General features: G+C 61.1%; 52 protein-coding genes (2 of these 52 running past the window's edge). 27 read left to right on the top strand and 25 right to left on the bottom strand.

All coding sequences use genetic code 11. The features are described from left to right. The 13 genes from CMV14_RS19230 to CMV14_RS19290 form a co-directional block, all read left to right on the top strand. Window positions 1–1,948 carry the 3' portion of a conjugal transfer protein TraG gene (locus tag CMV14_RS19230; RefSeq protein WP_066961315.1) on the top strand. It extends 26 nt beyond the left edge of the window, so only the last 1,948 of its 1,974 coding nucleotides appear in the window; its start codon lies off the left edge, out of view; its stop codon occupies window positions 1,946–1,948. Between the two features lie 9 nt (window positions 1,949–1,957). After that, the gene (locus tag CMV14_RS19235; RefSeq protein ID WP_066961322.1) at window positions 1,958–2,389 is read left to right on the top strand and encodes a ribbon-helix-helix domain-containing protein; all 432 of its coding nucleotides are present in this window, start codon (window positions 1,958–1,960) and stop codon (window positions 2,387–2,389) included. A gap of 169 nt (window positions 2,390–2,558) precedes the next feature. Then, window positions 2,559–3,545, top strand: a complete 987-nt coding sequence (trbB, locus tag CMV14_RS19240) for a P-type conjugative transfer ATPase TrbB (protein ID WP_066961324.1) — start codon at window positions 2,559–2,561, stop codon at window positions 3,543–3,545. Continuing rightward, entirely contained in the window at window positions 3,542–3,874 is a 333-nt protein-coding gene (locus CMV14_RS19245) for a TrbC/VirB2 family type IV secretion system protein (protein WP_054725809.1), read from the top strand. Before trbB ends, CMV14_RS19245 begins: the two co-directional genes overlap by 4 nt. Then, window positions 3,874–4,146, top strand: a complete 273-nt coding sequence (locus tag CMV14_RS19250; protein WP_054725812.1) for a VirB3 family type IV secretion system protein — start codon at window positions 3,874–3,876, stop codon at window positions 4,144–4,146. The genes CMV14_RS19245 and CMV14_RS19250 overlap by 1 nt, the downstream gene beginning before the upstream one ends. Continuing rightward, complete coding sequence (gene trbE, locus CMV14_RS19255) at window positions 4,143–6,578, top strand: conjugal transfer protein TrbE (RefSeq protein ID WP_066961550.1); 2,436 nt, start codon at window positions 4,143–4,145, stop codon at window positions 6,576–6,578. Before CMV14_RS19250 ends, trbE begins: the two co-directional genes overlap by 4 nt. Beyond that, window positions 6,575–7,291 carry a P-type conjugative transfer protein TrbJ gene (gene trbJ / locus CMV14_RS19260; RefSeq protein ID WP_066961326.1) on the top strand — a complete coding sequence of 239 codons (717 nt, stop codon included), beginning with the start codon at window positions 6,575–6,577 and terminating at the stop codon, window positions 7,289–7,291. Before trbE ends, trbJ begins: the two co-directional genes overlap by 4 nt. Before the next feature lie 4 nt (window positions 7,292–7,295). Then, on the top strand, window positions 7,296–7,547 hold the full coding sequence (trbK-alt, locus tag CMV14_RS19265; protein ID WP_066961328.1) for a putative entry exclusion protein TrbK-alt: 252 nt from the start codon (window positions 7,296–7,298) through the stop codon (window positions 7,545–7,547). Beyond that, a complete protein-coding gene (gene trbL, locus CMV14_RS19270) occupies window positions 7,544–8,848 on the top strand; it encodes a P-type conjugative transfer protein TrbL (protein ID WP_066961331.1) in 1,305 nt (434 codons plus the stop codon). Before trbK-alt ends, trbL begins: the two co-directional genes overlap by 4 nt. Window positions 8,849–8,853: 5 nt before the next feature. Continuing rightward, window positions 8,854–9,537, top strand: a complete 684-nt coding sequence (gene trbF / locus CMV14_RS19275) for a conjugal transfer protein TrbF (RefSeq protein WP_066961334.1) — start codon at window positions 8,854–8,856, stop codon at window positions 9,535–9,537. After that, entirely contained in the window at window positions 9,534–10,550 is a 1,017-nt protein-coding gene (trbG, locus tag CMV14_RS19280; RefSeq protein WP_066961336.1) for a P-type conjugative transfer protein TrbG, read from the top strand. The genes trbF and trbG overlap by 4 nt, the downstream gene beginning before the upstream one ends. Window positions 10,551–10,552: 2 nt before the next feature. Further along, the gene (locus tag CMV14_RS19285; protein WP_408014342.1) at window positions 10,553–11,770 is read left to right on the top strand and encodes a TraB/TrbI/VirB10 family type IV secretion system protein; all 1,218 of its coding nucleotides are present in this window, start codon (window positions 10,553–10,555) and stop codon (window positions 11,768–11,770) included. Continuing rightward, entirely contained in the window at window positions 11,767–11,988 is a 222-nt protein-coding gene (locus tag CMV14_RS19290; RefSeq protein WP_066961341.1) for a DUF2274 domain-containing protein, read from the top strand. The genes CMV14_RS19285 and CMV14_RS19290 overlap by 4 nt, the downstream gene beginning before the upstream one ends. 14 nt (window positions 11,989–12,002) lie before the next feature. Here the strand turns inward: CMV14_RS19290 and CMV14_RS19295 are convergent, their stop codons facing one another. The 5 genes from CMV14_RS19295 to CMV14_RS19310 form a co-directional block, all read right to left on the bottom strand. Further along, the gene (locus tag CMV14_RS19295; protein WP_313634563.1) at window positions 12,003–12,380 is read right to left on the bottom strand and encodes a hypothetical protein; all 378 of its coding nucleotides are present in this window, start codon (window positions 12,378–12,380) and stop codon (window positions 12,003–12,005) included. After that, a complete protein-coding gene (locus CMV14_RS19300; protein WP_066961345.1) occupies window positions 12,343–13,266 on the bottom strand; it encodes a LysR family transcriptional regulator in 924 nt (307 codons plus the stop codon). The genes CMV14_RS19295 and CMV14_RS19300 overlap by 38 nt, the downstream gene beginning before the upstream one ends. A gap of 98 nt (window positions 13,267–13,364) precedes the next feature. Next, window positions 13,365–13,706 carry a Rap1a/Tai family immunity protein gene (locus CMV14_RS27625; RefSeq protein ID WP_376785211.1) on the bottom strand — a complete coding sequence of 114 codons (342 nt, stop codon included), beginning with the start codon at window positions 13,704–13,706 and terminating at the stop codon, window positions 13,365–13,367. Between the two features lie 72 nt (window positions 13,707–13,778). Then, on the bottom strand, window positions 13,779–14,126 hold the full coding sequence (locus CMV14_RS19305) for a hypothetical protein (protein ID WP_066961352.1): 348 nt from the start codon (window positions 14,124–14,126) through the stop codon (window positions 13,779–13,781). A gap of 73 nt (window positions 14,127–14,199) precedes the next feature. Beyond that, window positions 14,200–15,081 carry a DUF1259 domain-containing protein gene (locus CMV14_RS19310; protein WP_066961355.1) on the bottom strand — a complete coding sequence of 294 codons (882 nt, stop codon included), beginning with the start codon at window positions 15,079–15,081 and terminating at the stop codon, window positions 14,200–14,202. A gap of 262 nt (window positions 15,082–15,343) precedes the next feature. On the opposite strand from CMV14_RS19310, the gene CMV14_RS19315 reads away from it, so the two are divergent. Both CMV14_RS19315 and CMV14_RS19320 read left to right on the top strand, forming a co-directional pair. Continuing rightward, on the top strand, window positions 15,344–16,012 hold the full coding sequence (locus CMV14_RS19315; RefSeq protein WP_066961358.1) for a response regulator transcription factor: 669 nt from the start codon (window positions 15,344–15,346) through the stop codon (window positions 16,010–16,012). Beyond that, entirely contained in the window at window positions 15,993–17,384 is a 1,392-nt protein-coding gene (locus CMV14_RS19320; protein ID WP_066961361.1) for a sensor histidine kinase, read from the top strand. Before CMV14_RS19315 ends, CMV14_RS19320 begins: the two co-directional genes overlap by 20 nt. 67 nt (window positions 17,385–17,451) lie before the next feature. Here the strand turns inward: CMV14_RS19320 and CMV14_RS19325 are convergent, their stop codons facing one another. From CMV14_RS19325 to aptA, 6 genes are all read right to left on the bottom strand, one after another. Then, on the bottom strand, window positions 17,452–18,567 hold the full coding sequence (locus tag CMV14_RS19325) for a Cj0069 family protein (protein WP_096367793.1): 1,116 nt from the start codon (window positions 18,565–18,567) through the stop codon (window positions 17,452–17,454). 14 nt (window positions 18,568–18,581) lie between these two features. After that, window positions 18,582–19,253, bottom strand: coding sequence for a superoxide dismutase (locus CMV14_RS19330; RefSeq protein ID WP_176489053.1), 672 nt, complete (start codon window positions 19,251–19,253; stop codon window positions 18,582–18,584). Between the two features lie 120 nt (window positions 19,254–19,373). Beyond that, window positions 19,374–20,618 (bottom strand): chromate efflux transporter, encoded by a 1,245-nt coding sequence (gene chrA, locus CMV14_RS19335; RefSeq protein ID WP_066961365.1) that lies wholly within the window; start codon window positions 20,616–20,618, stop codon window positions 19,374–19,376. A 26-nt stretch (window positions 20,619–20,644) separates the two neighbouring features. Further along, the gene (locus tag CMV14_RS19340; RefSeq protein ID WP_066961368.1) at window positions 20,645–21,643 is read right to left on the bottom strand and encodes a chromate resistance protein ChrB domain-containing protein; all 999 of its coding nucleotides are present in this window, start codon (window positions 21,641–21,643) and stop codon (window positions 20,645–20,647) included. Window positions 21,644–22,039: 396 nt separating this feature from the next. After that, the gene (locus CMV14_RS19345) at window positions 22,040–22,438 is read right to left on the bottom strand and encodes a hypothetical protein (RefSeq protein ID WP_066961372.1); all 399 of its coding nucleotides are present in this window, start codon (window positions 22,436–22,438) and stop codon (window positions 22,040–22,042) included. 156 nt (window positions 22,439–22,594) lie between these two features. Beyond that, on the bottom strand, window positions 22,595–23,863 hold the full coding sequence (aptA, locus tag CMV14_RS19350) for an omega-aminotransferase AptA (protein WP_238147097.1): 1,269 nt from the start codon (window positions 23,861–23,863) through the stop codon (window positions 22,595–22,597). A gap of 511 nt (window positions 23,864–24,374) precedes the next feature. On the opposite strand from aptA, the gene CMV14_RS19355 reads away from it, so the two are divergent. The 3 genes from CMV14_RS19355 to CMV14_RS19365 all read left to right on the top strand — a co-directional run bounded on the left by CMV14_RS19355 (window position 24,375) and on the right by CMV14_RS19365 (window position 28,859). Further along, complete coding sequence (locus tag CMV14_RS19355) at window positions 24,375–25,046, top strand: TetR/AcrR family transcriptional regulator (protein WP_083215761.1); 672 nt, start codon at window positions 24,375–24,377, stop codon at window positions 25,044–25,046. A gap of 66 nt (window positions 25,047–25,112) precedes the next feature. Continuing rightward, window positions 25,113–27,377, top strand: a complete 2,265-nt coding sequence (locus tag CMV14_RS19360; RefSeq protein WP_066961381.1) for a TonB-dependent receptor — start codon at window positions 25,113–25,115, stop codon at window positions 27,375–27,377. A gap of 57 nt (window positions 27,378–27,434) precedes the next feature. Then, a complete protein-coding gene (locus CMV14_RS19365; protein WP_066961384.1) occupies window positions 27,435–28,859 on the top strand; it encodes an amidohydrolase family protein in 1,425 nt (474 codons plus the stop codon). A 100-nt stretch (window positions 28,860–28,959) separates the two neighbouring features. On the opposite strand, the gene CMV14_RS19370 is transcribed toward CMV14_RS19365, so the two are convergent. Next, on the bottom strand, window positions 28,960–29,346 hold the full coding sequence (locus CMV14_RS19370) for a DUF779 domain-containing protein (RefSeq protein WP_238147098.1): 387 nt from the start codon (window positions 29,344–29,346) through the stop codon (window positions 28,960–28,962). Window positions 29,347–29,395: 49 nt separating this feature from the next. Next, the gene (gene adh / locus CMV14_RS19375; RefSeq protein ID WP_066961390.1) at window positions 29,396–30,910 is read right to left on the bottom strand and encodes an aldehyde dehydrogenase; all 1,515 of its coding nucleotides are present in this window, start codon (window positions 30,908–30,910) and stop codon (window positions 29,396–29,398) included. 170 nt (window positions 30,911–31,080) lie between these two features. Between adh and CMV14_RS19380 the strand changes: the two genes are divergently transcribed. From CMV14_RS19380 to CMV14_RS19390, 3 genes are all read left to right on the top strand, one after another. Next, window positions 31,081–32,136: a fumarylacetoacetate hydrolase family protein gene (locus CMV14_RS19380; protein ID WP_083215763.1), complete on the top strand. Its 1,056-nt coding sequence runs from the start codon at window positions 31,081–31,083 to the stop codon at window positions 32,134–32,136. A gap of 24 nt (window positions 32,137–32,160) precedes the next feature. Beyond that, on the top strand, window positions 32,161–32,757 hold the full coding sequence (locus tag CMV14_RS19385; RefSeq protein ID WP_083215764.1) for a cupin domain-containing protein: 597 nt from the start codon (window positions 32,161–32,163) through the stop codon (window positions 32,755–32,757). A gap of 110 nt (window positions 32,758–32,867) precedes the next feature. Then, entirely contained in the window at window positions 32,868–33,644 is a 777-nt protein-coding gene (locus tag CMV14_RS19390; protein WP_066961396.1) for a GntR family transcriptional regulator, read from the top strand. A gap of 26 nt (window positions 33,645–33,670) precedes the next feature. Here CMV14_RS19390 and eutC read toward each other — a convergent pair whose 3' ends face one another. The 6 genes from eutC to CMV14_RS19420 all read right to left on the bottom strand — a co-directional run bounded on the left by eutC (window position 33,671) and on the right by CMV14_RS19420 (window position 43,203). Further along, complete coding sequence (eutC, locus tag CMV14_RS19395) at window positions 33,671–34,438, bottom strand: ethanolamine ammonia-lyase subunit EutC (protein ID WP_066961399.1); 768 nt, start codon at window positions 34,436–34,438, stop codon at window positions 33,671–33,673. Continuing rightward, window positions 34,422–35,813, bottom strand: a complete 1,392-nt coding sequence (locus CMV14_RS19400) for an ethanolamine ammonia-lyase subunit EutB (RefSeq protein ID WP_066961404.1) — start codon at window positions 35,811–35,813, stop codon at window positions 34,422–34,424. The genes eutC and CMV14_RS19400 overlap by 17 nt, the downstream gene beginning before the upstream one ends. Before the next feature lie 139 nt (window positions 35,814–35,952). Next, window positions 35,953–37,275 (bottom strand): LLM class flavin-dependent oxidoreductase, encoded by a 1,323-nt coding sequence (locus CMV14_RS19405; RefSeq protein ID WP_066961406.1) that lies wholly within the window; start codon window positions 37,273–37,275, stop codon window positions 35,953–35,955. Between the two features lie 89 nt (window positions 37,276–37,364). Next, the gene (locus tag CMV14_RS19410; protein ID WP_083215765.1) at window positions 37,365–39,530 is read right to left on the bottom strand and encodes a BamB-related PQQ repeat family beta-propellar protein; all 2,166 of its coding nucleotides are present in this window, start codon (window positions 39,528–39,530) and stop codon (window positions 37,365–37,367) included. Beyond that, the gene (locus CMV14_RS19415) at window positions 39,514–40,941 is read right to left on the bottom strand and encodes an amidohydrolase family protein (RefSeq protein WP_066961411.1); all 1,428 of its coding nucleotides are present in this window, start codon (window positions 40,939–40,941) and stop codon (window positions 39,514–39,516) included. The genes CMV14_RS19410 and CMV14_RS19415 overlap by 17 nt, the downstream gene beginning before the upstream one ends. 132 nt (window positions 40,942–41,073) lie before the next feature. After that, window positions 41,074–43,203 carry a TonB-dependent receptor gene (locus CMV14_RS19420; protein ID WP_192876297.1) on the bottom strand — a complete coding sequence of 710 codons (2,130 nt, stop codon included), beginning with the start codon at window positions 43,201–43,203 and terminating at the stop codon, window positions 41,074–41,076. Between the two features lie 329 nt (window positions 43,204–43,532). Between CMV14_RS19420 and CMV14_RS19425 the strand changes: the two genes are divergently transcribed. Beyond that, window positions 43,533–44,180 carry a TetR/AcrR family transcriptional regulator gene (locus CMV14_RS19425; RefSeq protein ID WP_083215767.1) on the top strand — a complete coding sequence of 216 codons (648 nt, stop codon included), beginning with the start codon at window positions 43,533–43,535 and terminating at the stop codon, window positions 44,178–44,180. A 594-nt stretch (window positions 44,181–44,774) separates the two neighbouring features. Beyond that, window positions 44,775–46,160 (top strand): MFS transporter, encoded by a 1,386-nt coding sequence (locus CMV14_RS19430; protein WP_066961416.1) that lies wholly within the window; start codon window positions 44,775–44,777, stop codon window positions 46,158–46,160. 92 nt (window positions 46,161–46,252) lie between these two features. Here CMV14_RS19430 and CMV14_RS19435 read toward each other — a convergent pair whose 3' ends face one another. The 5 genes from CMV14_RS19435 to CMV14_RS19455 form a co-directional block, all read right to left on the bottom strand. After that, window positions 46,253–46,819: a nitroreductase family protein gene (locus tag CMV14_RS19435; protein ID WP_066961421.1), complete on the bottom strand. Its 567-nt coding sequence runs from the start codon at window positions 46,817–46,819 to the stop codon at window positions 46,253–46,255. A gap of 56 nt (window positions 46,820–46,875) precedes the next feature. After that, on the bottom strand, window positions 46,876–47,946 hold the full coding sequence (locus CMV14_RS19440; protein ID WP_083215769.1) for an amidohydrolase family protein: 1,071 nt from the start codon (window positions 47,944–47,946) through the stop codon (window positions 46,876–46,878). Next, the gene (locus tag CMV14_RS19445; protein WP_066961423.1) at window positions 47,943–49,415 is read right to left on the bottom strand and encodes an aldehyde dehydrogenase family protein; all 1,473 of its coding nucleotides are present in this window, start codon (window positions 49,413–49,415) and stop codon (window positions 47,943–47,945) included. The genes CMV14_RS19440 and CMV14_RS19445 overlap by 4 nt, the downstream gene beginning before the upstream one ends. Window positions 49,416–49,512: 97 nt before the next feature. Then, window positions 49,513–50,841, bottom strand: coding sequence for an LLM class flavin-dependent oxidoreductase (locus CMV14_RS19450; protein ID WP_066961425.1), 1,329 nt, complete (start codon window positions 50,839–50,841; stop codon window positions 49,513–49,515). A 36-nt stretch (window positions 50,842–50,877) separates the two neighbouring features. After that, on the bottom strand, window positions 50,878–53,058 hold the full coding sequence (locus CMV14_RS19455) for a TonB-dependent receptor (RefSeq protein WP_066961426.1): 2,181 nt from the start codon (window positions 53,056–53,058) through the stop codon (window positions 50,878–50,880). A 238-nt stretch (window positions 53,059–53,296) separates the two neighbouring features. On the opposite strand from CMV14_RS19455, the gene CMV14_RS19460 reads away from it, so the two are divergent. The 4 genes from CMV14_RS19460 (at window position 53,297) to CMV14_RS19475 (ending at window position 57,549) form a co-directional block, all read left to right on the top strand. Further along, a complete protein-coding gene (locus CMV14_RS19460) occupies window positions 53,297–53,989 on the top strand; it encodes a VOC family protein (protein ID WP_066961428.1) in 693 nt (230 codons plus the stop codon). A 78-nt stretch (window positions 53,990–54,067) separates the two neighbouring features. After that, window positions 54,068–56,302 (top strand): TonB-dependent receptor, encoded by a 2,235-nt coding sequence (locus CMV14_RS19465; RefSeq protein ID WP_083215770.1) that lies wholly within the window; start codon window positions 54,068–54,070, stop codon window positions 56,300–56,302. A gap of 64 nt (window positions 56,303–56,366) precedes the next feature. Further along, the gene (locus tag CMV14_RS19470) at window positions 56,367–56,726 is read left to right on the top strand and encodes a RidA family protein (RefSeq protein WP_066961434.1); all 360 of its coding nucleotides are present in this window, start codon (window positions 56,367–56,369) and stop codon (window positions 56,724–56,726) included. 64 nt (window positions 56,727–56,790) lie between these two features. Continuing rightward, a complete protein-coding gene (locus CMV14_RS19475; RefSeq protein ID WP_176489138.1) occupies window positions 56,791–57,549 on the top strand; it encodes a VOC family protein in 759 nt (252 codons plus the stop codon). Window positions 57,550–57,648: 99 nt separating this feature from the next. Here CMV14_RS19475 and CMV14_RS19480 read toward each other — a convergent pair whose 3' ends face one another. Beyond that, window positions 57,649–57,671 carry the end of an AraC family transcriptional regulator gene (locus CMV14_RS19480; RefSeq protein WP_202820867.1) on the bottom strand. 526 nt of this gene lie beyond the right edge of the window, so only the last 23 of its 549 coding nucleotides appear in the window; its start codon lies beyond the right edge, outside the window — the gene reads right to left on this strand; its stop codon occupies window positions 57,649–57,651.

A 57,671-nucleotide genomic window follows, 5' to 3' on the forward strand; every position in this document is an offset into this window, starting at 1 on the left:
CCAGATCATCATCGTGTTCCTGATCGTGCTCGCCGGGGTGTGGGGCGCGACGCAGTGGACAGCCGCCGCGCTCGCCTATCAGCCGGAGCTTGGCCCGCCGTGGGTCGTTGCCTTCGGCTGGCGCATCTATCCGCCGCCGGCCTTCTTTTGGTGGTGGTTTTCGTTCGACGCCTACGCGCCCGATACCTTCAAGACGGGCGCGTTCATCGCCGCGTCGGGCGGGTTCGCGTCGATCGCCGTCGCCATCGGCATGTCGGTGTGGCGCGCGCGTGAGTTGAAGAACGCCGAGACCTACGGGTCGGCGCGCTGGGCGACCGGGCGCGAGGTTCGCGGTGCCGGGCTGCTCGGGCCTAACGGCGTCGTGCTCGGCAGGCTCGCGCGCGACTATCTCCGCCATGACGGCCCCGAGCATGTGCTGTGCTTCGCCCCGACCCGTTCGGGCAAAGGCGTGGGTCTGGTCGTTCCGTCGCTGCTGACCTGGCCGGCATCGGCGATAGTGCATGACATCAAGGGCGAGAACTGGACGCTGACCGCCGGTTTCCGCGCGCGGCACGGCCGCGTGCTGCTGTTCGATCCGACCAATTCGGAGTCGGCCGCCTACAACCCGTTGCTGGAGGTGCGGCGCGGCCAATGGGAGGTGCGAGACGTGCAGAATGTCGCCGACGTGCTGGTCGATCCCGAAGGATCGCTGGAGCGGCGGAACCATTGGGAGAAGACATCGCACTCGCTGCTGGTCGGCGCGATCCTCCATGTCCTGTATGCCGAGGCCGATAAGACGCTGGCTGGGGTGGCATCGTTCCTCTCCGATCCGTCGCGCACGATTGAGCAGACGCTGGCCGCGATGATGGCGACGCCGCACCTAGGCGAAGCCGGCGTGCATCCCGTCGTCGCCTCTGCCGCCCGCGAGCTGCTGAACAAATCGGACAACGAGCGATCGGGCGTGCTCAGCACCGCCATGTCGTTCCTCGGGCTCTACCGCGATCCTGTCGTCGCGCAGGTCACGCGGGCGTGCCAATGGCGCATATCGGATCTGGTGGAGGGCGAGCGGCCGGCGACGCTCTATCTGGTCGTGCCGCCCAGCGACATCTCGCGCACCAAGCCGCTGATCCGCCTCATCCTCAACCAGATCGGGCGGCGGCTGACTGAGGAGCTGACGCCCAAGGGCAATCGCCATCGCGTGTTGTTGATGCTCGATGAGTTTCCCGCGCTCGGCCGCCTCGACTTCTTCGAGTCCGCCCTGGCATTCATGGCGGGGTATGGCCTCAAGGCGTTTCTGATCGCGCAGTCGCTCAATCAGATCGAGAAGGCTTACGGCCCGAACAACGCGATCCTCGACAACTGCCATGTCCGGGTGAGCTTCGCCACCAACGACGAGCGCACCGCCAAGCGGGTGTCGGACGCACTCGGCACCGCGACCGAGATGCGGGCGATGAAGAACTACGCCGGGCACCGCCTGTCGCCGTGGCTCGGGCATTTGATGGTGTCGCGGTCGGAGACCGCCCGCCAGCTCCTCACGCCGGGCGAAGTCATGCAGCTCCCGCCTGACGACGAGATCGTCATGGTCGCGGGCGTCCACCCGATCCGGGCGAAGAAGGCGCGCTACTTTCAGGACCACCGCCTGGCCGAGCGGATCACGGATGCGCCCAAGCCGATTGCAGGCGCGGCACGTCCCGATGACTGGACCGGCCGCGCTGCCGCAGCCGACCCGGCCGACGTGGCGCGGATCGTGCGGGCGGAGGAGGACGCGGCCAATGGCGGCCTGCGCCGCGAACCGGAGCTGCCTGAGCATGTGGCCATTGCGCCCAAGACATCGCCGCCACCGGCGCAGGAATTTGCGATCGTCGATGACGAGCAGGACGACGCGGCCCGGCAAGCGGCTGTCCGTCGCCGAATGCAGAGCCTTGCGCGGCAGGCGTCGCTCGACCCCGGCGACGGCATCGAGCTGTAGGAGACCGCCATGCGGACCCGGCTCAACGTCTATTTCCCGCCAGCGCTCGCCAAGCAGGTTGACGAGCTGGCGATCCGTCGCCGTATCTCCCGCTCGGCGATCGTGGAGGCGGCGGTCGCCTCCTACCTCTCGCCGGATGGCGCCGACCGCATGGAGGCGGCGTTCGCTCGACGGCTCGATCGCTTGTCGCGTCAGGTACAGCGGCTGGAGCGCGACACCGGACTCACGATTGAGGCACTGACATTGTTCGTGCGGTTCTGGCTGACGGTGACGCCGCCATTGTCCGACGAGGATCAAGCGGCCGCGCAAGTGAAGGGGCGTAAGCGCTACGAAGGTTTCGTCGAGACGCTCGGCCGGCGCTTCGCCAGCGGCAAGAGCTTGATAGACGAGATACCGGAAGATGTCTGGCCGCGTTCGCGTCGTCCGAGTCGGACTGAATAGACACGCCAACGACCCGCTAGTCGAAAAGCAATTCCGCCGCCGGCAACGTATCTGCCGCCCCCTCTACTACGCCCGCAAGTAGCTGTTGCAGCGGAAGTATTTGTGCGTCTCTTGCTGTGCCCCGACAGCCGGGCGGCGGTTCGCCCGGCCCTTCGTAGGGGCCAGTTCTTTGACCGTTCATCCGATCCGATCCGAGGCCAAAACGCGCGGCGCGCGGATGCTGCGCACCGCGCTCGGGCCGTCGATCGCGGCATGGCTGGACGACCCGGCCGTGATCGAGGTGATGCTGAATCCGGACGGGCGGTTGTGGCTCGATCGGCTCGGCGAAGGCGTCAGCGATACCGGCGAGACGCTGACCGCCGCCGATGGCGAACGCATCGTGCGCCTGGTCGCGCATCATGTCGGCGTCGAGGTTCATGCTCGCAGCCCCCGCGTGTCGGCCGAGCTGCCGGAGGGTGGCGAACGATTCGAAGGCTTGCTGCCGCCCGTCGTTGCGGCTCCCGCCTTCGCTATCCGCAAGCCCGCCGTCGCGGTGTTTACGCTCGACGACTATGCGGCGGCTGGGATCATGTCGCCGGCCGAGGCCGCAGCGCTGCGCGATGGCGTAGCGGCCCGCGCGAACATCCTCGTCGCGGGCGGCACCGGCAGCGGCAAGACCACGCTCGTCAACGCGCTACTTGCCGAAGTCGCCAAGACCACCGACCGCATCGTTCTGATCGAGGACACGCGCGAGCTGCAATGCGCCGCGCCCAACCTCGTCGCCATGCGGACGAAGGACGGCGTGGTGTCGCTGTCCGAGCTGGTCCGCTCGTCGCTGCGGCTCAGGCCGGATCGCATCCCGATCGGGGAGGTGCGCGGCGCCGAGGCGCTCGACCTCATCAAAGCCTGGGGCACCGGCCATCCGGGCGGCATCGGCACCATTCACGCCGGCACCGCCCTTGGTGCGCTCCGCCGCATGGAGCAGCTCGTTCAAGAGGCTGTCGTTACGGTCCCTCGCGCGCTGATCGCCGAGACAATCGACCTGATCGCCGTGCTGGTCCGTGACGCGCATGGCCGGCGTCTCGCCGAGCTGGCCCGCGTCGAAGGACTCGACGCCGCGACCGGCGACTACCGCCTTACCCCGCTTCCCAAACCCCAGCCCGGAGACCTGCCATGATCCATGCCATTCGGCATGGCGCGCGTCGCGCCATGCTCGCCACCACCGCCAGCGTCGTCGCGCTGACCTTTGCCGTTCCGGCCCACGCGGGCGGATCGTCGATGCCGTGGGAAGCGCCGCTGCAAAGCATCCTCGAAAGCATCGAGGGGCCGGTGGCCAAAATCGTCGCGGTCATCATCATCATCGTGACCGGCCTAACGCTGGCCTTCGGCGATACTTCCGGCGGTTTCCGCCGGCTGATCCAGATCGTGTTCGGCCTCAGCATCGCCTTCGCCGCGTCGAGCTTCTTCCTGTCGTTCTTCTCGTTCGGCGGCGGGGCGCTGGTCTGATGCAGGACGCAGCCGAGCCGATCGCGGGTTTCTATGCCCCCGTCCACCGGGCGCTGACCGAGCCGATTTTGCTCGGCGGCGCCCCCCGGTCGCTCGCCATCGTCAACGGGACGCTGGCCGGCGCGATCGGGCTCGGCCTGCGTCTCTGGATCGCCGGCCTCGTCATTTGGGCGATCGGCCACGCGCTTTCCGTATGGGTTGCACGGCGCGATCCGCAGTTCGTGGACGTGGCCCGGCGCCATCTCCGCTTCCCGACATGGATGCAGCCATGATGAGCTTGCGCGAATATCGCAGCAAAGCCGCGCACCTTGCGGACTTCCTGCCCTGGGCCGCGTTGGTCGGCGAAGGCGTCGTGCTCAACAAGGACGGGTCGTTCCAGCGCACTGCACGCTTCCGTGGCCCTGATCTGGACAGTGCGACGCCGGCCGAGCTGGTGGCGACCACCTCACGGCTCAACAATTCGCTTCGCCGGCTCGGTTCGGGCTGGGCGATCTTCGTCGAAGCCCAGCGGACGCCCGCGCTGGACTATCCCGAGGATGATTTCCCCGATCCCGTGTCGGCGCTGGTCGATATGGAACGGCGCGAACAGTTCCGTGAGGAAGGCGCGCATTTCGAGAGCGCCTATTTCCTGACGTTGCTGTGGATGCCGCCGGCCGAGGAAGCCGCGCGGGCCGAAGGCTGGCTATACGAGGGCCGGTCCACCACCGGCGTCGATCCGTGGGAGCTGCTCAAAGGCTTCACCGATCGCAGCGACCGCGTGCTCAATTTGGTCGAGGGTTTCGTGCCCGAGGTCCGCTGGCTCGATGACGGCGAGACGCTGACCTACCTCCATTCGACGATTTCGACGCGGCGACAGCGTGTGCGCGTGCCGGAAACCCCGATGCACCTCGACGCGCTGCTCGCCGATGAGCCGTTGACCGGCGGGCTGGAGCCTTGCCTGGGCGACCATCATCTCCGCACGCTCACCATTACCGGCTTTCCCAGCTCGACGTTTCCGGGGCTGCTCGACGAGCTGAACCGGCTGGCGTTCGGCTATCGCTGGTCCACGCGCGCGATCATGCTCGACAAGATCGACGCGACCAAGCTGCTTACCCGCATTCGTCGCCAGTGGTTCGCCAAGCGCAAATCCGTCGCCGCCATCTTGAAGGAGGTGATGACCAACGAGGCGAGCACGCTGCTCGACAGCGACGCCTCGAACAAGGCCGCCGACGCTGACACCGCCTTGCAGGAGCTGGGCGCCGACTATGCCGGCATGGCCTACGTCACCGCCACGGTGACGGTATGGGATCGCGATCCAGCCATCGCGGCCGAGAAGCTGAGGCTCGTCGAGAAGGTCATTCAGGGCCGCGACTTCACCGTCATCCCCGAGGGCATGAACGCGATCGAGGCGTGGCTGGGCAGCCTTCCCGGTCACACCTACGCCAATGTTCGCCAGCCCCCGATTTCCACCATCAATCTCGCCCACCTGATCCCCCTGTCAGCAGTATGGGCGGGGCCGGAACGGGACGAGCATTTCGGTGCAGCCCCCTTGCTCTACGCAAGAACCGAAGGCTCGACCCCGTTCCGGTTTTCCCTTCACGTCGGCGATGTCGGCCACACGCTGATCGTCGGCCCGACCGGCGCCGGCAAATCGGTGCTGCTCGCGCTGATGGCGATGCAGTTCCGCCGCTACGAGAACAGCCAGGTCTTCGCCTTCGATTTCGGCGGCAGCATCCGCGCCGCGGTGATCGGCATGGGCGGCGACTGGCAGGATCTCGGCGGGATGCTCGCCGACGAGGCCGGCGACGGCGTGCAGCTCCAGCCGCTCGCCCGTATCGACGATCCGGCCGAACGAGCGTGGGCGGCGGAATGGCTGGCGGCGATCCTCGCGTCCGAAGGCGTCGCGGTCGATCCGCAAGCCAAGGAGCATATCTGGTCGGCGCTCAATTCACTGGCGTCGGCGCCGGTCAGCGAACGCACGCTGACCGGCCTTGCCGTGCTGTTGCAGAACCAGCAGCTCAAACAAGCGCTCGCCTCGTATTGCATCGGCGGGCCGTGGGGCCGGCTTCTCGACGCCGAGGACGAGCGCCTGGGCGAAGCCGCCGTGCAGGCGTTCGAGACCGAAGGACTGGTCGGCGCCGGCTCTGCCGCCGCCGTTTTGTCCTACCTGTTCCACCGGATCGACGGGCGGCTGGACGGCTCGCCGACACTCATCATCATCGACGAGGGCTGGCTGGTTCTCGACAGCCCGGACTTCGCAGCGCAACTCCGCGAGTGGCTGAAGACCCTCCGGAAGAAGAACGCGAGCGTCGTCTTTGCCACGCAGAGCCTTGCCGACATCGAAACGTCGAGCATCGCCCCGGCCATCATCGAAAGCTGCCCGACGCGCATCTTCCTGCCGAACGAGCGCGCCGCCGAGCCGCAGATCGCCGCCATCTACGAGCGGTTCGGGCTTAACGCCCGCCAGATCGAAATCCTCAGCCGGGCGACACCCAAGCGCGACTATTATTGCCAGTCCCGGCGCGGCAACCGGCTGTTCGAGTTGGGGCTGGGCGAGGTCGCGCTGGCCTTCTCAGCCGCGTCGGCCAAGGCCGATCAGCTCCGCATCGCCGACATCATCGAAACCCACGGCCAAGCTGCTTTCGCGGCCGAATGGCTGCGCCATCGCGGCTGCGCGTGGGCGATCGAGCTTCTTCCCCCCAGCCAGCAGGAGTTACCGCTATGACCCGACTTTCCCTGCGCCGCGCCATTCTGGCCGGCGTCCTCGCCACCGCGACCATCGCGCCGATTATGGCGCCCGTGCCGGCCTACGCGCAGCTCGGCGGGATCGTCTATGACCCGACCAACTACGCGCAGAACGTGCTGACCGCGGCGCGCACGTTGGAGCAGATCAACAATCAGATTCGCCAGATACAGAATCAGGCGACTTCCCTGCTCAACGAGGCCCGCAATCTGGCGAGCCTCCCGCAATCCTCGCTCGCCGAGTTGCAGGGCCAAGTGCGCCAGACCCAGCAGTTGCTCGGTCAGGCGCAGCGCATCGCCTATGACGTCGGCCAGATCGACCAGGCTTTCACCAGCCGATACACGGCCGGCGCCATGTCGGTCCCGCAACGGCAGCTCGTCGCAAACGCGCGCGAGCGGTGGGAGACCAGCGTAGGCGCGTTTCAGGACGCGCTCCGCGTTCAGGCCGGAGTCGTCGGGAATATCGACGGCTCGCGTGCGACGATGGACCGCCTCGTGTCGGCGAGCCAATCATCTCAAGGCGCGCTCCAAGCGGCTCAGGCCGGCAACCAGCTTCTCGCGCTGCAATCGCAGCAGCTCGCTGACATCGCGGCATTGCTGGCCGCCCAAGGCCGGGCGCAGTCGCTGGAGGCGGCGCGAAATGCAGCCGCCGAAGCTGAGGGGCGCGAGCGCCTCCGCCGCTTCCTCGGCAACTGAGCCGATGTCGGCTGCCGCCAAGATTGCCGGTGTGGCCACGCTGGCTGGGTTCATGATGACGGTGGCGGTGATCGCCGCCGTCACCGAGCCGCGCGTGCCAGAGGCGGCCAACGCCGCGGAGGCACGCGCCGAGCGCGACCCGTTGGCGGCGGAGTTGGCGCGTTGCCGCGCGCTCACCATGCCGGACTCAGGCTGCGAGGCGGCATGGGCGGCGCACCAGCGCCGGTTCTTCGGAAAAGAAGGCACTCAGCCGTGAACGACACCGGCGTTATCGACAACTTCCTACAGGTCTTCACGACCTACATCGACAGCGGGTTCGGGCTGCTCGGCGACGAGATCGCGTTCCTCTCAACCACGCTGATCGCCATCGACCTGACGATTGCCGGCCTGTTTTGGGCGTGGGGCGCCGATGAGGACGTGCTTCAACGCCTCATCAAAAAGACGCTCTACATTGGCGTCTTTGCTTTCATCATCGGCAATTTCTCGACGCTGGCGACGATCGTGTTCCAGTCCTTCGCAGGGCTCGGTTTGAAGGCAACGGGCGATTCCATGAGCATCGCCGACTTCATGCGCCCCGGTTTCATCGCCGCGACCGGCTTGGACGCGGGTGAGCCGCTGGTCGTTGCCGCAGGCGAGCTGGTCGGTCCAATCTCATTCTTCACCAACTTCGTGCAGATCGTGGTGTTGTTGCTCGCTTGGGCGCTTGTCGTCATCGCCTTCTTCATCCTGGCGATTCAGATTTTCGTGACGCTGATCGAGTTCAAGCTGGTGACGCTCGCCGGCTTCGTGCTGTTGCCGTTCGCCTTCTTCAACAAGACCGCCTTCATGGCCGAGAAGGTGTTAGGCCATGTCGTCTCCACCGGCATCAAAGTTCTCGTGCTCGCCGTCATCACCGGCATCGGCACGACGTTGTTCAGTCAATTCACCGCCGCCGCTGGCCCTGAGCCCACGCTGGAGCAAGCGATGTCGATCGCGCTCGGCGCGCTGTCGCTGCTTGGCCTGGCGATCTTCGGCCCCGGCGTAGCGAACGGCATCGTTTCAGGCGGGCCGGCCCTGGGCGCGGGCGCAGCCGCCGGGACCGCGCTTGCCGCAGGCGGCGCGCTGGTCGGTGGTGCAGCCGCCGCACGCCTCGGTGCCGGTGCGGCCGCAGGCGCGATCGGCGGCGCGGCACGAGGGAGCGCCTTTGCGTCCGGCGCCGCCAGCAGCGCCTATGCGCTCGGCTCGGCAGGCAAGACCGGCGCAGCCGCCGTCGCGGGCGGCGCGGCCGGCGTCGGCCAAGCGGTGGCGGGTGCGGCGATGTCCCCGCTTCGGAAGGCCGCCGCGTCCCTGAAAGACAGCTATCGCTCTGGCGGTCGCGCCGCAGTCACGGCGACGGGAGGCACGATTTCAGGCGGCGCTTCGCCATCGGCACCAGCCCCCGACGACAGGCCCGCTTGGGCATCGGCCATGAAGCGCCGCCAGACCATGACCCACGGCGCGACGATCGCCGCCCACACCCTGCGTTCCGGCGACGGCGGGGGAAGCGGCTCGTCCGTCGATCTCCATCAGAAGGACTAGCTGCCATGTTTCGACGACCGACCATCCGCTACGGCCAGACCCCCGAACCGACCACGCCCTATCAGCGCGCCGCCCAAGCCTGGGATGACAGGATCGGTTCGGCGCGCGTGCAGGCCAAGAACTGGCGTCTCGCATTTTTCGGCACGCTCGCCCTTTCGGGTGGCCTGGCTGGCGGCCTCGTCTGGCAATCGGCCCGTGGCCATATCGTCCCTTGGGTGGTGCAGGTCGATCGGCTCGGCGAGGCGCAGGCGGTCGCGCCGGCCGAGGCCGGCTATCGCCCGAGCGACCCGCAGATCGCGTTCCATCTCGCCCGCTTCATCGAGCAAGTCAGGAGCGTGCCGGCCGATCCGGTCATCGTTCGTCAGAACTGGCTTCGCGCGTATGACTTCACCACCGATCGGGGCGCGGTCGCGCTCAACGATTACGCTCGCGCCAATGACCCGTTCGCCAACGTCGGGCGGGTGCAGGTGGCGGTGGACGTGTCCAGCGTCATCCGCGCGTCACCGGACAGCTTCCGCGTCGCCTGGACGGAGCGCCGCTATCAGGACGGCAGCCTCACCGCCACCGAACGCTGGTCGGCGATCCTCACCATCGTCGTGCAGCCGCCTCGCACGCCAGACGCACTTCGCAAGAATCCGCTCGGCGTATTCGTCAATGCCCTCAACTGGTCAAAGGAGCTGTCGCAATGACCGGCATTCCCTTTCGGCGCGCCGTCACAGCCGCGCTGCTCGTTTCCACCTCCACACTCGCCGGCTGCGCCACTACATCCGCCCGGCCGCCCGCCATCGCATACGACGATCCGCCGCGCGAAGTGGCCGCGACGCCGGCCGCGGAGCCGCCGCGTCCGGTGGAGATTGTTACTATTCCCGAACCGCTCCCGCTTCCCGGTCAGCTCAAGCCAATGCCGGATGCGCCTCGCGGGTCGGAGCCTACCGATCCCCGTAGGCGCGTCGGCGACGCAAACGCCGCCGCGCGGGTGCAGCCGGCGCGTGACGGCTTCCTCAATGCCATCCAGCAATATCCCTGGACGGATGGTGCGCTCTATCAGGTCTATACTGCCCCCGGCCAAGTGACGGACATCGCCTTGCAGGAGGGCGAGCAGCTCGTTGGACCGGGGCCAGTCGCGGCCGGTGACACCGTTCGTTGGATCATCGGCGACACGATCAGCGGCGCGGGCGCGACCGCGCGCGTCCACATCCTCGTCAAGCCGACACGGGCGGACCTCGCCACCAACCTCGTCATCAACACCGATCGGCGCACCTATCATCTGGAGCTGCGTGCGACGCCCGCGACCTACATGGCCTCAGTGTCATGGACCTACCCGCAAGATCAGCTCATCGCGCTACGCGGCGGCAACATCGCCGCTGCGGCGGTCACGCCGGCCGCGAGCGGCGTGGATGTGACTTCGCTCAATTTCCGTTATCGCATCGAGGGCGACCGCGCCCCGTGGCGTCCCGTTCGTGCGTTCGACGACTCCGGGCAGGTGTTCATCGAGTTTCCGGCGGGGATCTCGCGGGGCGAGATGCCGCCGCTGTTCGTTACCGGCGCGGCCGGGGACGCCGAGCTAGTCAATTATCGCGTGCAGGGCCGCTACATGGTGGTGGACCGGCTGTTCGCCGCCGCCGAGCTGCGTCTGGGCGATCGGCGCAATGAACAGCGCGTCAGCATCGTGCGCGACGACGGACGGGAGCGGCGGCCGTGAACTTGTCCACCGACATTCCCTCCGCCGAGCCGGCCGCGCCGCAGCCGCTTCTCGCCGATCCAAAGCCATTCCAGCTTCGAGGCGATCCGCCCCGCGTCATGCGTCTGTCCCGTAAGGCGCTGACCGTCATAGGCGTGGCCGCCGGCCTCGGTATCGGCGGCTCGCTGATCTACGCGCTCAAACCGGCTGGTGAACGGCAGGCGGAAGAACTCTACAACACCGAGAGCCGCGCCACGGCCGAGACCATCACCTCGGGACCGAGGGACTATTCTCAAGCGCCGCGCCTTGGGCCGCCACTTCCCGGCGACCTCGGCGGCCCGATCGTGTCCGCCCAGCAGCGCGGCGAAAACGTGCCCGTGCCGCCGATCGGCACGCAGCCGGCCCAACCTGATCCGCGCGTGCAGGCCGAGGAGGCTGCGCGCCAGCGCGCCCAGCAGGAACGCGACGCTGCCCGCATGAGTGGCGTATTTCTCGGCGGCAACGCGGGCTACGCTGGAACGGCGCCGGCCCCATCGCTGATCTTGCCCGACCAAGCCGCTCAGCCAACGCAGCAGGCGAGCGCAGCGCAGGGCGATCAAGCTGGCCGGCGCGCTTTCATGGCGCAAGCCTCGAACCAGCGAACGGTGAGCGCGGAGCGGCTGACCGCACCCCCGTCGCCCAACATCGTGCAGGCCGGAAGCATCATCCCGGCGGCGCTCATCACCGGGATCAGGTCCGATCTGCCCGGCCAGATAACGGCGCAGGTGACGCAGAACGTCTATGACAGCCCGACAGGCCGCATCTTGCTCATCCCGCAAGGTGCCCGGCTGATCGGCGAATACGACAGCGAGATCACCGCCGGGCAGACCCGTGTTCTCCTCGCCTGGGACCGGCTCATCATGCCGGACGGGCGCTCGATCGTTCTCGAGCGCCAGCCCGGCGCGGACGGCGCTGGGTTCGCGGGCCTACAGGACCGCGTGAATCAGCATTGGGGCAATCTGCTCAGGGCGGCGGCCGTCTCGACGCTGCTCGGCGTCGGCGCCGAGCTGGGAGCCGACAGCGAGGATGACTTGACCCGCGCGCTGCGGCGCGGCTCGCAGGACACGATCAATCAGACCGGCCAGCAGATCGTTCGGCGGCAGCTCAATGTGCAGCCGACCCTCACCATCCGGCCGGGCCATCCGCTGCGCGTGGTCATCACCCGCGACCTGGTGCTCGAACCTTTGGGAGCGACACGATGACAAAATTGAAGCTGGGGCCATTGGTGGACGATCGGCCTGTCAAACTGGCTGTGGAGCTACCCGCCGGGGTCCACCGCGATCTTGTCGCCTACGCCGCCGCGCTCGCGGCGGAGACCGGACAGCAACCTATGCCGCCCGAAAAGCTGGTGGCGCCTATGCTTGCACGCTTCATGGACACCGACCGCGGCTTTCGTCGCCACCGCGCGCAAGGCAGTTGAGAGGTTCCCGGCTTTCAGTTGCCGGTGAAACGCTTGAAGCGATCCCGGCTATCGACCTCGATAACTGCCTGCTCAGCGTTGGCGCATTCATCACCGCGCACCGACCCGTCACGACACCCTGTTACGATCTGCCGAGCCTCGTCGAGATTGGCCGCGAAATACTGAGTGCCGCGCGCTGCGGTCGGCTGAGGCACGGCGGCAGCCGGACTGACGGCGACCGCTGTTTGACGAAGGGGGGCGAGGACCGGCCGCAAGAAAAAACCGCCTGTGAAGCCGATGACTAAAGTAACAAGAACGATGATTATGGTCCTGCCTTGTGACATCGAAACTAACTCCACTAACTGGATGTCTAGTTTACCGAAATCTTGGCGAGAAATCAAAAGACAGAGCATAGCGGGTCTTGATGAATCCAAGAAAGCGCCGCAACGCTGGATTGCGATTGTCGTCTCGCCAGCAACCCGAGTATCCTGTCAGTGCCGGTCCTTGTTCGCCATGAATCGGCCGATAGACGACACTAGGATAGATCGCTCCGGTCGATCCCTCGCAGACAATGGTGACGCCCGAATTGGCGCCGAGGATGCTCAGCACGGTCTCACGGCTCGCCCGCGACATCCGGATGTCAGGCTTACCGCCGGAGATCGGAAGTCTGCCAAGCAGCATGTCGCGAATTTCCGGGCCGGGATCGGCCGCAGGCAGAAGGAAGTGCTCGCCCCGAAGATCCGTCCAGTGAATGATGTCACGTTGAGCCAACGGATGTGAGGCGGGCAACGCGGCTAGCATCCGCTCGCTCCATAGCGGCTCGCAGCGAAACCCGTTGTGGCTGGGCGTCCCCATCAGGATCGCTATGTCGATTTCGCCCGTGTCGAGCCCAGCGAGCAGAAGGCTGCGATCCGCCTCGACGCATTCCAGTTCGACGTCAGGATGCGCTTCGCGCCAGCTAATGAGGGTCGCTCGGAGATTGCCGGCGGAGACCGAACTATTATACCCGAGCAGTAAACCGCCAGCGCGGCCCTGGCCGGCTGCAAGCATCATGGTGACTAGCTTATCTGCCGTTGCCACCATTGGTCGCGCGCCACGAATAAACGCGGCTCCGGCGAGCGTCGTTTTGACCCCAGCCCGCGACCGCTCGAAGATAGACATTCCTATCGAGCGCTCCAATTTCGAGATGGAGCGACTGAGGGTCGATTGTTCAATATCAAGTGCCCGGGCGGCTCTGTAAAAACTACCATGATCCGCCGCGGCGATAGCATAACGAAGCTGGCGGATTTCAAAGGGCAAGCGGAACTCCTTACTCCGTTCAGTGATATCAGATACCTGCCAGAAACAACCCTATCTGAGCGCCGCTGCGGAGCGATTGGGAATGACGCAACTTCCTCCTATCGTCGCGGCGAGCAAGGCCAAGCTTCAGCCAATGCTTGTTCGGCGCCAGCGACCATGTGAACGTCCATGAAGTAGGCATTGTCTTCTGCCCAGCGCAGATAGGCTGAACGCAATCTATTCCGATCGTAACGCGGCGCCCCACACTCGCTACCCCGCGCCACTATCATCATGTCCAGCACGCCTTGAAGGTACGCGCCGCACGCTGGGTTGTTGGCGCGGCAACTTGCAACAAGTTCAGAGCCGTTCGTATCAGTCGGTTGTTCCTGCGCATAACTAGAAGCAGCGAGTACGACGGATGATAGACACGCTCCGATGCTATAACCGATAGTCCTAAACATACTTGATCCTCGGATGTTGTTATCAAGGAATGGGCCTTACCCTCACTCAGGCCCATTCAGGCGAGTGAGAGTTCAGTCGCCATCCTCATCGCTGTCGTTTTCATTCCCGAGGATTTGGCCTGTCGGCGTTACGAACAGCTCCACGTTCTTGCCAGCTTGGTCCTTGCCTTCGATCTCGTAGAGCGTGCTGCCGTCCGCCTTTCTGGTCACCAGCTCGGCTTCGCGGACGGACGCGAGTCGTGTGCGTGCGGCGTTCATCGCGGCCGCCGGCACCTGGTCGAGCGCGACTTCTTCCTCGCTATGCTCGCCGATAATGCGGTTTTCGTTCGCCTCATGGTTCTGCTGCGCTGCGAGCGCCACGCCTGCCACCGCCAAAACAGCAGCGCTGGCTCCGATGACGAGAGTTCGTTTGCTAGCCATGTTCCGTTCCACTTCCTTCGGGGCCGGGGGATGAACGGGCGGCGGTCGCGGCCCGACTGGCCGTCGTCCGATCTTAATTTTGTCGATTGTTCATTGTGTCGAGTGCCGAGCGGAGACCGCGTGCGAGCTTTGCCGCGTCGTCATTGGCCCAAAAGTGCAGGAAGAACAGGCGCGGCTCGTCGTTCAACATATGATTGTGAAGTGCGGTGACTTCGATCCCGTTCGCTCGAAGCGCTCGAAGGACGGGGTCTACTTCGCTCGCGATGAGGACGAAATCGCCCGTGATCGCCGCCTTGCCGCCGCCGGTAGGCTGAAAATTGATTGCGGTCGCGGTTCCCATTGATTGAGGCGTCACCATGCCGCCATCCATGAGCCGCTCCGCACGGGGAATACTGTATTGCAGAACGCCGCCATTGACCCTGCCTTCGGCTCCCATCAGCTCGTCCAGAGCATCGGAGTTGAGATCGAGGCGGGAGGGTGCTCCCGCGCCAGGAGACGGTGGAGACATTGGGGTGCGGCTTGCGGCAATGGCTTGGCGCAGCGCCGCCGCTAGCCTTACCGGATCGCCATGCGCAGCTATGTGCATGTACATGGTGCCGGGCGCGGACCGCAGCAGGTGATTGTGGAGCGCGGTGATGGTGAATCCGCCTTGTAAAAGGCGGGTCATCACGGGGTTCACTTCCTCGTGCGTGAGCACAAGATCGCCCATTACCATCACGTCGTCACCTATCGGCTGAAACGCGGCCCAGGAGCCGAGCGCCAGCGAAGGCTCTATCGAGACGCCATCCAGGACAACGCGCAGGTCGGAGCGAGGAAATCCGTAGCGACGAACTCCGTCGGCCTGCTCGACGCCGACGCGCCCCAGCGCGGCGTCAACCTTCGTCCAGTCCGGAGCCGCCCAAGCAGGCGCGGCTAGCAGCAGCGTAGCCAACCCCGATAACAACACCGTTCGCATAGTTTTGCTTCAGCTCCTGATGCATAATGACATGATGGTCGATGCTTCTTCGGGCACGCCAAGGCTGCGAGACTCATGCATCGGCGCGGACCGCAAGGCACCTTGTAGATTCACAAGGTCCGCTGGCGGCATTTTGCACTAGAACGCGCAAACATACCCTTGTGCGAAAGCGGCCGGCGGCAAACGACATTGGAGCGCGCTGTCGATGCTCCTCGCACAAGGCTATGGTTCTCCAACAACGCAGAGGAGATGCCTCCGCACTATGCGCCTGCTACTGATCGAGGATGACGAGGATACGGGGAGCGCTGTCGTTGAAGCGCTGCGTGCTCGTGGTCATGCCGTGGATTGGGAGGAGGATGGGAAAAGCGGACTTGATCGCGCCGCGAGCGGCGCCCACGCGTTGCTGATCGTTGACCGAATGCTGCCAGAGATGGATGGGCTATCGGTCGTCACCGAGCTGCGCCGTCGGCAAGTCGTAGCACCCGTGCTGATGCTTACGGCGCTAGGCTCAGTGGGCCAACGAGTCGAAGGTCTTGAAGGTGGAGCCGACGACTATCTTGTCAAACCGTTCGCAATCGCCGAACTCGTCGCGCGCGTTGAAGCGCTGCAGCGCCGCGCAGCCGGCCCGCCCAGCATCCTCTCGCTGGGCGACTTGACGCTCGACCGCCTCGCTCGGACGGTGCGGAGAGGCGACACGCCGATCGAACTAATACCGCGCGAGTTCCAGCTTCTCGAACTACTGATGCTGAACTCGCCGGCCGTGCTCACGCGGTTGATGCTGCTGGAGACCGTGTGGAAGTTCCGTTTCGATCCTGGCAGGAACCTCGTCGAAAGCCATATCAGTCGGCTGCGGGCCAAGATCGATCGCGGTGACGATCCCCCCCTGATCCATACCGTGCGTGGGGAAGGCTATGCCGCTTGGAGTGATTAGCCGGCTGTTGCGCTCGACGGTGTCGCGTCTTGTTGCCCTCAACGCGCTGCTGCTCGTCATCAGCATGGTCGCCGGCGCGCTCGGCGGCTGGATCGCAACGCGTGGGGTCGTTGAACGCGAGGCTCGAAACCGCATCGAGCTGGAGTCGCATGTCATCGCCGTCGAGGCGGACCGGGGAGGGCTTGATCGCGCACTTGCCATGATCCGGACGAAGGCCGAACGGCCGGGTTCGCCTGAGTATTATCTCATTGGTCCAGAGGGACGCACGTTGATCGGCGACCTTCAGGTGGTGCCGCGAGAGACCGGTTGGCATTTCGCCGATCAGCCTTCGCCGCGACCTGGCATCGAGGGCGTTCATTTACTGGCGCTGACGCAACGCCTTCCCGATGGCTCCCTTCTAATCGTCGGGGAGGACATGGAGCGAAGCGAAGCGATCCGCGACGCTGTTTTCGGGGCCACTCTGATCGCCGGCGGAATCGCGTTGGTCTTTGGCATCGTCGCAGGCCTCTTTGCCACGCGGCAGACGCTCCGCCAGATGAAGCGGATCAACGTCACTGTCCGCGCGGTCGAGGGCGGAGATCTCTCTGCGCGGACTGGAGCTCCAGTTCACGCGCGCACCGATCTTGATCAGCTCGCGTTGGCGATCGATCGAATGCTCGACCAAATCGACACGCTCGTCGCCACGATCCGCCGCGTGTCGGCGGAGGTCGCTCATGACCTGCGCACGCCGCTGACACGCGTGAGGCACGCGGTCGAAACGGCGCTCGCGCAGCCCGATGGCGAGAAACGGACCGCGGCGCTGGGACGGGCGATGGCGGGGCTGGACGAGGCACTCCGTCTGTTCAGCGCGGTGCTGGAGTTGGCGGAAATCGATGCCGGTAATGCTCGCGCGCGATTTGAGCCGATCGATCTGGCGGAGATCGTGGACCGGGTGGTGGATGCCTACCGTGCGGAGATTGAGGCTTCCGGCCGCCACATCTCGGTCCGCTCGGTTCGCACGGCGGTCGCCGGTGACGCCGACTTGCTGGCGCGCGCGCTCGCCAACCTGATCGAGAACGCGCTCAAATACTCCCGTGAGCACGCTCGGATCGATGTTTCGGTCACCGAGCACGCGGGCACGGTGACGATGGCGGTCGCGGACGACGGTCCTGGCGTAACCGATGGCGAGGTCGAGGAGATGTTGCGCCCGTTCGGGCGCTTGGACCGAGCGCGGCGTAAATCCGGCAACGGTCTCGGCCTCGCGATTGCCGACGCCGTGGCTCGGCTGCACCGCGGAACACTGACGTTTGCACGGCTCCAGCCGGGCCTGGCCGTCGAAATCAGACTACCGCGGGAATTGGCGGAGACGGCCGCCTTGAATGCGCATCGCTGACTAAGCGCGACCGAAAACGCTCCGCTAGTCCAGAGACCGACTAGCGTGTCCCGGAACGCGCGAACGCTTATGCCGGCGAAGCGGCGGTTCCTCGGCCGGCGACACGGCGCTCCCGCGCGGCAACCGCGCGCCGATACGCGGCCTCGGCTACCGGCCGCACGGCGCTGGGCGGAAACGGCGCTACCGAGCTGACGTTGATCTCGCACAAGACATAGCTGTCCGAGCCGCGATCATGCTTTGGCCCGTAGAGGAAGTCAGCATCCCAGAGCAGCGGGAGCTCGTCACGCTCGACGGCGAGGATGTGCTGCAAACCAGGTATCCACGACTGTTCCATACTGTCTCTGAGCGACTGAAAAGCGCCCGCATCGGCGGGGTGCATGACCCGTGGATTTGGCTGCGCCTCCGGCGAGTCGACCCCTTCGGGGGGTGGCGGCAACAGCGCGCGGATCAGTTGATGCCCGAAACCGACGACCTTGTCCGCGCTGACATAGCAGCGAATCATGCCCTCTCCGAGCCGCGGCTGGAAGGGTTGGTCGATGAGGCATTCGCCCCGCTCGAAATAGGGTGCGAACCGATCGATCAGGGCATCGAGGGGCATCTCAAGCGGAACGCTGCCCCGCGCGGCGTGAAGGACCGAAACGTTGGGTTGGGCGCCGCGCCCCCGGTCAACAACTTCGACCCGCCACACGCCCCGGCCGCCATTGCTCCGGTTTTCCTTGAGCACACGCGCCCCGGAAGCGAGGCGTTCAGGGAGCAGCGCGCGCAGTTCCTCTAGATCGGCGTAGCGGTGGGTGTCCGTGCCCCAGCCTAGCGCGCGCGTGGAATGAAGCACGTTTTTCACGCCCATCTTCGCGATGACATCGGGATGCGCACTGATCGAGACGCCCGCCCCCGCCGCCTCGTGCAAAATCGGATCGAGCCTTGAGCGGTCACCGGCGTCGCTGATCGGGTCGGCCCAGACCATCACGCCGTCGCAAGTCAGCAGACGGTCGCGCGCTGTACCAGCCGTCTCGTCGGCATATCCAATCGCCTCGACCTCGCCGCCCAGCTCACGCAGGGCTGCCATGATCGGCCACTGGCGCGCGCTGTGCGCGTCCGCGGGGCTGGTGGGGACGTCGGTTCGCCACAGCAGGCCGATCTTGGGGCAAGTGGTCAAGGCTGACTTCGCTCGCTTCCCGTTCATCGCCGCTTTCCAACTCAGGCGCTGGCGGCGGCGATCGCATGCGCATAGCGGCGGTCGACTGCTTCCCAGTCGAGGTTCTTGAACCAGGCATCGATATATCTGGCTGCCTGGGTGCCATAGTCCATGTGGAAGCTGTGCTCGTACATATCGAGGACGAGCACCGGCACGCCAGCCGCCGCGCCGTGCATATGGTCCCAAGCCCAGTGATTGTTGAGCGAGCGGGTGTGGAGGTTGTAACCCAGGATCGTCCAGCCCGACCCTCCCGCCAGGCTCATGCCAGTGCGCCGGAACTCGGCCTCCCAGTTCGCGAATGAGCCGAAGGCGGCGTCGATCGCGTCGCGGACCGAACCGGCCGCCTGACCGTCGCCGCCCAACCCGTCGAAGTAGATTTCATGCAGCACCACCGAGCCGGTACGGTGCAGTTCCTCGCGCTTGAGGCCGCCGTAGATGGCAGGCGGCGCTTCGGTATCGGCGAGCGCGGCGGCCAGCCGTGGCCGCAATGCGTTCAGCGTCCTGACCGAGCCGGCATAGTTGTTCTCGTGATGCGACGTGATCAATCGCTCGGACAGGCCCTCGAGCTTGGCCGGATTGAACTTGAGCGGCTTGATCTGATGGTTGCCGGCAAAGGCGGGGACAGTCGGCGGCGCGGCGGCCGGCGTCTGGGCGGAGGCTTCGTTGATCGTCATGGCGGCGGCTCCTATGCCTAGGGTTGCGATTGCACTGCGTCGGGAGAGATTGTCGATCGCCACGTTCGGTCCTTTCCAATATGATTGATTAGGCTGCGTAAGAGTGATGGTGCGTCGCGATCATCCGAACAGGACAAGGCCCGTCCCCGCCGCGGCGAGAACAACCCACAGGATCGTCGTTTTGGCCTTGAACACATAAAGGAGCGCGAGGGCGACGGCGAAGATTGCGAGCGGGATCACCACGCCGGGCACGTTCACGAGAGTCTTTTGCCCTAGTTCCAGCGTCGTGGCGGCGATCAGCCCGACGACCGCTGCGGATATTCCCTCTAGGAAGGTCTTGATCTTTTCGCTGTCTACCAACCGTTCAAGCTGGTCATGAAAGAACAGAGAAAAGCTGAATGCCGGCAGAAAGATGCCGATCGTCATGACGATCGCTCCGAGTGGGCCGCCGCCGAAATATCCGATGAACGTCGAGAAGATGATCAGGGGCGCCGGCAGAATTCCCGATAAGGCGAGCCCGTCGAGGAACTGCGCATCCGTCATCCATCCATTGCCGACCGCATCTGCACGCAGGAACGGGATGACTGTGTAGGCCCCGCCAAAGGTGAGGAGCCCGGCCTTGAGGCCCGAGATGAAAAGCTCCAGCAGCGACGGCTTTTGGTTTGCGATGGCTTGCGCCGAGACCGCATCCCCACCGACCGTACTGCCGAAAGTGACCCAGGCGAAGTAGAGGCCGACCCCGACGAGCACGGCCATGAGCAGGCCGGCCATCACCCGCTGATGGCGCGCCGCGAACATATAGACGAGGCCCGCGATCGGCAGGGTGAGCCAGAACGGAGTGCCGACGAGGGCCGCCAGGCCGGCGACGCCCGCGATACCCCAAAGCCAGCGGTCGAGCAGGATGTGACCGCCAATCCGGTGCACGGCGCGCACGATCAGGGCGATGACGGCGGGTTGAACTCCGAGAAATGCCGCGGTCGCGGCGGCAGTCTGCATGATCCCGGTGGAGAGATACAGCCACGACAGCGCGAACATTAGGACGAAGCCCGGCATCATGAATCCCAGACCCGCAAGAAGGCCGCCGAGCTTTCCCTTGGGAAGCGTGCCGAAGAAGACGCACAGCTCGTGCGCCTCCGGACCAGGGAGCACCTGATAGACGGCGAGGATGCGGTTGAACCTGGCGCTGGAGACCCAGTGTTCCTCATCGACCAGCTCACGGCGGATCATCGCGATCTGGGCGATCGGGCCACCCCAGGCCAGGAAGCCGAACCGCAGGAACTTCGCGAAAATCTGCGCATAAGAAAGGTCGGGCAATGTGCCTCCGTTCTCAGGAGCCAATGCCCCATCCGCCACGTTTGTGCTCATTCGCTACGTTCCTCAGATCATGATCGTCATCCCTCGACCGATGGTCGAACGCGCTGCGCTGACTGCCGATCGAGTGGACTGCCCAGAGTGAAATGCGTGTAGAAGCCGTCCAGCGCGTCGCTTGCGTTGGCGATGCGCTTGAGATCGTCATCTGTGGACGCGCATACGCCTGCAAGCATGGCACCAAGGCCTGCCGTCTCGGAGCGCCCGAACTTGCCGTCCGCTATGTCCAGGTCATGGATAATCTCGCCGATCGCGACGAGTGCGGGATCATCTTCGAGCCTAGCTCGCCTCACGATCGTCTCGAAGCTGCACCGGTCTTGTTCGTGGGTGAACTCGGCATCGGCCATGTCGAAGCGCAGCTCGCCCGCATCGGGCGTGTAGCTCCTGCCATCGACGAACTTGAAGCTGGCGTGGGGGTCGACGAATCGTCGGATCAGCCAAGCGCAGGCGATGCGATCGACATGGACGCCGCGCCGCGTCACCCAGACGCGATTCTTGAGGTCGGCGGGCGGAAACGCAGCCGCTTCGCCCGTGCGGCCGACATCGGGATGGGCATAGCGCTTTTCGTCCAACTCCCGCAGCGCCGCCTCCGCACCTTGACGGCCGTGAGCGCCAAAGAAGTCTAGCCGGACAATCTCGGAAAGCCGTCTCTGGAGTTTCGCAATCTCGGCCCCCGACGTCGGCCCGGTGTCGAGCAGCCTGTGTGCGGCCAGGGCCACCTCGTCATAGTCGGCGTCACGCGCAGCGTCGAAAAGCCCTCGTAGCTCCGCGTCGCTTTGGCCTTCGATCATCTGCGCGTTGATCAGCACCGCCTCGCCGCCGCTGTTCGTGATCTCTCCCAGCAGGTCGCGGAATGCGGCTTCGTTTTGCTCGCGACGGGGGAGCACATGAACCGCGTTTTTGAGCGGCACCGCGCCAATCGCTTGTAAGCGACGCCAAATCTTCACGCGCATGTAGGGTGGCTTCGCGGGTAGTTGGTGCAGCAGTGCTAACCAATGTTCCGGGTCGGGCGAGGATTCCATAGCACATGCGTATCATCAACAATATTAAAATGAAACACATATATCTCAGTTCCAAGCGGAGATAAGCCGCCGGCGCGCAATCGGTTCAAAAAATGGCAAGGCTGGCGGTTGGACGGCGCGCCCGTCTCGAAAGGGCAGTCGGTCAGGGACGGGTCCGCTGCGTGCGAGATCAATGAACCCGCTACGATGGTTCAACTTAGGAAGCGGGCTACTTCCCCCCGCTTTTCGTCCGTCAATACAACCATCCTGCAGGCTCGGCGGAGTAGTATTAGTGGCTGGCTATATCGGGGAAGGGCGGCACGTTGCGCAGATTGGCGCTTCTAGCGTAGCGTTAACGGCGATACGTATTCGTTACCTTTATCCTGCGCGGGGCGCCAATTTTCAAAGACTTAGCTATCAAAAGTCTGGGAGTCCGGCATTTGAACGGGCTTTTGAACGGTGCCGCAGTCGGTCGAATGACCGCGCGCTCCATCGTACCCGGTCGTTCCGAATCATAAGCTCGTCTAATGCCTGGCTCAAACCAGAGGCGAGCTCGAGCGTCGCCTGGTTGATACGGTCGGCAGTCGTCCCGGTCTTGCCCTTGGAGGTTCGCATCACCGGGACCTTGCGCTTTGGCACAGGCTTCGCCGCGGCCGGCTCGATGGTGCGGGTCCTGGTGGGAGAACCCAAAGCGGTCTTCTTGACGAGAGCCATCCGGTGGGTGGAGCCCAAGGCATAAGCTGAGCGGAACGGTCGCGTCAGTTGGGCGATGTTGCCGTTCAATCGAACGGTCGTGAGGGCAATCAGTGAAGGCATTTGATGGTTCGATGCGGATCGGGCCAGTTGCTCGGCTCGTCCCGCGATTCTTCAGTTAGCGTGGGCGCCGCCTTAGCGCTGGGCCTAGAACTTTAGGCCCCTCCGGGAGAGTCGGGCACCAATGCGACGCCCATACCGCGTAAGCCGGCATCGGTCCTAATCAGTAGCAGAAATCACTCGGCCGACGCTTCCGATTGCCCGCACTAGCTCTGTAGCGCGTGAGTTGAGAAACGGCGCGAACTGGATTGTCTCTCCGGCACTTCGTACCACGACGCGCTCATCCCAAAAACATCGCTTATGGATCTCAAGGGCCCGGGCTCCAGGGGACCCCGGACGGGGAGCCAGTTCGACAGCCCCCATGAGTCCGAAGTTCCGAACGTCGATGACGTTCGGCAGGCCTGCGAGAGAATGCAGCGCTTCTTCAAATTGGGTCTCGAGCTTACGCGCCGCCTCAAAACTCGATTCTTTCTCATAGATGTCCAACGTCGCGAGCGCAGCCGCCGCCGCGACAGGATGCCCGGAATATGTGTACCCATGGGCCAGCTCGACCATTTCGCTGGGGCCGGTCATCAATGCATCGTGGATTTCCTGTTTGACGAGTACAGCTCCCATTGGGATGACCCCATTGGTCAGCCCCTTCGCGGTCGTGATGATGTCGGGCGTGACGCCGAACCTCTCTGCGGCGAAGGCACTGCCGACTCTCCCGAAGCCGGTGATGACCTCGTCAAAGATCAGCAAGATACCATGCGTACTGCATATCTCGCGAAGGCGTTCGAGATACCCGAGCGGTGGCGGCAGGATGCCTGTCGCACCTGCTACAGGCTCGATGATCAGCGCTGCGATGCTCCGCGGATCATGAAGCGCGCAGATATTTGAAAGCTCGTCCGCAAGATGCGCGCCCCAACGGGGCTGGCCACGCGAAAAAGCATTATGTTCCAAGTCGAAGGTGTGTGGCAAATGGTCCACGTTAGGCAACAAGGTTCCGAACGCCCTGCGGTTCGCAGCGATGCCTCCGACCGACATGCCGCCAAAATTGACACCATGATATCCGCGAGCCCGACCGATCAGCCTGAACCGTTCACTTTCTCCGTTGGCGCGGTGATATGCCAGTGCGATCTTCAGCGCTGTATCGACCGACTCCGAACCGGAATTCGTGAAAAAAACCGAGGAAAAGCCATTTGGCGCCAGCGCGGCTAGTCGCTCAGCCAGGCCGAACGCGAGCGGATGGCTCATCTGGAAACCGAGCCCGTAGTCCAGCTCGCCAACCTGGCGCCGCACGGCTTCAACGATATGCGGGTGGCAATGACCTAGCCCTGACGTCCACAGGCCGGAAAAAAGATCATAGACTTCCCGGCCCTGGACATCCCTATAATAGTGGCCCTCCGCCGAAGCCAGAAGCCGGGGCGCTGCCCGGAAATCACGCATTGATGTGAATGGCATCCAATAATGATCAGTGCCAGGCGCTCGAGCGGGCCTTGCGACAGATAAATCCTCGACGTCCACTCTCGCCTCCAATTTAGCCCGTCAGCCACCAGCAATGCGATGGACCGGTCGTCATCCCTCGCATAAGCGCTGTGAACATTAAGAGGTATATCAATAGAGTAAAGCGCCGTGATTGCGCAAGGGGCGCGCGAAGTTCGCCAAGCCGGCCTTATCGATGGAACCCGGGAGACTTCGAGCCCAGCTCCTGCTCTGTCCGTTCGCGTACCACTGTTGCCATTCCGCCAACCAGGTACCTATATGGCGCCACCACGTCGGCAGTTTACCCGCGGCGCTCAGCTCGCGCCGACGGCCGGCGGATACCCGACCGGAAGAGCGTTGACGCCTCGGATCATTGTCAGCCCCTCCCAAGTCTCTCATTATTCGCTGATTAGAGTCGGAAAAGCGCAGATCCGTCCCACGATGTGCGCGTCGTGCAGATAATTAGGATCAGGTGATGGGTGGAGAAAAGAGCAAAGATGCAACGGCCCGCGACCGGATTCTTTCCGCAGCAGAACGCCTTTTCGCGGAGCAAGGTTTCCATGGAACAGCGCTTCGTCACATAAGTGAAGCAACGGGCGTGCCGATCAATCTAATATCCTATCATTTCGCAACCAAGGAACGCATCTATGAGGCCGTTGTCTCGCGATACGCGCCCGTTATCTTCCAAATGCGCAGCGAGTTGCTCTCGGAATTGAAGGCGGAATACGGGGACGAACCCCCGCCGCTGCGGCGTATCCTGCAAACCTTCATAGGGCCGCTATTCACCTTGCAACGGGAGAACAGTGCGGGCTGGTCCAACTTCATACGGATCTCGTCCCGCGACTCTGGAACCAATCTCTGGCGGGGAGCGGTAGGAGCTAATCTCTCGACTGTATTCGACAGCTATTTGACGTTGCTCAGGCGCGCACTCCCCCACGCCGGTCAACAGGATTTGCTCCTCGGACTGATGCTCGCCTTCCAGTCGCTAGCATTGATCTCGCCTGCGGAAGTGGAATCGCTGATCGGAACGGTCGCTGCTGACTGGTGTCAGGTTCGGCTCGAGGACAGACTCGTGGACATGCTCAGCAACGCTTTTTTGGGACTCGTCGATCAAACTGGAAAGTTTCCAGCCTCCATTGACGGGTGATTTGAAAAGAAGTATCTCTTTGTGATCAAAAGTCGGAAATCGGCTTGCTCAAGGGAGGATGCTGCAGTGAAAAAGGTTTATCAAAAGGCGTTTGTGTCGGCCGGCACACTAGCGCTGGCGCTTGCTGGCCGGCCGGCGGTCGCACAATCAGTGGCTGGTGAAACCAGCGCCACGGCGGCGGAAACCGGCGTTGCCGACATTATCGTCACCGCCCGCAAACGCTCCGAGCGGCTACAAGATGTCCCCGTCGCGATAACGGCCATATCGAACGACGCTTTCGCGGCGCGTAGCTCGCCTAATATCAAAGATGTTTCGAAGATTTCGCCCGGACTGTTCTACCGCGGCCACGATGTGGCGAAACCCAGCCTCTATATTCGGGGAATAGGCACGCGAGGATTTACGGGCGAAGCCGATCCGTCCATCGGAACCTTCATTGATGGCGTATATATCGGCCGTTTCGGCAGCCAAGTGCAGGATCTCGACAATGTCGAGCGCGTGGAGGTATTGAAGGGTCCTCAAGGGACGCTCTTCGGGCGCAATACGATCGGCGGTGCACTCAATATTGTAACGACTGCACCAACCGATTCATTTCGTGCCCGTATCAAAGGGTCGTATGGCTTCAACCAGGAGTTCGGCGGCGAGCAATTCACCATCGGCGCCAGCGTCAGCGGGCCGATCGGCGACGGTGTTCGCGGACTGGTAAGCGTCTCCCACAGCGAATCGGATGGTCCCGCCAAGGTGGTCAACAGCGGCCAGCACGCCAATGGCGGCGGACGTACGACGCTGCGTGCACGCTTGGCCTGGGATATGACGGATAGGCTAACGTTCGATTTGAACGGCGATTATTATCGGACAAATGGCGCCTCGACTGTTTTCAGGTCGAATTCGGTCGGGGGCCGGCGTCCAAATGTGCTGGGTGCCCGTGCCGGCCTGATAATCCCGCCGACACCTACGAACCCCTATCTGGTTTATGGTGGACCCGATCAGGGCTTGCAGCAATTGCATGGCGGAGGTGTGGGTCTCACCGCCTCATATTCAGGCGATGACATCGATTTCACCTCAATCTCGGCTTATCGCGGTTCCTATGCGAATCTTGGAAATGACGTAGACGGCACCGTCTTCTTCATCCAAGAAAATCCTTACAAGGAGAAGGCTAGGCAGTTCAGCCAAGAGGTGCGCTTCTCCTCCAAACGAGACGGTGAACTGTCAATGGGTGGTCGACTCGACTGGACCGTCGGCGCTTTCTTTTTCGATGAACGCAGCACGCAGCACAACTATCTGCGATTTGGAACTGACTTTGCTAGCGTCGCGCTTCCGGCGCCCACCGGCACAGGTGGCGTTCCCATTTTTTCTGACGCTGGCGCGCGGGTTCGGACACGAAGCTATGCCGCTTTCGGAACGGTCGGCTTCAAAATCTCGGACAGCCTCAAGCTTGAAGCTGGGCTGCGATACACGCACGATCGCAAGCGGGACACGATATCCAATTTCACATCGGCGCCGGGAATATATTCATCGAACTTCGGACTCGAACTCGGTAAGTCCTGGTCGTCGGTTGATCCGTCGCTCACCCTTTCCTACAATGTCAGCCGCGACATCCTGACCTATGTGAGCTATTCGACCGGCTTCAAGAGCGGAACTTTTCAAGTGCTGCCTTCGACGCTGCTCGTAGCAAGCCAAATCGCTAATCCGGAGCGGATCAAAGCCTTTCAAGGGGGCGTGAAGTCGGATCTGTTTGATCGAAAGCTCCGCTTTAACCTGGCGGGCTTCTATTACCGGTACCGAGATATCCAAGTACAGCGCACTACGTTGATACCCGGTTCAACGACCCAGACGGTGACGTCGGTGACCAACGGGGCCCTATCGAAGATCTACGGCTTCGAAGCGGAAGGTCAGTTGGTGGCGAGCAGCAACCTTAGGTTTGATTATGGCTACTCGTTCCTTCACGCCAAATATGCGGACTATCTCTTCCGGCCGGGTATAAGCTTCACGGGTAATTATCTGCCGCGGGCACCGAAGCATACCGCAAATGTAGGGGCCGTTCTCGATGTTCCTACCTCGTTCGGCAAAATTACCGCGCGAGCTTCGGGTAATTATGTGGCCAGCTACTTCTTCGAATCCAGCAACAGTGACGCTGGCGTTCGCGAACCTTCGCATTTCACCGCCGATGCAAGCGTCGATCTCGTTACGGGGCCATATTCGGCGGGCGTGTTCGTGCGAAACTTAACGGGTGAGAGGCAGCGGAATAACGTGCTCAATATCGCACCATTCCGCCTGCTGGAAACCTGGGACTATCGGCGTGTCATTGGGATTCGCGCCGCGATGTCTTGGTAATATGCTGTGTAACAGCCGCCTGATCGAAGGGTCAGGCGGCAACATTAGGATTTGTAAATGAAGACCTTGATCAAGAACGCCGTCGTCGTAACGGTCGATCCCGCCATTGGCGACGTTCACGGTGGCGATATTCTGATCGAGGACGGTTTCATTTGCGAGATTGCGGAGTCCATTACCGCTGGCGACGCCGAAATCATCGACGCGACCGGCTGTATAGCTATTCCCGGGTTCGTGGATACGCATCGTCATCTTTGGGAAGGTGCGCTGCGTTCGGTATCGGCCGACTGGGCAGGACTGGAGTTTGTGAGCAACATGCTCATTCTATCCTCAGCTTGCTTCCGGCCTCGAGACATGTACGCGACCGCCTATCAGGGTGGGCTCGACTGCCTCAACGCCGGTGTTACGACGGTGGCTGACTATTGCCACAATGTGATCACGCCTGAACACGCGAGCGAGGCCGTCCGCGGCCTTCGGGAGTCCGGAGTGCGGGCAGCATGGTCCTACAGCTTTAATCCAAGCCTGTCGGAGAAGTCCGCATTCGCAAATACCGCTGCCCGCATCTCATTTCTCGAGGATTTCGCCCGCACCCATTTTCAGGATCGGGACGACCTCGTCTCGCTGGCGGTATGCCCGCAGGAAATCGGAGGGTGGCAGAAGGATCGGCAGAATGCGGTGAAGACCTTTGAGGTTGCTCGCCGGCTCGGTGCCCCCCTTCTAGTTCACGCCAACGCCTACACCCGTCCGGGCGGTGAGTATCTGGGAGAAGTCGAGCTTCTCGACGAACTTGGACTCCTTGGGCCCGACCTTACGGTGGTTCATATGGGTTTCACCAAGGACGATGAATGGCGACGACTTGGCGAAGTTGGCGCGCATGTATCGTTTACACCAGAAACCGAACTCCAGATGGGCATGAATCCGCCGCCGATCACCGCAGCGATGGATGCCGGGGTGAACATCAGCGTCGGAGCCGATATCACCGCCAACAATAGTGGTGATCTTTTCACGCAATTGCGGCTTGCCTTGCAGGTCGAGCGGGCCAAGCTAGCCGAAAAGCATGCGGGTGCAATTTATGCCGGCACGGGAATATCGTGCGCACAGGCGCTCGAATGGGGCACGATCGGCGGTGCGAGGGCTCTCGGAATGCAAGATCGGATTGGATCGATAACACCAGGAAAAGAGGCGGACATCGTGTTAATCCGCGCGGACGGTATCGCAATGACCGGGTGGGACCGCAGCAATCCCGCCGCCACGGTGGTACAGCAGGCCGGCATCCATGTCGTCGACACGGTTTTGGTCAAGGGAAAGGTCGTAAAGCGCGACGGGCGTTTAATCGCCGACGAACGTTCGGCCTGTGAGCTGCTTGAGGAAACGTCGCGTTACATCCACGAGGAAGCGGCCGCGAAAGGTGGTTTCAACGTCTCCAATGAGGAACTTATGGCGCGGCTGAATCGCCATATTCTCGAGCAAGCGGCACAGGCTTGAGCAAAACCGCGATACGATGAGAGCCTCTCTATCGACGAGAGGCGCTCAAGCGCGGCGCCGTCCACGTTGCCGCCTGACGACAGACCCTGAAAAGTGGGGATCAGTTTCGATCCTGGTCAGCACGGAGCGCGATCCGCTCCTCGGCCGTGAAGACGCGCCCTCGCGTTAGAAAGCGCACCTCTCGGCCATTGTCGAGACTGAACATACCGCCGCGTCCAGGAACGACATCGAGGATGAGCTGCGTATGCGACCACGCTTCCCCTTGCGAACGCCCGATATAGAATGGCGTGCCACAGATCTGACCGAGTAGAAGGTCTCCTTCGCCCAGGCGAAATTCATTAGCCGGGTAGCACATGGGCGAAGAGCCATCGCAGCAACCGCCCGACTGATGGAACAGTAGAGGGCCATATTCGCGGCGCAACTCCGCGATCAGGGACTGCGCCGCCGATGTCGCGATCACACGCTCGGTCGATGGCTGATCAGACAATGACAAAACCCTCCGACCCGGCATAACCTACCGATGGTGAAATAGCCTCTCAGAAAAAGCCGAGTTTTTTGGGAGTGTAGCTCACCAGCATATTCTTGGTCTGCTGATAATGGTCGAGCATCATTCGGTGATTCTCTCGACCTATGCCCGACTGCTTGTAGCCGCCGAACGCCGCATGGGCCGGATAAGCGTGATAGCAATTAGTCCAGACGCGTCCTGCCTTGATAGCGCGGCCGAAGCGGTAGCAGGTGCTAGCGTCGCGGCTCCAGACGCCGGCGCCCAACCCGTAAAGTGTGTCGTTCGCGATGGACAAAGCTTCTTCATTGTCCTTGAAGGTCGTGACTGACACGACGGGACCGAAGATTTCCTCCTGAAAAATCCGCATCTTGTTGTGCCCCTTGAACACGGTCGGCTTCACGTAATAGCCCTCAGCCAATTCGCCCGCCAGCATCGCAGCCTCGCCACCGATCAAGATTTCGGCGCCTTCCTGCCGGCCGATATCGAAATAACTCAAAATCTTCTCTCGCTGTTCCGAAGAAGCCTGGGCCCCGATCATAGTCGACGGATCGAGCGGATTGCCCTGGATGATCGCCTTCACGCGTTTGAGAGCGCGATCCATGAAACGATCATAGATCTTCTCATGAATTAGGGCCCGGCTGGGACAGGTGCAAACTTCTCCCTGGTTCAGCGCGAACATGACGAATCCTTCGATCGCCTTGTCGAAGAAATCATCATCGGCCCGCGCAACATCTTCGAAGAAAATGTTGGGCGATTTGCCGCCCAGTTCGAGCGTCACGGGGATGAGGTTCTCACTGGCATATTGCATGATCATCCGCCCGGTCGTCGTCTCGCCCGTGAAGGCGATCTTCGCGATGCGGGGGGAAGAGGCGAGCGGTTTACCGGCCTCGAGACCGAAGCCGTTGACGATGTTGAGCACGCCAGGTGGAAGCAGGTCGCCGACCAGCGAGATCCAAAACATGATCGACGCGGGAGTCTGTTCTGCGGGCTTCAGCACCACACAGTTGCCTGCCGCTAACGCCGGTGCCAGCTTCCAGGCGGCCATCAAAATCGGGAAGTTCCAGGGGATGATCTGACCAACGACGCCGAGCGGCTCATGAAAATGGTATGCCACGGTGTCAGCGTCGATTTCACCAATCGATCCTTCCTGGGCCCGAATGCAGGCTGCGAAATAGCGAAAGTGATCGATCGCGAGCGGGATGTCCGCCGCTAGGGTTTCCCTGATCGGCTTTCCGTTGTCCCAAGTTTCGGCGGTTGCGAGTGCATCAAGGTTCTCGGCCATCCGGTCGGCGATGCGACCTAGGATGAGCGCGCGCTCCGCGACAGCCGTGCTACCCCAAGCGTCTTTCGCCGCGTGCGCCGCATCCAGCGCGGCGTTCACATCCGCTGCATCGGATCGCGCGATCTCGCCAATCGGTTGCCCCGTGATCGGCGAGATATTGTTGAAGTAGCGGCCGGATTTAGGCGCGACCCAATCACCGCCGATATAATTGTCGTATCGAGCAGGAAAAGGAGCCTCGAATTCGCGTTTATCGTGCGTCGTCATGGTAGGTCATGCCTCTCGATCGTCTTATATGCAGCGGGTTCCAAAGAATAGGCTCTCGCCCCGACGGAATCGCGATCCATCTTGTCCATTTGCCCGAGCAGCGCTTGCCATACTCCCTATTATCGATAAAGAAAAAAATCATCGATATGATTCGGAGAGGGTGACGGCGGATGAAGCTTCTTACTTTTGAAGATGGCACATCGACGCGGTGCGGTGTGATGCTCGGCGAGAATGTGATCGCCGCTGCCGATATTCTCGGCGTGGCTCATCCATTGCGCGACGTTCAAGCCCTCCTCGAGCTGCCGGAACGGCCGGTTGAACGGCTCGCCCACGCCTTGGGCCGCACAAGCGCGAAGGGAGTCCCTTTGTCGAGCGTTCGGCTCAGAGCGCCCATCCTGCGCCCGCCGACGATGCGCGACTTCATGGCGTTCGAAGAACATGTCACGCAGCAGTTCACACGCAAGAGTCAGGAGTCGCTCGGCAAGTTCAACGGCATCAACATGGAGGCTTGGCATCGCCTCCCCGTCTTCTATTTCTCCAATACGCTCAACATCCTTGGCCACGACGAGGATCTGACCTATCCGGTTTCGAGCCAGAATATGGACTTCGAATCCGAGATCGGCATGGTGATCGGCAAGGAAGGCGCCAACGTCAGCGAAGAGGACGCGGCTGATTACATCGTCGGGTTCACCGTGTTGAACGACTGGAGCTTGCGCGACATTCAGGCCGACGAGATGGGATGCCAGCTGGGCCCCTGCAAAGGAAAGGATTGCGCAACCTCGATCGGCCCCTGGATCGTGACCCCGGATGAGTTCGGCAACGATTACCATGAGGGGAAGCTGTCGATCAACTCGACGGTCCGCGTGAACGGCGAGATATGGGCCGAACGCAACACGTGGAACATGGTCCACAGCTTTCCAGCAATGATCGCGCGGGCATCGCAGGACAGCCGCGTAGTACCGGGCGATCTTTTTGGATCGGGAACGATCGGCGGCGGAACCGTTATGGAATCCGCGCGACTTGGCTATCCGGCGCGATGGCTACAGGCTGGCGACGTGGTCGAAGTGGAATTGGAACATATCGGCGTTTTGCGAACGCGCATCGGGCCACCTGTGCGCACCTATGAACAAACACCTTACCCATCGGCCATACGCGTGCCTCTTACGGAGCGGCTCAGTCCCGAATTGAAGACTGAGCTTCTCCAGCGGGTCGCCAAGCCCGCGTGAATAGGACCGTCCCGTGACGGGCCGATGATCATCGAGACAAACATAGAGGATGAAATGATGAGTGGGATTCGAAGGGTGGTAACTGGGCATGACGATAACGGGCGGTCTTGCATCACTGAAGATGGCCAAACCGTCAACGGCATCAAGATCGAAACGGCCAACGTCGAGATGTTCGAGGTCTGGAGCACCTCAGGTGCTCCTGCGCAAATCACTCCCACCGAACCTGACCCTACTTTTCGGCCGCTTCGCATCGCGCCCGACGCGTTGGGGACATGCCTGCGTGTCGCCGACCTGCATCCCGGCGAGATCAGGCTCCCCACCGGCTCTGAGGCGGACGTCAGCAAGACCATTCTCGGCCATGGGGACAATCCTTCGGTCGGCATGAACGCCAATGCCGATCACCCCACAATGCATCGGACGGAGACCGTTGATTATGGTATCGTGCTCCAGGGCGAAGTCTGGATGGTCATGGACAGCGGAGAAACGCTCCTGAAGCAGGGCGACATTGCAATCCAGCGAGGCACCAACCATGCCTTTGAAAACCGGTCTGACGAGACCTGCCGTATCGCTTTCGTCATCATCGACGGCAAGTTCACCGATGAGCTACGCGCGCAACTCTAGCAGATCGGCGGAGAGGCTACCGTTTCGGGCCATGCTGCCGATGATCTTGCCGCCCTGCACAATTTCGATTATGTCCGGTTTTACCGATAAATTGTGCGGGCAGCATTGGAATGGACGTAGTTACCCTTACGGACCGTGTCGAAGGCTATCTTAGGACGGCCATCATCGAAGGGGAACTCGCGCCTTTTTCACCGCTTCGCATGTCAACGCTAACGAAGAAGTTCGGCGCGGGCGCCACACCCGTGCGGGAAGCCCTCTCCCGGCTGTTGCCGGAAGGGCTTGTGGAGCTATCCGCTAACAAGGGGTTCCGGGTTCGCGGCGTGTCCCGCGAAGATCTTCTCGATATCGTCGCGGCCCGCACCGCCGTCGAAACAGAGGCTCTCCGGCTGTCAATCGCCCACGGTGACGACCGCTGGGAGAGCGGGGTCGTCGCGGCGCATTACCGCTTTCAGAAGCAGATGCAGGTGAACAATTATCGTCCCACCTGGGCTCAACTTGAAGCGGTTCACGACGAGTTGCACCGCTCGATGTTCGCAGCCTGCGGTTCGGTTCGGCTTCTGGCGCTGGCCGATCAGTTGATGATGCAGCATAATCGCTATCAGCGGCTGCTTTCCTTGTTCACCTACCGATCGCAGAATGTGCCGCCGAAATCAGTGATGGGTGCTATTGGCGAGATCATGGCGTCTCCCGAGCACGCCGCCGAGGAACTCGTCGATGCGGACGATGGACTGCGGATGGTCCATGACGATCTCATTCGCGAAGTCCTCAAGCGCGACTCTGACGCTGCCATCGCGACACTACGCGATCATCTCTACATTATTGTCGAAGAGTTTGACGCCAACAGTTTCTGGTCCACCCAGAAGTTTGGTACCAAAGTAGCCCCCTGACGCTTTTTTTTGATCAGGCCAAGTAATCAGCCCGTCAGCTTTTTAGCGAGCGACGCTTCGACCGCGGAGCCATCCGAGTCGGACCCGTCCTTGAGCGCTATACCTGTGGCACCCAGCGACAATGCCTGCCTGATAAGCCACCCGATCGTGTGTGCCGCGCGTACCGGGGGCAGTCCCTCAGGGCGAATATTCGAAACGCAGTTACGTTCGTGGTCGCGGCGCCCCACCTTAGGCGCGAAGGTAAGATACGCTCCCAGACTGTCCGACGACGAAAGTCCCGGCCGCTCCCCAAGCAGCATCAGTACGAGCTTGGCCCCCAGCCTTTCCCCGACCTCGTCAGCGACCGCTACTCTGGCCTGGAGCACGATGTTAATCGGACTGAGCGCCAGGTCGGCAACCAGCGGAAGAAGCGCCTCCAAAAGAGCGGGCACGTGATGCTGCACGGCGGTAGAGGACAAACCGTCGCCAATCACGACGGCGAGATCATAGTGTCCCTGACTCAACGCCTTCGCGCTCGTCGAGTCGAGGCGCCGCCCGAGATCCGGCCGCTGAAGATATTGGGCGCGATCCGCCGCACGGCTGTGCAAGACTGCGGCGTTCAGGACATCGGCCATGCTCTCGACATCGAGCTGCTGATGGACCGCATCCCGTGCTAAGGCGTGGCAACGCTGAAAATCGAGGGAATGGACAGAGGGTACACCTTGTGCAAATCGTCCGAGGCCGATCCTTGCGCTCGTCAATGCGCGCAGCGGTTCGAAAATGTCCGGAGTTCTGTTTTCAACGTCCGAGGTCATCGACCATCTCCAGCAGCGGGCGAGCATCCGAGCGCAGTTCGGTCGTCGCGCGCAGATCGCCTCGGCCAAGGCCGAGTCTGTCCAGCCAAATCGCGAACTCAGGAGCGGGCCTGCATCCCAAGACGTTGCGAGCGAACAGACCATCATGGAAACTGGTGGACTGATAGTTCAGCATGATGTCGTCGGAGCCGGGTATGCCCATGATGAACGTCACCCCTGCGGCACAGAGTACGGTCAACAGACAGTCCATATCGTCCTGATCCGCCTCGGCATGATTGGTATAACAGATATCCACTCCCATCGGAACGCCCAGCAGCTTCCCGCAGAAATGGTCTTCCAGACCTGCCCTGATGATCTGCTTCCCATCATATAGATATTCTGGGCCAATAAATCCGACCACGCTATTAACGAGAAATGGTTCGAACTGCCTGGCCACCGCATAGGCACGCGCTTCCAGCGTTTGTTGGTCCACCCCATGATGCGCGTCCGCGGACAGGCACGACCCCTGCCCTGTCTCGAAATACATGAACTGACCGCCGGTCGGCGCCCGCCTCAGGCTGCCAGTGGCCTCATGAGCCTCCTGAAGCAGAGCCAGCGATATGCCGAAACTCTGGTTGGCGCGCTCGGTCCCGGCAATCGATTGGAACGTCAGGTCGATAGGAGCGCCGCGCTCGATGAGCTGCAGACTGTTGGTGACATGCGTCAAAACACAGCTTTGTGTAGGGATGGCATATCGCAAGCGGATGTCGTCCAGCAGCCTAAGCAGTCGTTCGACGGTGTTGAGGTTATCGCTTGCCGGGTTGATCCCGATCATCGCGTCGCCGGCACCATAGAGCAGACCATCGAGGATGGACGCGGCGACACCGGCTGCGCTGTCGGTCGGATGGTTCGGTTGAAGGCGTATGCCCATATGGCCCCTCAAGCCCATGGTGGTCCGGAATCGTGTGACGATTTCCGCCTTCCGCGCGACCGCGATCAGATCCTGGTTGCGCATGATCTTGCTAACGGCAGCGATCATTTCAGGCGTGAAGCCACGGGCGACGGCACGAAGCTGCTCGGAGCCCACGTCGCTGGAAAGCAACCAATCTCTCAGCCCACCAACCGTCAGATGCCGAACCAGACAAAAGGCGGTTTCATCATGCCCGTCGATGATAAGGCGCGAGACTTCATCCTCCTCATAAGGGATCACCGGCTCCTTGAGAAAGGTATCGAGGGAAATATTGGCCAAGGCGTACCGCGCCGCTACGCGTTCGGTGGCGGTCCGCGCGGCGACCCCCGCCAGATGGTCGCCCGATCGTTCCGGCGAAGCTGCCGCCAGCAGATGCTTCAGATCATTAAAGACGTATCGTGTACCACCCAGATCGCTGGAATACATGCTTCTTCTCCACAGAGCCTGTTCGGTAAACATCCTCTCCAGAGCAGCGGGGCTCGAGGGGTCTGGCTTCTTCAGCCTATGCCCCGCGCCTCCGATATCACCGCACGGCTCCACGTCGCCGACGGATAACCCTATATGCTCAATCCCAATCTGATCTCGGCATCGGCAGGCCAATATTCTCCCGAAGCGTCGTACCTTCATATTCCGTCCGGAACTTGCCGCGCCGCTGAAGCTCGGGAATCACAAGGTCGACGAAGTTCTGGAGGCCGCCCGGGGCGACCCCGCTGAGGACTATGAAGCCATCGCAACCACCATATTCGTGCCACTCGATCATTCGCTCGGCGATCTGCGGGCCCGTCCCTTTGAAGATCGGATGGCCGAGACCTGGCACGACCTGCCGCACGAACTGGCGGATCGACATCGGGTTCTTCCGGATCCGATCGTTGAAAATCTTGCGAACACTGCGGATCATATTGCTCGTTTCGGGCAGGAACGGCATCGGATCATCGAGCGGATGCTGCGATAGATCATATTCGACCGTCTCGGACAACATGGCCACGCCATGGCTATCGGGGATGAGCGCGTCGAGTTCGGCAATTAACGTATCCGACTCTTCGATCGTCTTTCCGGGGTAGGCCATGATGCCGCAGAACATTTTCAGCTCTTCCGGTGAGCGGCCATATTTGCCCATACGCCCCTTGATGTCATCGTAAATCGACTTGGCGATGTCCTTGTCCGTCGCTCCAAAGAAAACGCAGTCGGCGGATTTCGCGGCCAATTCCCTACCGACTTCGGACTGACCGGCGTGGAAGAGCACGGTATGCCCTTGCGGCGATCGGGCACAGTTCAACGGCCCCTTCACGCTGAAATGCTCTCCATCATGGTTGAGTTCACGGACGCGATCGGGATTCAAGAAGTGACCGGTGGTCACATCCTGAACGAAAGCATCGGGCGCCCAGCTGTCCCAGAGGCCAATCGTAACGTCGACGAACTCCGTCGCGCGCCGATATCGCGCGTCATGCTCCATGACCTCCTGCCCGAAATTATTCGCATCTTCGGGATAGCCCGAGGTTACGATATTCCACCCTGCCCGCCCATGACTGATCAGATCGAGCGAGGCGAATTTGCGCGCGAGCGTATAGGGTTGTTCGAAGGTCGTCGTAGCCGTTGCGACAAGGCCGATATGCTTGGTCCGCATGGCGGCCGCGGAAAGCAGCGTGAGCGGCTCATAGCCGCCTGGCCGCGCTGTTGGGGTGTTACGCGCGAACAACTCCCTGTTGTTGAGGTGCTTAACCGAGTTTACGTCGGCCAGAAAATAGGCATCGAACTTTCCGCGCTCGGCCAGTTCGATCATATGGAGCTGCGCCTCTAGATCGCCCACCGTGTGGTGAAATGCGTCGGGATGACGCCAGCCGCCAAGATGAGCACCGATCGGAAGGGCAAGTGCTACGAGATGAATCATACGACCTCCGGATTTGGCGAAAAGCGCGAATGAACGGCCTCGGGCCGTTATGCCTCCCCATCGACCTTGAAACGGTCACTCGCGACATTCTATTTTGGATCTGGCGGGCTGGCTGTCGCGAAGCTGAGCGAGGCGACATAGGCCGCGAGCCGTCCGATCTCGGTTTCACTCAGCATAGTCGAAAAGGATGGCATTCCCCCGCGCCCCTGCGAGATCGTCCGGGCGTTCTTGCCCGCATCACTGGCCTTTTTCAGCGAAGCCCCATAGCCCGTGCCTTCTCCGGCGGGACCGTGGCAACTCGAGCATACCCGCGTAAAGTCCTCGCGCGCGATGCGCATATCCTCTTCGCCCAAGCCGACCGGTATGGTGACAGTCTGCGGTCCGTGGTTGCCTGCACCACCCACATCGGCGACCTGCCGAGCAGCAGAGACCGGTTCCAGCTTGCCGTCTAGCGAAAAAAGCCAGAGGCTGTCCCCCTTCGCGGTTCCGGCAAAAAGATTGCCTGCCGAAAGCGAGACGACATATTGCTTCCCGCGATATTCAAAAACGGTTGCTGGAGCATTAGCCCCCGCTCCTGTCTGAAATTCCCATAGGAGCTTGCCGTCGCTGCTATCCAGCGCCGTCATTCGGCCATCGTTTCGGCCGACGAACACCAATCCGCCAGCCGTGGCGACGGAACCGCTATAACATGCGCCGTTCCATCGCTGCTGCCAGACGAGCCGGTTGGTGGTGACGTCGAGTGCCGCGAACACGCCGAACTCGGGCTGGTCAATGAAATGGAACGTGCTGCTTCCCACGAAGAATTGACCGGGGCGCCATCCTCTAGGATCGCCGTCACGATCGCCACCCGTATAATATTGCGCCTTGTCGGTCGCACAGATGAACATGCGGTTGGTGGTCGGATCGAAGGATGATGGCGGCCAGTTGGCACCACCTCTGGGCGCGGGCTTCATCAGCGCGCCATCGAGCCAGAAGGGCGTAAATATCTTTCCACCATTTTCGAGTTTGTAGCCTTCGGGGGCGATATCGATCTCTTGTGGGACGAAGGCATCGCCGATCGGATAGGGCTGGGTGGCGGCGGTCTTCTGCCGTGCATCCTGCGGCACGGGCCGCTCCTCAATGCCGATGAGCGGCTTCCCTGTAATCCGATCGAGAATATAGACCCAGCCTGTTTTACCCGCGGCTGCGATCCCATGCCGCATCTCATTGTCCACGGTCGCATCGAACAGGATGACCGGATTGGTCATGTCATAGTCCCAGATGTCGTGATGCACGGCTTGAAAGTGCCACCGATAACGCCCCGTCTTCGCCTCGACCGCGACAACGGAATTCGCGTAGAGGTTGTCACCCGCGCGAGGCGCCCCGTTGAAATAACTGCCAGGACCGGACGTTCCGAAATAGATCAGGCCGAGCTTCGGATCGACCGCGGGGGTCATCCAGACATTTGCACCGCCATATTGCCAGAAATCATTGTCTGCCGGCCAAGTGTCATGGCCGGGCTCCCCCGGTCCGGGGACGGTATAGAAGGTCCACACCGGCTTTCCGCTCTTCGCATCATAGGCCTTGACGCGGCCTCGCGAACTTCGCGCCGACCCACCGAAGCCGGTGATGATCAGGCCGTCATAATAGAGCGGCGCGCCGGTGATCGTGTAACCATCTTGCCAGCGCTCGGCCTGTACCGACCAGGCGATCTTGCCTGTCGCTTGGTCCAGGGCTACGAGTTTGCCATCGAGCTGCCCGACATAGACGCGCCCCTCTCCGATCGCGACACCACGGCTCGCCCAACCGCAGCATACCGCCGTCGCGATCTTGGGATCGAGCTGGGCGACATATTTCCACAGCGTTTTACCGGTTTCGACGCTGACGGCGAACACATCGTCCGCACCGGTAACGACGTAGATTACCCCATCATGGACGATGGGCTGCGCCTCTCCGGAATATTGCGGGCCGATCCCCGAGCCATCGAGATGCTTCTCCCATACGCCGCGCAGTTTGGAGACGTTTTGCCGGTTGATTTCGGTGAGCGACGAGTAACGTTGATTGAAGATATTGCCGCCCGGCGTCAGCCAGTTCGCCGCGGGTGCCTTCACGAGCGTGCCAGCCTTCAACGCCTCGATCCGGGGGGGCTGCTTCGGTTCCACGCCGTAGCCTCGGGCACATAACGAAACACCGGCGATAGCAGCCAACAGCCAGACGGCGGCACGCGATGATTTCATCCTTGTTGCGCTTGACGGCATATCAGGCCGCCTGACCATCTGCCGCAGCCATGCGGCTGCTCAATCGCCCGTAAAGCTCCTCGGTCGAAAGGTCGAAGCCGCCTTGTTTCGCGGCTTCGGTACGAACGTGACGAGACGTCTGTTCGAGCAGGGCACAGGCGCGCCTTTCATCGGCCAGAAGGCGGCCATCGCGTTTGACGACACGACCTCTCACCAGGACCGTGTCCACGACATGCGTTCCAGCCTGCTGGACGACCGTCGCGCTGGGGTTGCCGCGATCCCAACCGACCATTGCGATTCCGTCTGCGCGAAGGAGGACGACATCCGCGTCCTTTCCAGGCGTCAGCGATCCGATGCGGTCCTGCAGTCCGACAGCGCGCGCGCCGCCCATCGTACCCCAATAGAGCGCCTCGGCGCAGTCGATGCCCGTCCGCGAATACAGCGCACCAGCATGGGGAGCTGCGAGTTTGGCACGCTCGATCTGGAGCGCCATGCGCATCTGGGTGAACAGGTCACCACTATTGTTCGCAGTGATGTCGACGCCGATGCTGATGTTGACGCCGGTAGCCTTTGCGGCCGTAATCGGCGGCATGTTCATGCCCATCTGCAATTCGGTTTCCGGCGTGAACGACACGTTGACGCCGGCTTCGCCCAAGCGCTGCCACTCGCTTTCCTTGGTGTAACCCATATGGACCAGGGTGAGGTCCGGCCCGAGCAGTCCGAACCCGTCTATGAGTTCCACCTCGCCAGGATATTCGCCATCGCCAACGGTGTAGCCATTGGCGTGGACGAAGATCGGCGCGCCGAAATGCCTGGCCAGTTCGAAGCTTTTCACGACCGAATCCCGACTGGTCGGCCAATAGGCCATCTCTTCGGGACATACGCCCAGAGTGACGAGCTCACCGGGTGCACTGAATTGCCGCGTGCCGAAATCCTCCAGAAAAGCTAGCCGCGACTGCATGTCCGCAAAGCCCGACCGCGCCGGCAGGGTCTGGTTGAAACTATAGCACCAGATCGCACGCACGCCTGAATCGCGAAGGCCCTGCACGGCCTGCTCAGCATGTTCCGGGCTGATGACGTTGTGACAATAATCGGCGACCGTGGTGACGCCCGCGTTGAGCGCCTCAAGCCCGCCCTGCAGCGACGTGGCGTACATGTCCTGCGGGCGGAGACATGTCGAAGCGAGAACCAGCATGTTGCCGGCAAAGTCCAACAACGCCCAGTCGGCGGTAGAAGAGCGCAGGGCTCCTTCCCAGAAATGCCTGTGCGTATCGACGAAACCGGGAATGGCGATGCAGCCAGTAGCGTCGATCGGTTCAGCACCTTCGGCTTCTATCGAGATCCCGACAGCGCTGATGACTCCGTTTTCGATCAAGATGTCCCCGCCGTCGATATCTCCGATCGATGGGTCTACCGAGACGACGAAAGCATGCTTGATCAGTGTCTTCACGCGAGCCTCTTTTGAAATAAACTCGGCCATTTCTCGACGGGACCAGCCCGCCAATCCGAAGCCGGTTCGAAAAGCGGAGCTGGAGCGTAGCGGTGTCTCCGCCACGCTCCAGTTCGAGTAGTTTAAAGACGTCTAGAAGTTAAATTGTACGCTACCTCCAAATGTCCGTGGCGGCTGAAGAGAACCGACCGATGGCGAGCCGAACAGGGCGGCCGTCACCACGCCGCTGGTACGGACATTCTTGTTCGTGATATTTTTCATGAAGAGCGAACCGACCCACTTCTTGTCGGAGCTCTCGATATTGAGATAGGCGTTCGCCTTGGCGTACCGCGGCTGCGCGTCGGTTTCATTATTATAGGCGGTGAAATAGGTCTTCCCGACCCAGTTCACCTCGCCACGCAACGTCATCGAACCAAAGCTAAGGTCCGTCCGATATTCGGCACCGGCGACGATGCTGAACCGCGGGGCCTGGACCAGCCGGTTTCCGTTGAGGTCGCGTGGCGGATTGAGCGGGAAGGATGGATCTTCCGATGTGTAATCGTTGAACTTGGAATAAAGATAGGCACCCGAGAAATCGAGCCAGAACTGATCGGTCAGCGGATAATTGACCTCTACTTCACCACCATAAAGCGTCGACGATGCCGCATTCTCGATGGTGATTGTGGTGGCCTCGGTGATTGAAACCTGCATATTCCTATAGTCATAGTAGAAGCCAGATAGGTTGAATCTGCCTCCCCCCGGCAGACTGGCCTTCACGCCAGCCTCATAAGCCCAGACCGTTTCGGGATTGAACGGCGGCTGCGTGGATCCGCCATTATATCCGCCGCTCTTGAAGCCTTTCGAAACCGTCGCGTAGCCCATGAACGAGGGCGCGAACTGATATTGAACGCCAGCTTTCGGGGTAAAGGCATCCCAGCTTTTGGAATCGATTACGGTGAACAGTTTGATCGGCGGATTATTCGGCGAGTAGGGACGCGAGAAGTCCAGCTGGAGCCACGTGTTGATGTTCTGCCGCTCCCATCCATAACGGCCGCCCAGCGTGAACGTCAGCTTGTCGGATACCGCGATATCAATTTGCCCGAACGCAGCATATGCCCGTGTGTGGAGGTCCGAAAACGCCTCATATCCCTGAAGCTGAAGATTGGGTCCGCCGAGATTGAGCGCGTTGAACGGTATGATCCCGCCGCCCTTGATTTTTTCGTCGAAGAAATATCCGCCGACGATCCATTTGCTGTCGCCTAAGGTTCCGGTGAGTTGAAGCTCCTGTGTGAACTCTTTGCCGGTCTCGTGGAAGTCCGTGGGGCCGAGCGCGATGTTGGTGAGGTCGATATCGACGACGTTCTGGGAATCGGCATATCGGTAACCGGTGATCGAGCGGAACGTGACCGCCCCGAAGTCGAACTCCATATTCGCCCTTCCGCCGGCAAACTCCGCCTTGTTGCGCGGGTCGAACTCGCTGGAGATGTCGCGGACGTCAGTCGCCACGATGCCCCCGAAGCGACGACCCGCCAACGGTACTGCCGGATTGGACTGACCGAAATAATGTAGTCCGTTATTGTGATCGTTGCGGCGCGCATAGTCTGCGGTCAGGTCCAGCTTGAAGCTTTCGCTCGGCTTGAACGACAGCGAGGCTCGGACCGACTGGTTGCGGGCATCGTCGATGTCGGTGCCGGTGATGATGTTCTTGCCATAGCCATCATGGTTGTTGGTCATGAAGGCAATGCGTGCCGAGACAGTGTCGCTCAGCGGACCGCTGACGGCGCCCTCGGTGATGACCGTCGCATAATTGCCCAGCGTGACCCGACCATAGCCCTCCAGCGTGTCGGTCGGCGCGCGGGTGATGACGTTGATCGAGCCGCCGGTGGCGTTGCGCCCGTAAAGCGTGCCCTGCGGGCCGCGCAGCACCTCGATGCGTTCGACGTCGAAGAAGGTGCCCGAGGTCGAGCTGGGGCGCGCGAAATAAATGCCGTCGACATGATAGGTGACGCGCCCCTCGGTGCCCTGGCCGATCGAGTCGAAACCGACACCGCGGATGGCGATGCGTGCATTGCCGCCATAATAGCCGAAGGTCAGGCCGGGAACCGTCGCCGCCAGCGCATCGACGTTGTTCACCTGCTTCTCGGCAAGCCCCTCGCCACTGATCGCCGCGAGAGAGATCGGTACCTTCTGAATCGATTCCGACCGCTTCTGGGCAGTCACCACGATATCGCCCGCATTGGCCACCTCCTCGGCAGCAGCCTGCGCATATACAACTCCAGGCATCGTAACGGCGGTCGCTGCGGTCGAACTCAACATCAACGCGATCAATTGTCCCTGCTTCATCCCTACCCCTCTCCATGTTGCGTATTTTTTGTTTTGCGATGGCCGCACAGATGCCGTAGTCGACCTATGATTATCGCTAAATGGAGATATTATCGATAAATATGCATCTGTCTACGAATTTTTATGCAGACGTCCAAAGCCTGCGATTACAGGTTACTCAATGATGTGACGCTATACCCGGTTACCGATCGGAGCGAAATCTGCTCTGCACGGCTGGCCGGAACACATAGACGCTCCACCTCGGCGACACTCTGGCGCGAAAAGGGCAAATGAAAGCTGACTCTAATCCGGAACCTCAGGTCGGTGCGCCGCGCGACCGCATATTGCGTGCGGCGGAACATCTCTTCGCGGTCAAGGGCTTGCACGGTGCAGGACTGCGGGAGATTGCTCGAGAGGCCGACGTCAACGTCAATTTAATCACATATTACTTCAGGACAAAGGAAGAGCTCTACCTGCAGGTATACCAGGTTCGCTCTCTGCAAATTAACGGCTTGCGTGAAAAGCTGCTTGAACAACTGGATTTGAAATACTCCCCCGCCTCACCGCCAGTAGCCGAGATTCTCCGGGCATTCGTGCATCCCTTTTTCGACCTTAAGGCAAAAAGTCCGGATGTTTGGACCAACGTCGTGCATTCTTACATGCGCGAGATCGGCACCGACGTCTGGCGCACCATCAATGAGAGTTCGCTGCAACCGGCGGTGCGCCGCTTCACGACCGTGCTCCATCGTTCGCTGCCCTCCGCGCAGCGCAGCGACATCGTGTTCATCCTAGGAATGGCGGCCTACAGTTCGCTCATCGGCGCCGCTCCCAGCGATCCAGCGTTGATCGATGATGGTCTTCCGCGGAACCTCCCGCTGGCCGAAATAGAAGATAAGCTGGTTCTGGCACTGACTGCAGCCGCTCACGCGCTCTCGTGAATACCGGCGGTCGGGATTGAGGGGTGTTGCGTCGTCCAGATCAACCGCAGTTGGTCGGAACAGACCGCAAGCCTGTGCGGCGACGATTAAAGAAGACGTCTAAACGCCCCCCGTTAGATCGATGGGCCCCAGCAACCTGCGGCTAGAAGGTTCTCAGGATTAGGCGCTTTCGAACTCGCGATCGACGCGAGACGATCCACCGACGGACATCTTTGCGATTCTCCGCTGTGTGCGGGAGCTCCGAAGCATGACTTAAATGGTAAGAGGTATTTCTTTAGGACCCACCGCCATAGGCCCAGCGGTGGACGTCGGGGCCCGCTCCGCGCCGAATACTCAATTCTGCCGATAGCGGATCGAAGACAGCGACGCCGCTCAAGTGGGTTTTATCCTTGGGATTTTGCGGATTGCGTCATATCAAAGCGATATTTCCAAGCCGACGATGCGTTGGCGTTTCGATGCGGTGTTGGTAGGTTATCCCGCCATCACTGTTGTCATCACACAAAATAGGTATCTATATAGCATTGATTGAGCGACCGGGTTGCAGCCGGAGTTTGGATATGGCGGGCCGTCATCGGCTAGCAAGGGAGCAAACTGGTGAACAAGGCTGATGTTGAGCAGGTCCAAAAGCTCGAGAACTGCGATCCGCCCTACCCCTCTTCTAGCGCTGTTGGATACACCGTCGGGGTCCTGACCATCGGCTTCGTCGTCGCCTATCTCGATCGCCAAGTCATATCGATCCTGTTGGAGCCGATAAGGTTATCCTTGGGCCTGACCGATACGCAGCTCAGTTTAGTGCAGGGTTTCGCTTTCTCGCTATTCTTCGTCTTGGCGGGCATTCCAATCGGCCGTTTGGTCGACAGGGCAAATCGTCGCAACGTGCTGATCGGCGGCCTGATATGCTGGACGGCCGCGACGTTCGCCTGTGGTTTGGCGCAGAACTTCTGGCAGTTGTTCCTCGCGCGGATGCTCGTCGGTATCGGAGAAGCCTGCCTCGCACCTACCGGTTATTCGATCGTTGCCGACATCGTGCGCCCCGGGCGGCGTGGATTAGCGATGGGATTTCTGACCGGAGGCACCGCTGTCGGCGCCGCCGGCTCGATCTTCATTGGCGGACTGCTCCTGGAAATGTTTGCAGAAGGCCTCCATATCGCACCCCTGGGCCATGTAGCCTCATGGCAAATCGTGTTCTTCCTGGTCAGCCTGCCGGGCGTCCCGCTTATCCTGATGCTCTTCACGGTCGCCGAACCGGCCCGACGCGAGAAGGTCGCCATCGGACCCTCGGATGCCACTTTCGTTCAGTTCGTCCGCCGCCACCCCGCTGGTTTCGGCCTCACATTCGCGGCTTTCGCCTCCAATTTGATATGCGGGATCGCCACCATGGTTTGGATACCGGTCGTTCTGATGCGAATCTACAAGGTCCCGGCTGTCGAGCTCGGCGCCACCATCGGCGCGCTCATGCTGGTCGTTGGCGGTCTGGCTTCGACGATAGGGGGGGCCGCCGGCGACTGGCTGCAAACGCGGGCTCCATCCATTGGCAGGCTGGGCGTGCCGTTGTTGGCGTTCCCGCTGCTGATCTTGCTAGCGCTGTTCTGGTATTTCGTGGAGGGTGCGACGCCGACGATCATATATTACGGCTTGTCGTGCGGCTTGGTCGGATCGATAATCAACGGATCGTCTTTTTCCGCGATCAACCAGATGGTGCCGAACAATATGCGCGGCCAGGCGGTAACCGCCTTTCTCGTTGTCGGCAATTTCGCCGGCCTAGGGCTAGCGCCAACCGCCGTGGCACTTGTCACGGATTATGTGTTGAAGGATCCGATGCAGGTTCAGCTTTCGGTGATCCTGGTGGCGATACCCGCGCAGATGACCGGTCTACTGCTCACCCTTCTTGCGCTGAAGCCTTATCGTCGCACATGTGAAGCGGCCGCTGCCATGACGCAGGCGTCGACTGCTATGGTTGGTTCTACAAAGCCGATATAAGGCCGGCTTTCAGCCATGGTCCGGAAGCGGCCAGAAAAATGCTTCGCTGGATCGCGGGTACGTCAGCAGCCTCAGCGGACCATACGCACGCTTCAGCCGCCGAACTGGCCGGCAAACAAGACTTCGGCGAGGGGCTTGCGGTCGCTCATCACCTCGCGGTCGCGTAGGTCGCTCGGCAAACGCGATCGATCGCCCAACTTCCCGATCGCAGCAGCGGCCTCGATCCGGAAGTTCGTCGGCACCTTCAACGCTTCAGGCAGCCTGTCAAAATCCAGACCTGTCATGCCATGGGCGTGAAGCCCCATCATAGACGCCTGCAGTGCCATCATCGCCCAAGCGGCACCCGTATCGAAACTATGACTCCGCGACGGCTTTTCGCCGATGTACTGGTCGGACACGAAGAATATCAGCGCGCCAGCCTGCTCGGCCCAGGACCGATTGAACGGGATCAGCAGGGAAAGGAACAGACCCCAATGATCATCGCCGCGAAGTGAATATATCATCCGCCACGGCTGATGATTGAAGGCGGATGGCGCCCAATGAGCAGCATCCGCGAGAATCTGCATATCGGCTTCGGTAAGCGACGACCCATCGAATGCACGTGGTGACCATCGCGTGAGGAACACCGGATCCATCGCCGTTTCCGAAATACGTACCATCGAGATCCCTTGATTATCTGATCGCGCCTCGATTTGTTGCTGCGACATCCGCACCGTCAGGCGTCCGGCAAGGCCAACAATCGCCGCGCATTTTTGGACGTGACTGCCGCGCGATCATCGTCGCTGAACGCATGCGCCTCCGCCAACAGCGCACCCGGACGATACTCTCCCATATCGAAGGGATAATCGGATCCGATGACGATCTGGCCAATACCCACGGTCCGCGCAAGCTGCTCCAAAATGCTCGGATCGTGGACAACGGTATCGTACCAGATCCGCTTGAGATAGTCGCTCGGCGAGCGCGCCATCGTCCGGCAGTCCGACCGAACGGCATATCCGTGATCGGATCGCCCGAAGAAACTCGGAAGATATCCGCCGCCATGGCAGGCCAGCACCTTTAAATCCGGAAAACGATCGAACACGCCGGAAAAGATCAGCTTCGACAGCGCGATCGTGGTTTCCAATGGTTGCCCGATCAGATTCCCTAGATAGCTGTCCTTGAGCCGGTCCCCCATGTCCGTACCCATTGGATGGACGAAGATGACCGCCCCCGTTCGCTCCGCAACCTTCCAGATGCAGTCGAAAGACGGGTCGGACAGATCTCGTTCGTTGATTCGGGTGGATATCTCGATGCCCTTGAAACCGCGATTCATGATATCGGCAAGCTGTTGGGCCGCTTGCTGCGGATGTTGCATCGAGACTGCGCCGAAGGCCAGGAAACGGCGATCATTCCCCTTAAAGATCGCCTCCAGATAGTCGTTCTGGATCGCGACGAGCGCGGCGCTGAGCTCCGGATCAGCCCAATAATTGAAATGGAAGGGGGAAGGGCTAAGCACCTGGGTGTCGATGCCCATCAGATCCATGTCGGCAAGCCGGGTATCGATGTCCACCAGCTTGGGTATCAGGCTCTTCAGCGCTGCCGCGTTGAGTTCGATGGTAGCTTGGCTGAATCCCGCCATCTGGCGCTCGGCGGATATCTTGGCCATGGGATCCTGGCTCGCCAGCTTGTCGACGTCCGGAATGGCCAGATGGCAGTGTACATCGATGGCTCCGGAGCCGAGCTTAAGTCCACCTACCCCGGTGGGTGCGACGCTCGCGCAGCCGCAGCGGTAGAGATGACCGCTCATAGCCCGGTGTCCTGTACAGCGCTCCAATAGGGAAACGATCCTAGGCCCGAAGGCGTCGAGATCACCTTGATTCGTCCGTAATCCTTGAGCGTCTCAATCGCATGCTCGCGGCCATACCCACTGCCTTTGGTTCCCCCGAAGGGTACGCCAAAGGTCCTGCGATAGTAGTTGTTTATGAAAACCATGCCCACATCCATATGGCGCGAAATACGAAGCGCCGTGGGATGATCGCGAGTGAAAATCGCGCACGTCAGCCCATAATCTGTGTCGTTGGCAATCGAGATCGCTTCGTCCTCGGTCTCGAATGCGATGACGCAGACGACCGGACCGAAGATCTCTTCTTTGGCGACACGCATCGACGGCGCGACATCCACCAGCATGGTCGGTGGCACAAAATAGCCGCCCTGGAGGTCGTCATCGGTCGGCAGCTTGGCCTGCGCAGCAATCTTGGCCCCCTCGCGCACACCGATCTGAATATATTCGAGCACCTTTTCCTGCTGACTCTTCGTCACCAGCGGCCCGACATGCGTGCCCGATACCATTCCCGAACCCACGTTGAGGCTCGAGATCGCGGGCGCCAGTTTGGCAACGAGCCGATCCTTGACTGACGCGTGGACCAACACACGCGACAGCGCGGTGCAGGCCTCTCCCTGATTGAAGAAACCGCCTTCCACGATTGCCTTCGCCGCCTCATCCAAATCGGCATCCGCCATGACGAAAACAGCATTCTTTCCACCGAGTTCCAGCAGTGTCGGCGTCGTGTTCTCCGCGCTTGTGCGGACGATCGCGGCGCCGGTGGCTGTGGCTCCGGTGAAGGATATTTTCCGGACCAACTTATGTCCTGCCAGGGCCGCTCCGGCACTTTTCCCAACGCCCGGCACGATGTGAACTACGTCCGGCGGCAGAACACTCTGGATGATATCGACGATACGCATCACGCAAAGCGGTGTCTGCTCGGGAGGTTTGATGACGATCGTATTGCCCGCGGCGAGCGCCGGCGCGATCTTGCCCGCCGTATGCACCGGCGGCCAGTTGAAGGGTATGATCGCCCCGACAACGCCATAGGGTTCGATGATGGACGAAGAGAGGATCAGCCCGGAATCATAAAGATTGCCCGGGATCTTTCCGGCGAGCGAACCGAAAAAACTGAAGATTGCGATACAAGCTTCGACATCCATCCGCGCCTGGTCGAGCGGTTTCCCATTCTCCAGCGTCTCCAACTCGGCGATAGCATCGATATCCTCGCGTACTTTTCGAGCGATCTCGAGCAGCATCATGCCCCGTTCCACCGCAGGGCGCCAGCGCCAGTCGGTCCGAAATGCCTTGTCGGCGGCAATGACGGCGGCGTCCACCTCCGCGGCTCCCCCACCCTGAACGGTGGCGATACGCGCGCCGGTCGCTGAGTTATGGACGTCAAACTGGTCGTCCCGACTGTTCGAAGACCATCGTGTGGTGGTCAGTTCGCTCACTTATCTTCTCCTGAAGTAACTTGTCGCGGTCATTCCCCGGCGCGATCCTTTCGGGCCAAAAGGCCGATCGGTGTCTCAGCGTGCGGAAAGCTTCCGCTCACTGGTCCCATTGTGATTTCGGAAGGGGGAGACCCATATTCTCCCGCAATGTCGCGCCTTCATATTCGGTTCGGTACATGCCGCGTCGTTGAAGTTCGGGCACGACAAAATCCACGAAATCTTCCAGTCCGCGGGGTTGCACCGGACCGAGCACGATGAAGCCATCACAACCGCCGTGCTCGTACCATTCGATCATTTTGTCGGCGACGTCGGCACCGCTACCTTTGAAGATCGGATGACCCAGACCAGGAATGACTTGCCTGACGATCTGCCGGATCGACATTGGCTCCTTGCGAATTCGATCATTGAAGATCTTCCGCACGCTGCGGATCATATTACTCGTTTCGGGCAGGATGGGCATCGGATCGTCGATATCGTGCTGAGAAAGGTCATATTCGACGGTATTCGAAAGCATCGCGACACCGAGGCTGTCGGGGATGAGATCGTTGAGCTCTTCGAGAAGAATGTCGGCCTGTTCTGCCGTCTTCCCGGTATAGACGATCATCCCACAAAACATCTTGAGCTGATCGGGCGTACGGCCATATTTTGCCATGCGTCCCTTGATGTCGTCATAGATCGACTTCGCGATGTCTTTGTCGGTTGCCCCGAAGAATACGCAATCCGCGACCCGGGCGGCCAGTTCGCGGCCCGCTTCCGACTGACCCGCATGGAACAGCACCGTGTGGCCCTGCGGCGACCGGGCGCAGTTCAACGGCCCCTTCACGCTGAAATGTTCGCCGACGTGATTGAGTTCTCGAACCCGGTCGGGGTCGAGGAAATAACCGGTTTCGATGTCCTGCACGAACGCGTCCGGCGCCCAGCTGTCCCAGAGGCCGGTCGCCACATCGACGAACTCGGTTGCCCGTTTATAGCGGGCATCGTGCTCCATGGTTTCACCACTGGTGAAATTCTTCGTGTCCTCGGGATAGCCAGACGTCACGATATTCCACCCGGCCCGGCCATGGCTGATGAGATCGAGCGACGCGAACTTGCGCGCGACGCTGTAGGGCTCTTCGAAGGTCGTCGTCGTCGTCCCGACCAGGCCGATATGCTTCGTCCGCATCGCTGCCGCGGCCAGAAAGGTGATTGGCTCATATCCGCCTGGACTGGACGGCGGTGGATTGTATTTGAGCAGGTCGGGCTCCGACATATATTTCACGCCATTCACGTCGGCGATGAAATAAGCATCGAACTTTCCGCGTTCCGCAATTTCCACCATGCGAAGATGGGCTTCCAGATCGCCGACGCTGTTGTGGAAAGCATCGGGGTGCCGCCAACCGGCAAGATGGGCTCCCACAGGGAGAGCAAGAGCGACAAGATGGATCATTTTAACTCCGGTCACGCAATCAGGTTGTGGGCATTGTCAGAAGTTGAATTGGACGCTGCCTCCAAAGGTGCGAGGCGCCTGCAGCGAACCTACGGACGGGGAACCAAATAAGGAGGCCGTCACAACGCCACTGGTCCGAACATTCTTGTCGTTGATGTTTTTTATGAACAGCGAACCGACCCACTTCTTGTCGGAGCTTTCGAGATTGAGATAGGCGTTAGCCTTCGCGTAGCGAGGCTGGGCATCGACCTCGTTGTTGTAAGCCGTGAAATAGGTCTTATCGACCCAATTGATTTCGCCGCGCAGGGTCAGCGAACCCACGCTGATATCGGTGCGATATTCGGCGCCAGCCACAACGCTGAAGCGCGGCGCTTGGACCAAGCGGTTGCCCCTCAGGCTGCGCGGGGGGTTGAGGGGAAAGGACGGATCTTCCGACGTATATTCGTTGAACTTTGAGCGAAGATAAGCTCCGGAAAGATCGACCCAGAAATGCTCGGTCACCGGGAAATTGACCTCGGCCTCGCCGCCATAGAGAACCGAGGAAGCGGCATTTTCGATCGTCAGTGACGTCGACTCGATGATCGAGACCTGCATGTTCTTATAATCATAATAGAAGCCCGACAGATTCATTCGGCCGCCGCCGGGCAGATTGAGCTTCATGCCCGCTTCATAGGCCCAGACGGTCTCAGGATCGAATGCCGGTTGATTGCTTGCAGTGCTGTAGCCGCCGCTTTTAAATCCCTTCGAAACCGAGGCATAACCCATCAAGGCAGGCGAGAATTGATACTGCACACCGACCTTCGGAGTGAAGGCATCCCAATGCTTCGACCCTAGGATGAGCTGGGTCATGATAGGCGGGTTCGTCGGCGAGAAGGGGCGAGAGAAGTCGAATTGGATAAAGCCGTCGATGCTTTGCTTTTCCCAACCATAGCGCCCACCCAACGTGACGGTGAATTGATCGGTCAGGGCAAGGTCCACCTGACCGAACGCGGCATAGGCGCGGGTACGCAGATCAGCCTTCGCGAGATATCCCTGTAGAAGCAGATTGGGACCGCCCAGACTGAGAGCGTTGAACGGTATGGCGCCGCCACCTGTGATGTTCTCATCGAAGGCGAACGCACCGACGATCCACTTGCTACGGCCGAAAGAACCGCTGAGCTGAAGTTCTTCGCTAAACTGATTGGATTTTTCGAAGAAACTGGATGCGCCGAGATTGAGGCTCGTCACGTCGATGTCGGCGATATTGGTGGAATCTGCATAGCGATAACCAGTGATCGAGCGCAGCGTCGCCCAGCCAAGATCGAGTTCCATGTTCAGGCGTCCGCCCGCGAATTCAGCCTTGTTGACCGGATCGAATTCGCTCGCGATGTTCCTAACGTTTGTGCTGACGACACCGCCCAAACTCGTTCCCGTCAGCGGCACCCCCGGGTTGGACTGACCGAAATAATGTAGGCCGTTGTTGTGATCGTTGCGGCGCGCATAGTCTGCGGTCAGGTCCAGCTTGAAGCTTTCGCTCGGCTTGAACGACAGCGAGGCTCGGACCGACTGGTTGCGGGCATCGTCGATGTCGGTGCCGGTGATGATGTTCTTGCCATAGCCATCATGGTTGTTGGTCATGAAGGCAATGCGTGCCGAGACAGTGTCGCTCAGCGGACCGCTGACGGCGCCCTCGGTGATGACCGTCGCATAATTGCCCAGCGTGACCCGGCCATAACCCTCCAGCGTGTCGGTCGGCGCGCGGGTGATGACGTTGATCGAGCCGCCGGTAGCGTTGCGACCGTAAAGCGTGCCCTGCGGACCGCGCAGCACCTCGATGCGTTCGACGTCGAAGAAGGTGCCTGAGGTCGAGCTTGGACGCGAGAAGTAAATACCGTCGACATGATAGGTGACGCGCCCCTCGGTGCCCTGGCCGATAGAGTCGAAACCGACACCACGGATGGCGATGCGCGCATTACCGCCATAATAGCCGAAGGTCAGGCCGGGAACCGTTGCCGCCAGCGCATCGACGTTGTTCACCTGCTTCTCGGCAAGCCCCTCGCCGCTGATCGCCGCGAGCGAGATCGGCACCTTCTGAATCGATTCCGACCGCTTCTGGGCAGTCACCACGATATCGCCGTCTGAGGCCTCGGCTATTGGTTGGGCCATAACTGCGGGAGCAACGACGGAGAGCGCGGTAGCTGTGAGAAGCTTCGCCAAAGCCGGCTGGCAATGTTTCATTCTTTAAAGACCCCCAAACTGAATTGCACGTGACGGCATATGCCGAACGCATTGAAAATCCTGACTCTCCGGCTTGTACAATTATCGTTAGACAAATGTTTTATCGATAATTTTGCTTGTGTCCATATAATTTTCGCGACATAAATATGTCGCACTGCATGTTTTCCGGGCGGTATTCCGAGCGGGTTTCCGGCAAAAATCGAGGCGCAAAGGCGCCCGTCAGGGAGGGGCGGCTTCGATGCTCAAATTGGATCACTTCTGTCTATTTGCGCCCAATCATTATAAGGCGGCATTCGACCTTTCGGCAGAGACGGGCTTACGCCATTACGACGGCGGCTTCTTCCCGAAGGCCGGAATCGGTACCAAGATATTCCCGCTCGCAGCGGACCTGTTCATAGAGGTCGAAGGCTTCGTGGACATGTCGATCGCCCGTGCTCTGTGGCGAAGTAAGTCCTCCGTCGCCAGCTGGCTGAACAGGCCAGAATTTTTCGCGGGTTGGTGCTTCCGGGCGGAGAGCGAAGACGAGTTGCGCGCCTTCGCGGACCTTAGAGGTATATCCGTCGATACCACCTCGCTCGATGCCGATAATGCACAGCAGATGATGAACGGCGAGAAGGTCATCCTGTCGCTCGCCCCGACCGCGGCCGACGCTTGGCCGGCTGGTCAACCCAATGTCTATTTCTGGCCCGACATGCTGAAGCATGACGCGCGTTATCCCACCGATCCTCACACCGGCCGCTTCGATGGCCAGGGCCTGGCATGGATCGAAGTCGGCGGAACGGTCGAGAATTTCGACGCCTATTTTTGCGGGATGACCACGGCCGCCGAGCATCCGATACGCTTCAATGGGCAAAGCCCGGGCCTTTACGCCGTCGCGGTAAACACGCCAGCAGGGGAAAAGGTTATTCGACGCCCGTCGATCTCGGGTTGACCGCCTAACGCCGCAAGAATGCGGCCCCGCCCAACTACTGATAATCAATAAATACAACATGTTAACAGGGAGATCAGGATGAATAATAAGATTTTAGCAAGTGCTGCCTCAGTGGCCCTGATGATGGGAGCCGCCACCGCCAGCGCGCAGTCCCCGGTTCAGAGCGATGGCGCCTCGGAACCGAGCAGCCTCGCAGACATCGTCGTCACGGCCCAGAAGCGATCGGAGAATGTCCAGTCCACACCGTTGGCGATCACAGCGCTTTCGGGTGACGCTTTGGCCGCCCGCCAGATCAACAGCGTCGAGGCCGTGCTTCAAACGACGCCCAATGTTCAATTTAGTCGCTCCGGTGCCAATTCCCGCATAGCGATCCGCGGGCTCGGCTTCGACAATGTAGCAACCGGGGGCGAGCAGCGAGTCGCCTATCATGTCGACGGCGTTTACCTCAGCCGTCCGTCATCGATCTTTGGCACCTTCTTTGACATCGAACGCGTCGAGGTGCTGCGCGGTCCGCAAGGCACCCTATATGGACGCAACGCGACCGCGGGCGCGATCAACGTCATCACCGCGGATCCGACGGAGAAGCTCTCAGGCTACGGTGCGGTCAGCTATGGAAGCTACAATCGCCTCGAAGCGCAGGGGGCCGTATCGGGTGCAGTGGCAACCGGCATCAGCGTCCGAGTGGCGGGCGACATCGTCAGGCGTGATGGCTACGGTAAGAATATTACAACAGGCCTTGATGTTGATGATGAATCAACCCAGGCGCTGCGCGCGAAGGTCAAACTGCAACCGGCGGAAAATTTCACGTTGATACTCAGCGGCGATTATCTGCACCAGAACGATCACAACTTCGCCGCAAAATTCCTTGGCAACGGTGGGCTGGCTGGAACGCCGACCGCTCCGACAATCGTCGTCACAACCGCGCAGCTGTTCGGCGCGGTTATTCCCACGAATCCGCGAAACTCCTCGATCGACTTCGGCCCCTATGCGCGCCGCAAGGTCTGGGGCTTGTCCGGCACAGCCGACTTCGACTTGGACGATATCACGCTTACGTCGATAAGCTCCTACCGTCGCACCAACTTTCGCACGGCCGGCGATTTGAACGGCATCGGTGGAGGGACCTTTGCGCCGGCCGGAATATATCTGCAGAATGAGTATGCCCGCCAATATTCACAAGAGTTTCGGGCCGCCCTCAAGGGCGACTGGGGGCATCTGACCCTCGGCGCATATTATTTGAACGAAGATGTAACGGGTTATAACGATTCCCATCTTAACTCGGTATCTTTCGGCGCCCCCTTCCCCGGCACCACGGTCGTCGGTGGGTCGATCGGTGGGCGGCTCAAAACGGCCGCGGGGGCCGTCTTTGCCCAAGCGGACGTCAACGTCACCGCCATGCTGCTACTGAGCGTTGGCGGTCGCTACAGCGCGGAAACAAAGAAGGATTTCGACCGCACGGCGTTCAACTTCACGACGCCGTTCACACCGACCACCCCGTACGTCTACAACATGTTCCAGACCGACAAACAGACGTGGCGATCTTTCGACCCCAAGGTGACCGTACAATTTACACCGCGGCGGGGCCTGATGGTTTACGCGACCTATTCGACAGCATTCAAAAGCGGCGGATATAATTTGGGTGGCATCCAACCGCCCTTTGATCCCGAAGAACTCAAAAATTACGAGGTAGGGCTGAAGGCCGACTGGTTCGACCGGCGCCTACGCACGAACCTCACCGCGTTCCGGTATGATTATTCCCAGCTGCAGGCAAATGCGATCACCACGACCGGCATTCGCATAATCAATGCAGCCAGAGCTCGCATCGATGGGGTGGAAGCCGAGATCGAAGCGTTGCCGCTAAATGGCCTCCGATTGCAGGGCAGCGGCGCGCTTCTCGATGCAAAATACAAGAAGTTCTCGACGGTCGATCCTGCCGCGACCGGCTTCGGTATCGTAGACCTAGCGGGAAAACGCCTCTCCCAGTCCGCCAAATGGACAGCCAATTTAATGGCTGAATATTCATTCCCGGTCGCTTCGGGAAAGCTGATCGTGCAGGGCGAAAGTTTCTGGATCGGCAAGGTGTACTTCTCGCCGTTCAACCGTGAGCTAATATCGCAACCTGGATATAATCTGCTCAACGCCGCCATCCGATATGTTGATGATGGAGGCTGGTCGGTCGCCGCCTATGGCCGGAACCTGTCTAATAAGCTGTATCTCGATGCGGCGGTTGTTAGCACCAGCTTCCTCGGATCCCCTGCGACCGGCACCTATGGCGCACCCCGCACCTTGGGCGCCGAATTCCGCATCAACTTCTAGCGAGGAGACGAGCATCGTGGAGCGGACACACATCAACCCAGCAGCTCTCCATCGCTTTCCGGCTATGCCCCGCGCAGTCCGCGTCAGCGGCTCGACCACGACGCTCTACTGCTCGGGCATGACGCCGGCGGATCGCGAATATCGCGCGGTTCATGTCGGCGACCTGAGGGCGCAATATGAGCAGGTCAAGGCCGACTGCGGAATGGTCCTCGATGAAGCGGGGGCAGATTGGTCCGACGTGGTTTCGGTACGGACCTATGTCCGCGACATGGACGCCTTCGTGAAGTTGCACCGGGAGGGGCTGACTTCGGTACCGGGCGATGCAGGGAAGCCGCCCTGCAGCACGGTGATCGAGGTCAGCCGCCTTTCGGACCCCGATTTTCTGGTCGAAATGGAGGTGGTTGCGGTCATCCCCGACGAATGATCGCACCCGCTCTATCGCCATCGGCGCCTGCCAGTGGTTTCAAAACATACCCATGGAGAGTAGTATGGAAGATATTCCACAGCTTGATAGACGGCAGTTCATGTCCTTGGCAGGCGCAACGCTAGTTGGCACCGCCATGGCCGCCGTCCCGGCGAATGCGGCGGCCAAGTCCAGTCTCGCGATCGACCATGTGTCGCTCGGCGTTAGGGATTTGTTCGAAGGATCGGCGCGCCTAAATCGGGAAACCGGGATCACGGGTATCGAGGGCAGTTGGTTCCCCGAAGGCGGCATGGCCAATCGTTACTTCAGGACAGGTAACAACACCTATATCGAGGTTGAAGCGATCATCGATCCCTTCGCAGCGGAAACGATGATAACCGCGCGTCACCTAGTCGAACGGCTGCGCGGCGGCGATTGCTTCCTCGGCTGGGTCGCGCGCGTCAACACGCGCGAGGAACTCGATGAAATAGCGGCAAGGCTTAAGTCGAAGGTCGTTGATGCGCCCCTGGGTTTGGGGGCCGATGGCAGCGCGAAGCCCAATTATGTCCGCACGCCGGAAGCTTTCACCACTTGGACCAAAGGCCTGCCCAACTTCATGTATTGGGACGGCCGACCCAAGCCCGTGGTGCCGGGCCCTACAAAGCCGTCGGGCATCGCTTGGCTGGAAATCGGGGGCACCCAGGCCGCGATGCGCGACTGGATTGGCCCTGGTATCGAAAATCTTCCGCTCAAGTTCAACGGAAAGGCGCCAGGGGTTCACGCTGTGGGCGTCGAGAGTGATCGCGGAATCATCGAAATTCGTCGTCGGCCACTGCCGCTTTGAACGCTTGAGTTGACGGGGCGATAGCCCTTATCGCTCGCAGCGAACGATAACGGTCTTTTGATTGCTGCGGTCGGCCCAAGCTGGACCGGACCGCAGCATTCAGTGCCGTTGCGAACGCCTGG

The organism is Rhizorhabdus dicambivorans (genome assembly GCF_002355275.1).
In the GTDB taxonomy this organism is placed as follows: domain Bacteria; phylum Pseudomonadota; class Alphaproteobacteria; order Sphingomonadales; family Sphingomonadaceae; genus Rhizorhabdus; species Rhizorhabdus dicambivorans.

Bases quoted from the DNA above. Each gene is read 5' to 3' on its own strand.
- CMV14_RS19235 (WP_066961322.1), top strand. From the start codon at position 1,958: ATGCGGACCCGGCTCAACGTCTATTTCCCGCCAGCGCTCGCCAAGCAG.
- CMV14_RS19245 (WP_054725809.1), top strand. From the start codon at position 3,542: ATGATCCATGCCATTCGGCATGGCGCGCGTCGCGCCATGCTCGCCACC.
- CMV14_RS19250 (WP_054725812.1), top strand. From the start codon at position 3,874: ATGCAGGACGCAGCCGAGCCGATCGCGGGTTTCTATGCCCCCGTCCAC.
- trbE (WP_066961550.1), top strand. From the start codon at position 4,143: ATGATGAGCTTGCGCGAATATCGCAGCAAAGCCGCGCACCTTGCGGAC.
- trbJ (WP_066961326.1), top strand. From the start codon at position 6,575: ATGACCCGACTTTCCCTGCGCCGCGCCATTCTGGCCGGCGTCCTCGCC.
- trbK-alt (WP_066961328.1), top strand. From the start codon at position 7,296: ATGTCGGCTGCCGCCAAGATTGCCGGTGTGGCCACGCTGGCTGGGTTC.
- trbF (WP_066961334.1), top strand. From the start codon at position 8,854: ATGTTTCGACGACCGACCATCCGCTACGGCCAGACCCCCGAACCGACC.
- trbG (WP_066961336.1), top strand. From the start codon at position 9,534: ATGACCGGCATTCCCTTTCGGCGCGCCGTCACAGCCGCGCTGCTCGTT.
- CMV14_RS19290 (WP_066961341.1), top strand. From the start codon at position 11,767: ATGACAAAATTGAAGCTGGGGCCATTGGTGGACGATCGGCCTGTCAAA.
- CMV14_RS19295 (WP_313634563.1), bottom strand. From the start codon at position 12,380: ATGCTCTGTCTTTTGATTTCTCGCCAAGATTTCGGTAAACTAGACATC.
- CMV14_RS27625 (WP_376785211.1), bottom strand. From the start codon at position 13,706: ATGTTTAGGACTATCGGTTATAGCATCGGAGCGTGTCTATCATCCGTC.
- CMV14_RS19305 (WP_066961352.1), bottom strand. From the start codon at position 14,126: ATGGCTAGCAAACGAACTCTCGTCATCGGAGCCAGCGCTGCTGTTTTG.
- CMV14_RS19310 (WP_066961355.1), bottom strand. From the start codon at position 15,081: ATGCGAACGGTGTTGTTATCGGGGTTGGCTACGCTGCTGCTAGCCGCG.
- CMV14_RS19315 (WP_066961358.1), top strand. From the start codon at position 15,344: ATGCGCCTGCTACTGATCGAGGATGACGAGGATACGGGGAGCGCTGTC.
- CMV14_RS19320 (WP_066961361.1), top strand. From the start codon at position 15,993: ATGCCGCTTGGAGTGATTAGCCGGCTGTTGCGCTCGACGGTGTCGCGT.
- CMV14_RS19325 (WP_096367793.1), bottom strand. From the start codon at position 18,567: ATGAACGGGAAGCGAGCGAAGTCAGCCTTGACCACTTGCCCCAAGATC.
- CMV14_RS19330 (WP_176489053.1), bottom strand. From the start codon at position 19,253: ATGACGATCAACGAAGCCTCCGCCCAGACGCCGGCCGCCGCGCCGCCG.
- chrA (WP_066961365.1), bottom strand. From the start codon at position 20,618: ATGAGCACAAACGTGGCGGATGGGGCATTGGCTCCTGAGAACGGAGGC.
- CMV14_RS19340 (WP_066961368.1), bottom strand. From the start codon at position 21,643: ATGGAATCCTCGCCCGACCCGGAACATTGGTTAGCACTGCTGCACCAA.
- CMV14_RS19345 (WP_066961372.1), bottom strand. From the start codon at position 22,438: ATGCCTTCACTGATTGCCCTCACGACCGTTCGATTGAACGGCAACATC.
- aptA (WP_238147097.1), bottom strand. From the start codon at position 23,863: ATGCGTGATTTCCGGGCAGCGCCCCGGCTTCTGGCTTCGGCGGAGGGC.
- CMV14_RS19355 (WP_083215761.1), top strand. From the start codon at position 24,375: ATGGGTGGAGAAAAGAGCAAAGATGCAACGGCCCGCGACCGGATTCTT.
- CMV14_RS19365 (WP_066961384.1), top strand. From the start codon at position 27,435: ATGAAGACCTTGATCAAGAACGCCGTCGTCGTAACGGTCGATCCCGCC.
- adh (WP_066961390.1), bottom strand. From the start codon at position 30,910: ATGACGACGCACGATAAACGCGAATTCGAGGCTCCTTTTCCTGCTCGA.
- CMV14_RS19380 (WP_083215763.1), top strand. From the start codon at position 31,081: ATGAAGCTTCTTACTTTTGAAGATGGCACATCGACGCGGTGCGGTGTG.
- CMV14_RS19385 (WP_083215764.1), top strand. From the start codon at position 32,161: ATGATCATCGAGACAAACATAGAGGATGAAATGATGAGTGGGATTCGA.
- CMV14_RS19390 (WP_066961396.1), top strand. From the start codon at position 32,868: ATGGACGTAGTTACCCTTACGGACCGTGTCGAAGGCTATCTTAGGACG.
- eutC (WP_066961399.1), bottom strand. From the start codon at position 34,438: ATGACCTCGGACGTTGAAAACAGAACTCCGGACATTTTCGAACCGCTG.
- CMV14_RS19400 (WP_066961404.1), bottom strand. From the start codon at position 35,813: ATGTATTCCAGCGATCTGGGTGGTACACGATACGTCTTTAATGATCTG.
- CMV14_RS19405 (WP_066961406.1), bottom strand. From the start codon at position 37,275: ATGATTCATCTCGTAGCACTTGCCCTTCCGATCGGTGCTCATCTTGGC.
- CMV14_RS19410 (WP_083215765.1), bottom strand. From the start codon at position 39,530: ATGGTCAGGCGGCCTGATATGCCGTCAAGCGCAACAAGGATGAAATCA.
- CMV14_RS19420 (WP_192876297.1), bottom strand. From the start codon at position 43,203: ATGCCTGGAGTTGTATATGCGCAGGCTGCTGCCGAGGAGGTGGCCAAT.
- CMV14_RS19425 (WP_083215767.1), top strand. From the start codon at position 43,533: ATGAAAGCTGACTCTAATCCGGAACCTCAGGTCGGTGCGCCGCGCGAC.
- CMV14_RS19435 (WP_066961421.1), bottom strand. From the start codon at position 46,819: ATGGTACGTATTTCGGAAACGGCGATGGATCCGGTGTTCCTCACGCGA.
- CMV14_RS19440 (WP_083215769.1), bottom strand. From the start codon at position 47,946: ATGAGCGGTCATCTCTACCGCTGCGGCTGCGCGAGCGTCGCACCCACC.
- CMV14_RS19450 (WP_066961425.1), bottom strand. From the start codon at position 50,841: ATGATCCATCTTGTCGCTCTTGCTCTCCCTGTGGGAGCCCATCTTGCC.
- CMV14_RS19455 (WP_066961426.1), bottom strand. From the start codon at position 53,058: ATGAAACATTGCCAGCCGGCTTTGGCGAAGCTTCTCACAGCTACCGCG.
- CMV14_RS19460 (WP_066961428.1), top strand. From the start codon at position 53,297: ATGCTCAAATTGGATCACTTCTGTCTATTTGCGCCCAATCATTATAAG.
- CMV14_RS19465 (WP_083215770.1), top strand. From the start codon at position 54,068: ATGAATAATAAGATTTTAGCAAGTGCTGCCTCAGTGGCCCTGATGATG.
- CMV14_RS19470 (WP_066961434.1), top strand. From the start codon at position 56,367: ATGCCCCGCGCAGTCCGCGTCAGCGGCTCGACCACGACGCTCTACTGC.
- CMV14_RS19475 (WP_176489138.1), top strand. From the start codon at position 56,791: ATGGAAGATATTCCACAGCTTGATAGACGGCAGTTCATGTCCTTGGCA.